At 38.5% G+C, this 57,671-nt stretch carries 52 protein-coding genes, 3 pseudogenes and 3 riboswitches (1 of these 58 only partly in view); of the genes and pseudogenes, 41 read left to right on the plus strand and 14 right to left on the minus strand.

Features of this window, described 5'->3' with window-relative positions:
- The 7 genes and pseudogenes from ACXAFV_RS15600 to ACXAFV_RS15630 all read left to right on the plus strand — a co-directional run.
- Window positions 1-41, plus strand: the end of a protein-coding gene (locus ACXAFV_RS15600; protein WP_475127824.1) for a copper homeostasis protein CutC. 649 nt of this gene lie to the left of the window's left edge; the window shows 41 of its 690 coding nt (coding positions 650-690); its start codon lies off the left edge, out of view; its stop codon occupies window positions 39-41.
- 503 nt (window positions 42-544) lie between these two features.
- Window positions 545-655, plus strand: a riboswitch (SAM riboswitch).
- Between the two features lie 151 nt (window positions 656-806).
- On the plus strand, window positions 807-2,051 hold the full coding sequence (locus ACXAFV_RS15605; RefSeq protein WP_475127827.1) for a homoserine dehydrogenase: 1,245 nt from the start codon (window positions 807-809) through the stop codon (window positions 2,049-2,051).
- Window positions 2,052-2,102: 51 nt separating this feature from the next.
- Entirely contained in the window at window positions 2,103-3,293 is a 1,191-nt protein-coding gene (locus ACXAFV_RS15610) for an aspartate kinase (protein WP_475127829.1), read from the plus strand.
- Between the two features lie 292 nt (window positions 3,294-3,585).
- Window positions 3,586-3,929, plus strand: a pseudogene (locus ACXAFV_RS15615) (VOC family protein).
- Between the two features lie 150 nt (window positions 3,930-4,079).
- A complete protein-coding gene (locus ACXAFV_RS15620) occupies window positions 4,080-4,478 on the plus strand; it encodes an Rrf2 family transcriptional regulator (RefSeq protein WP_475127830.1) in 399 nt (132 codons plus the stop codon).
- A gap of 100 nt (window positions 4,479-4,578) precedes the next feature.
- Complete coding sequence (locus ACXAFV_RS15625) at window positions 4,579-5,481, plus strand: NAD(P)/FAD-dependent oxidoreductase (RefSeq protein WP_475127831.1); 903 nt, start codon at window positions 4,579-4,581, stop codon at window positions 5,479-5,481.
- Window positions 5,482-5,561: 80 nt separating this feature from the next.
- Complete coding sequence (locus tag ACXAFV_RS15630; RefSeq protein ID WP_475127832.1) at window positions 5,562-6,029, plus strand: 2-thiouracil desulfurase family protein; 468 nt, start codon at window positions 5,562-5,564, stop codon at window positions 6,027-6,029.
- A gap of 301 nt (window positions 6,030-6,330) precedes the next feature.
- Here the strand turns inward: ACXAFV_RS15630 and ACXAFV_RS15635 are convergent, their stop codons facing one another.
- On the minus strand, window positions 6,331-7,572 hold the full coding sequence (locus ACXAFV_RS15635) for a helix-turn-helix domain-containing protein (RefSeq protein ID WP_475127833.1): 1,242 nt from the start codon (window positions 7,570-7,572) through the stop codon (window positions 6,331-6,333).
- 857 nt (window positions 7,573-8,429) lie between these two features.
- Here ACXAFV_RS15635 and ACXAFV_RS15640 point away from each other — a divergent pair.
- The 3 genes from ACXAFV_RS15640 to ACXAFV_RS15650 all read left to right on the plus strand — a co-directional run bounded on the left by ACXAFV_RS15640 (window position 8,430) and on the right by ACXAFV_RS15650 (window position 14,051).
- Window positions 8,430-12,530, plus strand: a complete 4,101-nt coding sequence (locus tag ACXAFV_RS15640) for a S8 family serine peptidase (protein ID WP_475127835.1) — start codon at window positions 8,430-8,432, stop codon at window positions 12,528-12,530.
- Between the two features lie 187 nt (window positions 12,531-12,717).
- Window positions 12,718-13,275, plus strand: coding sequence for a signal peptidase I (locus tag ACXAFV_RS15645; protein ID WP_475127836.1), 558 nt, complete (start codon window positions 12,718-12,720; stop codon window positions 13,273-13,275).
- Between the two features lie 32 nt (window positions 13,276-13,307).
- Window positions 13,308-14,051 (plus strand): hypothetical protein, encoded by a 744-nt coding sequence (locus ACXAFV_RS15650; protein WP_475127837.1) that lies wholly within the window; start codon window positions 13,308-13,310, stop codon window positions 14,049-14,051.
- A gap of 500 nt (window positions 14,052-14,551) precedes the next feature.
- Here ACXAFV_RS15650 and ACXAFV_RS15655 read toward each other — a convergent pair whose 3' ends face one another.
- Window positions 14,552-15,166 (minus strand): DUF421 domain-containing protein, encoded by a 615-nt coding sequence (locus tag ACXAFV_RS15655; RefSeq protein ID WP_475127839.1) that lies wholly within the window; start codon window positions 15,164-15,166, stop codon window positions 14,552-14,554.
- Between the two features lie 376 nt (window positions 15,167-15,542).
- Here ACXAFV_RS15655 and ACXAFV_RS15660 point away from each other — a divergent pair, with 376 nt between their 5' ends.
- Window positions 15,543-15,974 (plus strand): VOC family protein, encoded by a 432-nt coding sequence (locus tag ACXAFV_RS15660; protein ID WP_475127940.1) that lies wholly within the window; start codon window positions 15,543-15,545, stop codon window positions 15,972-15,974.
- Between the two features lie 278 nt (window positions 15,975-16,252).
- On the opposite strand, the gene ACXAFV_RS15665 is transcribed toward ACXAFV_RS15660, so the two are convergent.
- Window positions 16,253-17,782, minus strand: coding sequence for a glycine betaine uptake BCCT transporter (locus ACXAFV_RS15665; RefSeq protein WP_475127840.1), 1,530 nt, complete (start codon window positions 17,780-17,782; stop codon window positions 16,253-16,255).
- A 383-nt stretch (window positions 17,783-18,165) separates the two neighbouring features.
- Between ACXAFV_RS15665 and ACXAFV_RS15670 the strand changes: the two genes are divergently transcribed.
- The 7 genes and pseudogenes from ACXAFV_RS15670 to ACXAFV_RS15700 all read left to right on the plus strand — a co-directional run.
- Window positions 18,166-18,663, plus strand: coding sequence for a P-loop nucleotide/nucleoside kinase family protein (locus ACXAFV_RS15670; protein WP_475127841.1), 498 nt, complete (start codon window positions 18,166-18,168; stop codon window positions 18,661-18,663).
- 280 nt (window positions 18,664-18,943) lie between these two features.
- Window positions 18,944-19,176: pseudogene (locus ACXAFV_RS15675) on the plus strand (hypothetical protein).
- A gap of 196 nt (window positions 19,177-19,372) precedes the next feature.
- The gene (locus tag ACXAFV_RS15680; RefSeq protein ID WP_475127842.1) at window positions 19,373-20,242 is read left to right on the plus strand and encodes an AraC family transcriptional regulator; all 870 of its coding nucleotides are present in this window, start codon (window positions 19,373-19,375) and stop codon (window positions 20,240-20,242) included.
- Window positions 20,243-20,430: 188 nt separating this feature from the next.
- Window positions 20,431-20,871 carry an NUDIX hydrolase gene (locus tag ACXAFV_RS15685; RefSeq protein ID WP_475127941.1) on the plus strand — a complete coding sequence of 147 codons (441 nt, stop codon included), beginning with the start codon at window positions 20,431-20,433 and terminating at the stop codon, window positions 20,869-20,871.
- A gap of 94 nt (window positions 20,872-20,965) precedes the next feature.
- On the plus strand, window positions 20,966-21,508 hold the full coding sequence (locus tag ACXAFV_RS15690) for a SurA N-terminal domain-containing protein (RefSeq protein ID WP_475127844.1): 543 nt from the start codon (window positions 20,966-20,968) through the stop codon (window positions 21,506-21,508).
- 312 nt (window positions 21,509-21,820) lie between these two features.
- Window positions 21,821-22,723, plus strand: coding sequence for a phosphotransferase family protein (locus ACXAFV_RS15695; protein ID WP_475127845.1), 903 nt, complete (start codon window positions 21,821-21,823; stop codon window positions 22,721-22,723).
- 178 nt (window positions 22,724-22,901) lie between these two features.
- A pseudogene (locus ACXAFV_RS15700) lies at window positions 22,902-22,994 on the plus strand (PspC domain-containing protein); the annotation flags it as partial.
- Window positions 22,995-23,068: 74 nt separating this feature from the next.
- Here the strand turns inward: ACXAFV_RS15700 and ACXAFV_RS15705 are convergent.
- From ACXAFV_RS15705 to ACXAFV_RS15720, 4 genes are all read right to left on the minus strand, one after another.
- On the minus strand, window positions 23,069-23,395 hold the full coding sequence (locus tag ACXAFV_RS15705) for an antibiotic biosynthesis monooxygenase family protein (RefSeq protein WP_475127848.1): 327 nt from the start codon (window positions 23,393-23,395) through the stop codon (window positions 23,069-23,071).
- 770 nt (window positions 23,396-24,165) lie between these two features.
- Window positions 24,166-26,124: an alkyl/aryl-sulfatase gene (locus ACXAFV_RS15710; RefSeq protein ID WP_475127849.1), complete on the minus strand. Its 1,959-nt coding sequence runs from the start codon at window positions 26,122-26,124 to the stop codon at window positions 24,166-24,168.
- A gap of 206 nt (window positions 26,125-26,330) precedes the next feature.
- Window positions 26,331-27,557, minus strand: a complete 1,227-nt coding sequence (locus ACXAFV_RS15715; protein ID WP_475127851.1) for an MFS transporter — start codon at window positions 27,555-27,557, stop codon at window positions 26,331-26,333.
- The gene (locus ACXAFV_RS15720; RefSeq protein WP_475127852.1) at window positions 27,557-28,597 is read right to left on the minus strand and encodes an ArsR/SmtB family transcription factor; all 1,041 of its coding nucleotides are present in this window, start codon (window positions 28,595-28,597) and stop codon (window positions 27,557-27,559) included. The genes ACXAFV_RS15715 and ACXAFV_RS15720 overlap by 1 nt, the downstream gene beginning before the upstream one ends.
- A 787-nt stretch (window positions 28,598-29,384) precedes the next feature.
- Between ACXAFV_RS15720 and ACXAFV_RS15725 the strand changes: the two genes are divergently transcribed.
- The 10 genes from ACXAFV_RS15725 to ACXAFV_RS15770 all read left to right on the plus strand — a co-directional run bounded on the left by ACXAFV_RS15725 (window position 29,385) and on the right by ACXAFV_RS15770 (window position 39,533).
- Window positions 29,385-30,302 carry a proline dehydrogenase family protein gene (locus ACXAFV_RS15725; RefSeq protein ID WP_475127853.1) on the plus strand — a complete coding sequence of 306 codons (918 nt, stop codon included), beginning with the start codon at window positions 29,385-29,387 and terminating at the stop codon, window positions 30,300-30,302.
- A 52-nt stretch (window positions 30,303-30,354) separates the two neighbouring features.
- Window positions 30,355-31,986 carry an L-glutamate gamma-semialdehyde dehydrogenase gene (pruA, locus tag ACXAFV_RS15730; protein WP_475127855.1) on the plus strand — a complete coding sequence of 544 codons (1,632 nt, stop codon included), beginning with the start codon at window positions 30,355-30,357 and terminating at the stop codon, window positions 31,984-31,986.
- Window positions 31,987-32,146: 160 nt separating this feature from the next.
- A complete protein-coding gene (locus ACXAFV_RS15735; protein WP_475127856.1) occupies window positions 32,147-33,418 on the plus strand; it encodes a PucR family transcriptional regulator in 1,272 nt (423 codons plus the stop codon).
- Window positions 33,419-34,006: 588 nt separating this feature from the next.
- Complete coding sequence (locus ACXAFV_RS15740) at window positions 34,007-34,528, plus strand: MgtC/SapB family protein (protein ID WP_475127858.1); 522 nt, start codon at window positions 34,007-34,009, stop codon at window positions 34,526-34,528.
- Window positions 34,529-34,950: 422 nt separating this feature from the next.
- Window positions 34,951-35,388 carry an NUDIX hydrolase gene (locus ACXAFV_RS15745; protein WP_475127859.1) on the plus strand — a complete coding sequence of 146 codons (438 nt, stop codon included), beginning with the start codon at window positions 34,951-34,953 and terminating at the stop codon, window positions 35,386-35,388.
- Window positions 35,389-35,392: 4 nt separating this feature from the next.
- Window positions 35,393-35,902, plus strand: a complete 510-nt coding sequence (locus ACXAFV_RS15750; RefSeq protein WP_475127860.1) for a nucleoside deaminase — start codon at window positions 35,393-35,395, stop codon at window positions 35,900-35,902.
- Between the two features lie 74 nt (window positions 35,903-35,976).
- Entirely contained in the window at window positions 35,977-36,306 is a 330-nt protein-coding gene (locus ACXAFV_RS15755) for a MazG nucleotide pyrophosphohydrolase domain-containing protein (protein WP_475127861.1), read from the plus strand.
- Between the two features lie 11 nt (window positions 36,307-36,317).
- Entirely contained in the window at window positions 36,318-38,231 is a 1,914-nt protein-coding gene (locus ACXAFV_RS15760; protein ID WP_475127862.1) for a S9 family peptidase, read from the plus strand.
- A gap of 214 nt (window positions 38,232-38,445) precedes the next feature.
- Window positions 38,446-38,964, plus strand: coding sequence for a DinB family protein (locus ACXAFV_RS15765; RefSeq protein ID WP_475127863.1), 519 nt, complete (start codon window positions 38,446-38,448; stop codon window positions 38,962-38,964).
- A 38-nt stretch (window positions 38,965-39,002) separates the two neighbouring features.
- The gene (locus ACXAFV_RS15770) at window positions 39,003-39,533 is read left to right on the plus strand and encodes a DinB family protein (RefSeq protein ID WP_475127866.1); all 531 of its coding nucleotides are present in this window, start codon (window positions 39,003-39,005) and stop codon (window positions 39,531-39,533) included.
- Between the two features lie 494 nt (window positions 39,534-40,027).
- Here the strand turns inward: ACXAFV_RS15770 and ACXAFV_RS15775 are convergent, their stop codons facing one another.
- From ACXAFV_RS15775 to ACXAFV_RS15790, 4 genes are all read right to left on the minus strand, one after another.
- Complete coding sequence (locus ACXAFV_RS15775; RefSeq protein WP_475127867.1) at window positions 40,028-40,609, minus strand: LOG family protein; 582 nt, start codon at window positions 40,607-40,609, stop codon at window positions 40,028-40,030.
- Window positions 40,610-40,864: 255 nt separating this feature from the next.
- Window positions 40,865-41,032, minus strand: a complete 168-nt coding sequence (locus ACXAFV_RS15780) for a serine protease (RefSeq protein WP_475127869.1) — start codon at window positions 41,030-41,032, stop codon at window positions 40,865-40,867.
- 21 nt (window positions 41,033-41,053) lie between these two features.
- The gene (gene thiC, locus ACXAFV_RS15785) at window positions 41,054-42,838 is read right to left on the minus strand and encodes a phosphomethylpyrimidine synthase ThiC (protein WP_475127871.1); all 1,785 of its coding nucleotides are present in this window, start codon (window positions 42,836-42,838) and stop codon (window positions 41,054-41,056) included.
- A gap of 138 nt (window positions 42,839-42,976) precedes the next feature.
- Window positions 42,977-43,091: riboswitch (TPP riboswitch) on the minus strand.
- A 301-nt stretch (window positions 43,092-43,392) separates the two neighbouring features.
- Complete coding sequence (locus ACXAFV_RS15790; protein WP_475127872.1) at window positions 43,393-43,572, minus strand: small acid-soluble spore protein H; 180 nt, start codon at window positions 43,570-43,572, stop codon at window positions 43,393-43,395.
- A 365-nt stretch (window positions 43,573-43,937) separates the two neighbouring features.
- Here ACXAFV_RS15790 and ACXAFV_RS15795 point away from each other — a divergent pair, with 365 nt between their 5' ends.
- Together ACXAFV_RS15795 and ACXAFV_RS15800 are read left to right on the plus strand one after the other, a co-directional pair.
- A complete protein-coding gene (locus ACXAFV_RS15795) occupies window positions 43,938-44,618 on the plus strand; it encodes a hypothetical protein (protein ID WP_475127874.1) in 681 nt (226 codons plus the stop codon).
- 130 nt (window positions 44,619-44,748) lie between these two features.
- The gene (locus ACXAFV_RS15800) at window positions 44,749-45,267 is read left to right on the plus strand and encodes a YfiT family bacillithiol transferase (RefSeq protein ID WP_475127875.1); all 519 of its coding nucleotides are present in this window, start codon (window positions 44,749-44,751) and stop codon (window positions 45,265-45,267) included.
- 628 nt (window positions 45,268-45,895) lie between these two features.
- On the opposite strand, the gene ACXAFV_RS15805 is transcribed toward ACXAFV_RS15800, so the two are convergent.
- On the minus strand, window positions 45,896-46,495 hold the full coding sequence (locus tag ACXAFV_RS15805; RefSeq protein WP_475127876.1) for a YitT family protein: 600 nt from the start codon (window positions 46,493-46,495) through the stop codon (window positions 45,896-45,898).
- A 168-nt stretch (window positions 46,496-46,663) separates the two neighbouring features.
- Between ACXAFV_RS15805 and ACXAFV_RS15810 the strand changes: the two genes are divergently transcribed.
- Window positions 46,664-47,467 carry a MerR family transcriptional regulator gene (locus tag ACXAFV_RS15810; RefSeq protein ID WP_475127878.1) on the plus strand — a complete coding sequence of 268 codons (804 nt, stop codon included), beginning with the start codon at window positions 46,664-46,666 and terminating at the stop codon, window positions 47,465-47,467.
- A 185-nt stretch (window positions 47,468-47,652) separates the two neighbouring features.
- Here the strand turns inward: ACXAFV_RS15810 and ACXAFV_RS15815 are convergent, their stop codons facing one another.
- Window positions 47,653-47,967: a DMT family transporter gene (locus ACXAFV_RS15815; RefSeq protein WP_475127879.1), complete on the minus strand. Its 315-nt coding sequence runs from the start codon at window positions 47,965-47,967 to the stop codon at window positions 47,653-47,655.
- Window positions 47,967-48,308, minus strand: a complete 342-nt coding sequence (locus ACXAFV_RS15820; protein ID WP_475127880.1) for a DMT family transporter — start codon at window positions 48,306-48,308, stop codon at window positions 47,967-47,969. The genes ACXAFV_RS15815 and ACXAFV_RS15820 overlap by 1 nt, the downstream gene beginning before the upstream one ends.
- Window positions 48,309-48,376: 68 nt before the next feature.
- Window positions 48,377-48,474, minus strand: a riboswitch (guanidine-I (ykkC/yxkD leader).
- 382 nt (window positions 48,475-48,856) lie between these two features.
- Here ACXAFV_RS15820 and ACXAFV_RS15825 point away from each other — a divergent pair.
- The 10 genes from ACXAFV_RS15825 (at window position 48,857) to ACXAFV_RS15870 (ending at window position 57,588) form a co-directional block, all read left to right on the plus strand.
- Window positions 48,857-49,429 carry a GNAT family N-acetyltransferase gene (locus ACXAFV_RS15825; protein WP_475127881.1) on the plus strand — a complete coding sequence of 191 codons (573 nt, stop codon included), beginning with the start codon at window positions 48,857-48,859 and terminating at the stop codon, window positions 49,427-49,429.
- 314 nt (window positions 49,430-49,743) lie between these two features.
- Window positions 49,744-50,181 (plus strand): VOC family protein, encoded by a 438-nt coding sequence (locus tag ACXAFV_RS15830; protein ID WP_475127883.1) that lies wholly within the window; start codon window positions 49,744-49,746, stop codon window positions 50,179-50,181.
- A 272-nt stretch (window positions 50,182-50,453) separates the two neighbouring features.
- Window positions 50,454-51,125, plus strand: a complete 672-nt coding sequence (locus ACXAFV_RS15835; protein ID WP_475127884.1) for a 5'-methylthioadenosine/S-adenosylhomocysteine nucleosidase family protein — start codon at window positions 50,454-50,456, stop codon at window positions 51,123-51,125.
- 635 nt (window positions 51,126-51,760) lie between these two features.
- Window positions 51,761-52,315: a GNAT family N-acetyltransferase gene (locus ACXAFV_RS15840; RefSeq protein ID WP_475127885.1), complete on the plus strand. Its 555-nt coding sequence runs from the start codon at window positions 51,761-51,763 to the stop codon at window positions 52,313-52,315.
- A 193-nt stretch (window positions 52,316-52,508) separates the two neighbouring features.
- Window positions 52,509-52,976 (plus strand): GNAT family N-acetyltransferase, encoded by a 468-nt coding sequence (locus ACXAFV_RS15845; RefSeq protein ID WP_475127886.1) that lies wholly within the window; start codon window positions 52,509-52,511, stop codon window positions 52,974-52,976.
- Between the two features lie 352 nt (window positions 52,977-53,328).
- The gene (locus tag ACXAFV_RS15850) at window positions 53,329-53,922 is read left to right on the plus strand and encodes a DUF1062 domain-containing protein (protein ID WP_475127887.1); all 594 of its coding nucleotides are present in this window, start codon (window positions 53,329-53,331) and stop codon (window positions 53,920-53,922) included.
- 329 nt (window positions 53,923-54,251) lie between these two features.
- On the plus strand, window positions 54,252-55,034 hold the full coding sequence (gene bioW, locus ACXAFV_RS15855) for a 6-carboxyhexanoate--CoA ligase (RefSeq protein ID WP_475127888.1): 783 nt from the start codon (window positions 54,252-54,254) through the stop codon (window positions 55,032-55,034).
- Window positions 55,015-55,149, plus strand: coding sequence for a hypothetical protein (locus ACXAFV_RS15860; RefSeq protein ID WP_475127890.1), 135 nt, complete (start codon window positions 55,015-55,017; stop codon window positions 55,147-55,149). The genes bioW and ACXAFV_RS15860 overlap by 20 nt, the downstream gene beginning before the upstream one ends.
- The gene (bioF, locus tag ACXAFV_RS15865) at window positions 55,139-56,308 is read left to right on the plus strand and encodes an 8-amino-7-oxononanoate synthase (RefSeq protein WP_475127892.1); all 1,170 of its coding nucleotides are present in this window, start codon (window positions 55,139-55,141) and stop codon (window positions 56,306-56,308) included. The genes ACXAFV_RS15860 and bioF overlap by 11 nt, the downstream gene beginning before the upstream one ends.
- Window positions 56,309-56,403: 95 nt before the next feature.
- Window positions 56,404-57,588 (plus strand): cytochrome P450, encoded by a 1,185-nt coding sequence (locus ACXAFV_RS15870; RefSeq protein WP_475127893.1) that lies wholly within the window; start codon window positions 56,404-56,406, stop codon window positions 57,586-57,588.
- Window positions 57,589-57,671 lie beyond the last annotated feature (83 nt).

A 57,671-nucleotide genomic window follows, 5' to 3' on the forward strand; every position in this document is an offset into this window, starting at 1 on the left:
CGAAAGAAATGGTTCAACTATTAAAAGGTCAACAAGAATAATGGTAATAATAATACGAAAAGCAGCACAAGAAGAGTAGAAGGGGACGGTTCCCACTCTACTTTTACAAAAAAATGAACCTCATCATCAAAAAACTTCACTGGACTGCCGGTTTCAGCGTATAAAGTAGGATAAGAGCAGTCCCTTAGTTAACCCAATTCCCCCACTAATGAAAATACAATCCACTTTCCGCATTTACGTTCCACTTTTGGAATATACGATCCACTTTCCATATTTACATGCCACTCTTGGAAAATACAATCCACTTTCCCCGTTTATCAACCAACTTGTCGAAAAATCGTTAGCTAAGGGCTCAGGGGGACAATGAGATTAATAAACTCCTGGATAGGGTTCAAACTAAAGTAAACCGATAGGAAATAAAGCTGTCTGTAACAATCGAATGAATTTTTTTAAAATACTAAAAATAGTATTGACGAGGGAATGAATCCACTTTATAATCCAATTCATACTCAAATAGCAAGTAATACCAAATCAAACATTATATCTCTTATCAAGAGCGGCGGAGGGATAGGCCCGATGAAGCCCGGCAACCTACAGGATCAGACTGTAAAGGTGCCAATTCCTACAGATCCCATACGGATCTGGAAGATAAGGGGAGGAGCATGTTCATTTAGCCCTCTTCTTAAAAGAAGAGGGCTTTTCTGTATACTCTTTTCTTTTCCGCTCTTATCCCTCAAGTGGATCTTCAACTGGAATGAATCAATTCTTATGTATAATGTGAAAATTCGACAATAGGAGGCTGAATGATGTCAACGATTAATGTGGCAATTCTGGGGTTTGGAACAGTAGGGCAAGGAGTCTGTGAAGCAATCGATACTCATCAGGACAGATTGAAGGAAGTACTGGGTAGAGAGGTGAAGGTAAGGGCGATCCTAATCAAAGATCCCGTAAAAGAGAGGAACATTGAATCATCCATCAACGTCACAACAGAGTTCCAAGACATCTTGGATATCCCCGACCTGCACGTGATCTTTGAAGCAATCGTGGGGGAAGAGCCGAGCTATACGTATTTAACCGAAGCCATTGAGAAGGGAATTCATATCGTCACGGCCAATAAAGCGATGTTTGCTAAACATGGTCCTGAGCTATTAGAGCAGGCAAAAAGGAACGGGGTATCGGTCGGATTTGAAGCGACGACAGCCGGAGGAATCCCTGTGATCGGCAGTATCAGGCAGCTTCTGAAGGTGAATGAGATCAGACAAATTCAAGGGATTCTGAATGGGACGTCCAATTTCATCTTATCTCAAATGAGAAAAAGTGGTCTTGCCTTTGATACAGCCTTAAAAATTGCTCAGGACAAGGGTTACGCGGAAGCCGATCCTACAAATGACATCGAAGGCCATGATGCGTTCTATAAATTGCTCATTTTAAGTCAAACAGCTTTTGGCAGACAGCCCGATTGGAAGGATATTCGACGTAAGGGGATATCCCACCTGACTGCAGAGTGGCTCCAGGCAGCGGAATCCTTTCGATTACGGTTCAAGCATGCAGGTTCTCTCAGGCGGGATTCAGTAGACCATATCGAAGGTGAAGTAGAGCCAATCCTTGTTCATGACACCCATCCTTTTTACGGTGTGGAGGATGTAGAGAATGCTATATCCCTCAAGGGTAGTCTTGTAGGAAGAATCACCCTGCTTGGCCCAGGCGCTGGGAAATTGCCTACAGGAAGCGCCATGGTAGAGGATTTTCTGTCGTTGATCGAGAGGAAGTACACGGCCTCTGCCGAAAGCATAGCAAGGACCGGGGAGGTTCTTGTTGAGAGCAGACACCAATGGGTTATGAGGATCTGTGATGATGATGATCAAGACTGGATCTCATCTTTCACTTTAAAGGATCGCATTCAGCTTGGCGATTACTTGTACGTATTTATTGAAGGCAGGAAAGAGACACTGGAATCGCTTCTTCGGACGCATGATCAAATTCAAGCTGTGTCTATTCTGGATGAAATTCCATTGGAAAATGAAGTGAAGACTGGGGCGGCAGTTTTTTAGAAGTAATCTTTATTAAATATGGTCTGATAGAAAGTAGGGGTATCATTGAGTATGATTGTTCAAAAGTTTGGTGGAACCTCTGTTGGTTCTACAGATCGAATCAAGCGTATGGTCTTTCATGTCATGAAGGAAAGGGAAAAAGGCCATGATGTTATCGCAGTGGTATCAGCAATGAATAAAACGACGGATACACTCGTAAGATTGGCAGGGGACCTTTCTGTAAAGCCAAGTAAGAGAGAAATGGATATGCTCTTAAGTACCGGTGAGCAAGTGACGATCTCCCTCTTGACAATGGCCCTGCAGCAAAAGGGGCTGGAAGCCGTATCCCTGACAGGCAGACAGGCGGGAATCCAAACGGACGGAGTATATGGGAATGCCAAGATTACCTCGATCGATACGGATCGGATAACATCGGAGTTATCAAAAGGACGAATCGTCGTAGTTGCCGGTTTTCAAGGGATCACGGATAAAGGAGAAGTGACAACATTAGGCAGGGGCGGTTCGGATACGACTGCAGCTGCACTTGCTGCCGCTTTAAAAGCGGATAGGTGTGATATTTATACGGATGTAGATGGGGTGTATACGTCGGATCCGCGAATCGTTCCCCGGGCAGCAAAAATTGACACCCTCTCCTATGATGATATGCTGCGTTTAGCTACAATGGGAGCTGGTGTGCTGCACCCTAGAGCGATTAAACATGCGAAGGAACATCATGTGCCGCTTGTGGTTTGTTCCAGTTTGAATGAGGGGCGGGGAACCGTCATTAGTGAAAGGTCACAGAGAAATGCGCCTATTGTCGGGATCGCCTATCAGAAAGATATTTCTGTTCTGACAATCAGTGTCTGTCAGGGAGGAGAGTCACTGATTCTTTATGACCTCGATTACCATCATGTTGAGACAGAAATCATTAAATACAAGGAAAACCTTATCCTCATAGTTAAAAATCAGGATGTTCAAGAAGTAAAAAGAATCGTAGGACAATATAATCAAGCCTGCTCTTATATAGAAGAGAGAGAAGATCTATCAAAGGTGACCGTGATAGGACGCATCAACTCAACACATGAGGTAAAAGAGAAGGTTAGAAACGTTTTTTATGACTACCATATTGCGAAGGAGTCCATATGGGAATCCTCGGTAGGATTAAGTGTACTGGTTGATAGGTGTGATGTAGAAAAGGCTGCCAGGGTCCTCCATATGCATTTTGGTTTGGATTATGTAGAATCAAGGAGAGCTGTTTTGTAAACGGAACGGGAGGGGAAGCATTCTGTCTCTCACCACATGTCAATTAAAGAAAGTGTATAGGGCAGGGCCCTATACACTTTTTCACATAAGGATTGATTAAAACAGGCGTACCGATTGGAACGAGTTCCGCTAACTAAGCTTCCTTTTTGTTGGAATTTTCTTGTATAGACAGCCCGAAATTGAAATAATTGGTTTTAAGTTAAAGGGCGGGTCGGTTGAAGAAGGAATATGTCTTTATTTCTTGAATTTCTTATTTAACCGAAAAATTAGATAGGGGAGCGGGTTTAGTAGGATGATAAAAGGTTTCGGAGGAATATTTTGGAGGACAAAAAACCTGGAAGCGGTAAAGAAATGGTACAGTGAAGTGTTGAAGATATGGAAGATTGGAATGGGACCATTATTCAACCACAATCAGGGAATGAGACTATTTTTTCCTTCTTTTCTGAAGATGATCCATCATTCCCCACAGAACAGCAAGTGATGCTGCATTTCCAAGTTTATCATATGGACGAGACGATTGAGCATTTTGAGCGGATTGGTGTACCTCTTGTGAAGGAAAAAGAGGTTAGTGAATTTGGGGCGTTTGTACGGATAAAAGATCCTGAAGGCAGATTGATTGAGCTTTGGGAGAAATAATTGGAGGCGATAGCTGAGGACAGGAAATTGGTTTTCAGCTATTTTTTCAATCCTTTGATCGGCTGCGTTTTTTTTGGAAGCAGCAGTCTTGACAGATAAATATATTTAAGGATATTGTAGATATAATAAGTCTATAATGGAGGTGTTAATATGAAATTTTCAAAAGCGACTAATTATGCTTTACACACCATGCTTTCTCTCGTTACTGCTTCTTCGACTGAACCAATAGGTGTTCAGCAACTAGCAGAATCCCAAGGCGTTTCAACAACTTATCTATCGAAAATTTTAACTAAGCTCGTAAAAGCAGGAATGATTGAATCAATTTCTGGAGCTAATGGAGGTTATCGATTATCTCGCCTAAAAGATGATATTTCATTTTTAGATATCATTCACGCTATTGAAGGTACAGCTTCCTTATTTGAATGTGATTTTGTCCATGGGGATGAATGCTTAATTCAAGCTGAAATGAAAGAAGCAGAAGATAAGATGAAACAGTATTTAAAAGAAGTTAACTTAGTGGAAATAGCTCAAAAGCAAATGGGAGTTTAAAGTAAGCCATTTTTTATAGTTTTTTTACTGTAAAGATGGTTATTTTTCGTTTAATCGCAGATATAATAAGTCTATAATATCTATTAAGGCGGTGCTGTTTATGATTTATGAATGTGCAATTATTGGTGGAGGCCCTGCAGGGTTGAATGCAGCCCTTGTACTGGGGAGAGCAAGACGAAGTGTTGCATTGATTGATAATAATCAGCCTAGAAATGCTGTGACACATGCCTCTCACGGTTTTATTACAAGAGACGGTACAACACCGAGCGAATTCCGACGTATTGCTTATAAAGAATTGTTGAATTATCCTTCTGTCAAGCATCTACAAACTGAGATAGTCTCAGTCAACAAAACAGCTTTGGGATTTGAGGTCGTTGATATATCAGGAAATCGTATTCAGACAAAAAAATTAATTATGGCAACAGGGGTAAAAGAAATTTTTCCTCACATCGAGGGCTTTTATTCGTTGTATGGGAAAAGTTTGTTTAATTGTCCTTATTGTGATGGATGGGAACTGCAGGATCAGCCGATTTTCGTTGTTTCAGAAAATCCATCTATCTTCCATATGGCGAAACTTCTTCTCAATTGGAGTAAAGACTTGATTGTTTGTACAAATGGTTTTGCTCTCTTATCGGAAGTGCAAAAAAAGCAACTGCAATCAAAAGGGATTACTGTGATAGAGAAACCCATTTTAGCCTTTATCGGGCAAAACGGTGGATTGGAATGTGTCCGCTTTACTGATGGAACTCAGCTGGCGAGAGCTGGTGGCTTTGTAATGCCGCAATTTGTTCAAAGTGCACGGTTCAGAGAACAGTTGGGGTATGAAATGAGAAAGTCGGGTGGAATCAAAACAGATGAATCAGGCAGAACCTCAATACCTGGTTTATATGCTGCTGGAGATGCCTCTTATGTAAAACCATCTCAAGTGGTTTTTGCAGCAGCTGATGGGAGCCGTATTGCTATGACTGTTAATATGGATTTAATAGAAGAAGAGTTTGAATGATATCAAAACCTTTTATTTTAGCTTTACCTGGGAGTTGGTTGTACAATGTTATTAGGTGCTATTAAAGTGAGGTGTCTTCAATGATTTTAGTGAGTTCTTGTTTAGCAGGCTTAGAGGTAAGATATAACGGTACGCATAGTTTAAATCATAAGATCAGTAAACTAATAGAAGTGAATAAAGCAATACCTGTATGTCCGGAATTGCTTGGTGGTTTTTCAACCCCCAGAGAACCTGCTGAAATAATAGGTGGTAACGGAGAAGATGTATTGGATGGGAAAGCTAAAGTAATCGAGAAATCAGGTAGAGACGTTACGAAACTATATATAAAAGGAGCTTACACTACTTTAAAAAAAGCTACAGATGTTAATGCAACAGTAGTTGTTCTTAAGGAGTATAGTCCATCCTGTGGAAGTTCAATGATTTATAATGGTGAATTTATGGGAGAGAAAGTTGGAGGGAACGGAGTAACAACTGCTCTTTTAAAAAGAAACGGTTTACGAGTAATTTCTGAAGAACAGCTTGCCGATTATTTCGATGAGATAATATAATTTATCTTCAATTAATGGGCGCAATTCTTTAAGAGGGTTTGTGCCTTTTTCAACTATTGATTAAATGAAAGATTTGCACTTAAGATAATACTCAAAAAAGACTGTTGGTGTGTGTAACACCAACAGTCTTTTTGAGCAATTGCTTTTTTTCTACTGCCGTACGATCTGGATGAATTAAGCAAGCGCCTATTTGAAAACCACAACTTTGTAGTTATTTACGGATACAGTAAGAACATATTCTTCGTATTCAGTAAGTTTTTTTCATGCTATTATAATTCAACTTTCTTAAGTATTAGAATTATTATACAAATTTATCATTTCTACGGTACTTTTCCACGAGAAACGCTGCGTAATGATTTGCTTCTTCGACATTGCCTTTTTCCATATGATAATCGAACAACTTTATCGAATAATGTTCAAGTAAGCGAACATGTGCCATTTTCTTATAATAAGGGAATGCTTCATTTTCAAGGTAATGGTAGTAAAGCTCTTTTTCGTTTTGAAGATTATATTTATGTAAATAAAAGAAATGTTTATAGATTGTCTCGGCTATTTCTTCAGAAAGAGAAATACCCTTTTCGGTCAATTGGAGCAATTCTTCGGTTGATTTCAATCCTTGTCTCGTTAATGCATTTATATAGCCTTCCAAAGAGGCTATATGAAGGGCAGTGAGAGGGTCTTCTATGTCCATGGATTGTTTATAGTATTCACAAGCTTTTTCATAATTTTCTTGGCGAACTTTCTGGTATGCGAGATTGTGAATCAGCATCGCTCTTTGATGGTCTAATTCGAAGTTTTCGGTCATCTCGATTAATTTTTGATATTCCGTATCTTGTGGATCGTAGAACTCGTCCTGCTCTACTTGGATCAGCATAAGCATTTCTGCTGAAACCATCCGCGTAAAACTGCGCTTTTCTGTGAAAAAGCGCAAGGCCTTTTCAGCATTATAATAAGCCAGTACTCGCGAATTAAGATTATGATAGGCAAAAGCCAAATGATAATAGTACTCTTGGTTGTTATAATAGGTTAGATCGATTCCTTGAAAATAAGAGATTGCATTATGATATTCCTTATTTAATAATGCATTGATCCCTTTAATATGAAGAAGCATGCTTTTTTCATACGGTGAAAGATCAGACCATTTGTCCATATCAGCAATTAAAGATTTAGCTTGATGTTCCTGCCCTTTAAATAAATAATATCTTGTGAGTACGAGTGTATAGGAACGATAAATTTCCGGCATTTTCAACAGAGCAATAGCTTCTAATTGCTTCTTTATATTCTCAGCCTTTGTGCTTAGCTTTAAAATGATCGATTCATGCCATTTTTTTAAAAGGGAGTCTATTCCAATGTAAGTTTTCATTTCTGTTTCCATATCAATGCCAAGCCGCTGTGACAGCAAATCTATAGTTTCCTTGGAGACTTGTGTTAAACCTCGTTCAATTTTACTTATATGGGTACTCGAACAGATCCCTATTCCTAAATCCTTCTGCATCATGTTCTGAAGTTCACGATAGAATTTAATGATTTTTCCCTCTAGCATGGTGATCTCCTCTCTTCAGCCCGCCAATTGAAATGTGTATGTTCTTATTTTACTAAAAAACCCCCATCTCGTAATAATACTTTTGAGTCTATAATAAAAATTTTGTTTTTTTACTTTTTAAAATTCAAAAGAAAATGCAGGTTAAAAATCATAAGAAATTGTCTATTAATACTAGTTATGGAGCAAGTAAATTCTATTGTTCTTCGAATTGATAACGGAAAAATTGTTGAGAACTATGAGATTTCAAAATAAATGCTGATAATACTGCATGCTGAACAAATCAGTACGAATAGTTAAAGTCGAAGAGACTTAGGTTACCAGAAATTGAATAGCAAGTTACATTCAATCTAATTATTTTTCCCTCCTACACAATGCGCATGGGGGTTTTTTCAGTTAAGTTTGTGCTGAACTTCTCCTTCGTGCAGGTCGTTCCACCTATCTGCTTTCTTTTTCTTTCAATCTATTAGCCTGCTTATTTAAATGACCACTGCTATTTTCCAGTAATAAAAACCTAACAATTCATTAGGAAGAAAGTGTTCGTGTTGGGGTTTTTAATGGAATTTGTTGATAAGAGTAGAAAAAAGGCAAAAAAAGAGTGAAAATAACACGAAAAAAGAGAGGAAAAACCCAACTCGATTATTCGTATTTAGTCCTTAAGTACCAAAAATAACTATAAATATATGCTATTTTACTAGGATAGGTAAATAAGGTGGACCAAAAGCCACAGATGAAAAGCCCGTTAGCTACCCATTGAAAAAGGTATTAAGATTTTAAATGTAATATTCAAAATTTTAAGAAAGGAGCAGTTGATTACTACTAGTCTTAAAAATTATTCAAAATTGGGAAGCAGGGATTTTATGGAAATTAAATCATTAATTAAGAAAGCAGCTGTTATGGCGTTTTCAGCGGGTTTAATAATCTCACCGATTCACTCGGTACAATCCACTGAAGCAGCAGCAAAAGAAAGTAAGGCAGAGGACATTCTGTCATCCTTGACAAAGGAACAGCGAGAAGCATTGCATCAATTGCAAGTGAACAAGCATACAGGCCTGCAAGGATTCAGCGAGGTGGAGTTAGAGTCGAAAGAAGATATTTCCGTCATTGTCGAGTTCAAATCGAATCCTAGTGAAGTAGCTGTATTAGAAGCAGCTGCAGAAGGCAAGAAATTAAAAATTGTAGACGCTGCTGCGAAAGTAGAAAAAGAACATAAAACCTTTAAAGAAGACATCAAAAAACATTTGTCTCAAAAGAACTCCAAATCAAAAAATGTTTCAAATTCCATCACCCAGACTTTCAAAAAAGCTTATAACGGTGTATCGATGACATTGCCAGCCGATCAAGTAAAACTCCTATTGGAATCTGATGTTGTCCAAGCTGTTTACAAAAACCAGACCTTTAGGGTTGATCCTATAAAGCAAGATCTTCCAAAAGACGTTGATAGACAAATCACTACATCTGTTGAGAGTCTTCCTTATTTAAAAATTGACAAGTTACATAAGGAAGGTATTACGGGAGAAGGCGTCAAAGTAGCCGTACTTGATACTGGGATTGACTATAATCACCCTGATTTAAAGGATGCATACAAAGGTGGTTATGATTTTGTAGATAATGATAGTGACCCAATGGAAACAACGTATGCCGATTGGCAGAAATCAGGTCAACCTGAAATAAATCCTTTTACCAACTCAACCTATTATACATCACATGGGACACATGTTTCTGGTACGATCGTAGGTCAAAATAAAAATGACAGTGAAGTGTCTGTAGTGGGTGTAGCACCAGATGCGGATCTTTATGTGTATCGTGTGTTAGGGCCTTACGGAAATGGTACGTTTGAAGGTATTATTGCAGGAATTGAAAAAGCAGTAGAAGACGGTATGGATGTTATAAACCTTTCACTAGGCGCACCGATTAACGATGCGCATAATCCAGCGAGTACCGCGATTAATTATGCTGTGTTGAATGGTGTGACGGCTGTGGTTGCTGCAGGAAATAACGGTCCATATGCCTACACGCTAGGTTCACCTGGTGCAGCTGCACTGGCTCTAACAATAGGAGCAAGTGATGTTCCTGTTGCGCTAACTTCATTTACAGGCAGCATTTCAGGAGACTGGTCCACTCAGCTTATCAGCATGGGAAGAAGCTTTGCGGATGATTTCTCTGCATTAAATGGACAATCACTTGAGCTTGTCGATGTAGGCTTAGGTTCACAAGGAGAATATGCAGGCAAAGACGTTAAAGGGAAAATTGCTTTCGTTCAGCGCGGGAATTTTTCCCTCAATGACAAAGTCAAATTTGCCAAAGAGCAAGGTGCGAAAGCTGTTATTATGTATAACAATGTTGACGGACAGATCGGCATTAATTTAGGGGAATCAACTGTTTATGTTCCAGCTTTCTCTATGACAAAAGCAGCTGGAGAGCAATTAAAAGCGAAAATAGCTGAAGGAAACAAGACCTTTACGTTCTCCAACTTGAAAGATATCGTAACCGAAGGAGATAAATTAGCTGACTTCAGTTCAAGAGGCCCGGTCAATGGTAATTATGATATCAAACCAGAGGTCGTAGCTCCTGGGGTAAGCGTACTTTCTACATTACCTACTTATATAATTAACCCTGAAAATCAAGAAGACTATAAATATGCCTATGGACGCTATTCCGGAACATCAATGGCTACCCCGCACACGGCTGGAATTGCCGCATTATTATTAGAGGCGAATCCGGATCTTGATCCAGATGATATTAAAACAATACTTATGAATACTGCAGAACCGTTAAATGGCGAATATAGTTTGTATGAAATGGGGGCGGGCCGTGTAGACCCTTATCAAGCCATTCATGGTGGAATGAAAATGCAAGTGACAGAGGAAACCCTCATACCAGATGGCGAAGATTTTATGACGGTAAAAAATCCATCTGGTGATATAAGCTTTGGTATTTACAAACGTTCGGAATACGGTAATATTCGTGTGAATAAAAATATAAGCTTCACAAACAACAGTGACATCACCAAAAATTTCACTGTTTCTGTAGAAGAAAATACAATTGAAGCTACGAACAGCCTGAGTAGAAATGGTATTGCCGTTAGCACCAGCAAAAGTATTAAAGTACAAGCCAACAAAGAAGTGAAACGAAATGTATTTTTGGTAGCGCCAAAGACGGCAAAAGCTGGCATATATGAAGGGTATATCGTACTGACGAATGAAGCGGATTCATCCGATCAGTATCGAATTCCATTTAATTTCGCAATTTTGAAGGATACAGGCTTATCTTTAGATCTCCGTGCGCCTTCCTTTTTACCAAGATACTTAATGCAAGATACAAGTAGCCGTCGACCTAACTATAATTACCTTGCTCATGCGGACTTTATGGTACACGAACCCTTGAAAACATTGGATATCACTCTACACGATGGAGAAACCGGAAAAGAGTTAGGTTTTGTCGGAACCTTGCCGGAAGCAGAAAATCTTCTAAAGGATTACGAATATAGTCTATCACTCTTTACTGGGACGTACTATGCATTTACAGGGGACCCTAAACAGCCTATTGCAAAAGAAAAGAGTTATGCAAAACCTGGTCACTATCAGCTGAATATTACGTGTGAAACTCAAGCTGGAAAAGTGATAAGTGAAGTACATGATGTTTTCATTGATGTGGACGATCCTACATTTACAAGTTCATTAGATGGACCGTCTCCGTTCCTTGAATACAAACCAGGTCAACAAACGTATCCATTCAATATTCAAATTACCGATCCTCTCGTGGAAGAAATGCAGAAAGCAGGAATAGAAATCGACCAATCTTCGAATGAGGTGATTCCTAATTGGGACCCTAAGATGATTCCTGATTGGGTTTCTATGGATAAGGACGGAAAATGGGCAAGTGTAGTTGCCATGGATGAAGGCGTTCCAGCACTGAGATATACATTAGATGGATTTGATTTTGCCGGTAATTTAGTACCGAAAAAAGAATACTTCTTTGTCAAAGAAGGGACACCTGTTACTTATGCAAAAAGCGATTTCAAAACAGTAAAAACGGGTGATACGATTAAAGGCCAATTATTTTTGGATAATGTAAGTGATGCAAAAGAAGTGGTTTGGAACTTGAAAGAGCAATCTGGCAACTCAATGGATTTAGTCGATGCCAAACTTGCGAATGGAGTTTCAGACAAAGCAGCCATAACTGTGAATGGAGACGAGGTAAAGGTAGTCTTTAACGATTCCAATTTGACATTTAATCATTCGGCAGTTGTGGATGTTACCTTAAAGATAAGGGATGAAAACTTCACTTTAGGGGCTAGCATCAATCCAACTGCTACTGTAATAAATAGTCAAAATCAAACTAGCAAACTACTTAACGCCGGTTACAATTTTGAGATTCTGCCGCAATTTAATGCCGCTTCTGGTCGAGTATTACCTGATGCATTCCGCACGGCTAAGTATAGTCCTATTCTTGAGAAAAAAGATTGGACAAAGGTTGGGGCATCGCTAAAGTTCAAGGACTCAAGCGGAGTAATTTTTGACGCTACTTCTTTAATTAACGAAAAAGGGGATTACAGAGTAGAAAAGCTTCCATTAAGCAAGGATCCATATAATTTAGAGATTAAAGTACCTGGTCACTTCGAGGTTCACACCAAACAACCGATTGGGTTTGAATTTAAGGGAGAACTTTTTGGTCAACACCTTTATATCGATCCATATTATATTGATCTTAAAGCTGGTGATGTCAACCAAGATAACGTCATTGATGTTTTAGACGCAATCGACATCCAAAACGCTTGGAAGACGAGCAACCGTGCGGCGGATATCAACTTTGACGGCACTGTGGATGCGAAAGACATCGGCTTTGTTCAAGAGAATTACTTATCGCAAAACAAATATGTTGAAAATCCACCAACTGCAAAAGAAACGCATGATGGCAAGACAATAGACAGTATTTTGGAAGAGTTGGGGATTCACTAAATAGAATGCTTTTATTTCATCGGATTGTAAACTAATTAACTCCCCTACTACTGCGTTTGAGAAATGTTTCTTGATTGAAAGTAGTAGGGGGTCAATGACTTTTCAGGGTTATATTATTATTCTGACATCAACATCAACAACGATAAGAATACAAGGCAAAACAAATAATGATGTTAGGAGGAAAATTATGAAAAGAAAAACAACAAAATGGCTTTCAAATATGATTTTACTTATCTTTTTTCTATTTACTGTCTATATCGGTGTTACGGTGTATCAATCTAGTAAAAATCCCGACAGCTTCCCTCGTTTTTTTGGATACACACCATTAACTGTTCTCTCTAATAGTATGCAGCCACATTTTCAATCGGGAGATCTTGTCTTAATTAAAAAAGTAGAATTCGAAGATATAAAAGTGAATGAAGTGATAACTTTTAAAGAATCAGATACAAAATTCATTACACATAGAGTAGTAGCTGTTAAAGAAAATGATGGACAAGATGGTTTGGTGACAAAAGGTGACAACAACAATGTTGAGGATTCTATGATTGTCACGAAGCATCATTTCGTTGGAAAACAAGTAGCTGCAATACCTAAACTTGGATATGTATCAGATTTTGCAAGCGGTCCAATCGGGTTTTTGCTGTTCATCACCATTCCGCTTACAGGTTACATCTGTTTAACGGTTTTTGAACGCATATCTGGCAAAGAAAAAAAGCATAAGAATGAAGAGATAGCATCTAAATAAATTTATCTATATATAACTGGGGGAGAAATTTTATGAAAATGATCAATGCAAAAAAAGCACTATTAGGTACTACGATTGCAGGTACAATTGCAGTTGCGGCAAGCTTTGGAACGTATTCTTGGTTTACTTCTGAAACAACGGCAACAGGTGAAATAACAAACTCAATCGTACAGATTAATAATGGTGGAAATATCAATAAGAAAATTGTAAAAGCTGAAAATTTCGCTCCATCACAACTTGTGTTTGGAGATTGGATGACAATTGATAACACTGGGACTGCCGATACGTTCTTACAAGCAAAATTACACCAATCATTAGATAAAAATATTTCATTAAATGCTTACAAAGTAGGTTATGTTGCATTAAAATACAAAGTGAAACCAACGGAAGAAGTATTAAAAGCATCACAATATAAACTAGAAGAATTATTCGAAGGAACTACGAATGAAATAAGTCCTTCTCTGGCTTCAGTTGAAAATTTAGAAGGAGTAGAAATAGTAACTGGCTACCTGAATGCTCCTGTAGCAGCTAAGTCCTCTGCTTCTGTAGCAGCAACGTCAGCTGCAGCTGTTGGCAAAAAAGAAATTCTTTTGGGTGATGGAGCAGAATCAGGGGAAGTCAATGAATTCTGGAATTTAGAAACAAATGAATACATTGATATTCAGTTTGGCGTTAAGCTTGATGAGTTAGCAACGAATGATTATCAAGGTGTAACATACTCTGCTAATCTATCTGTTAAAGCTAAACAAAAAGACGATGGTGCTTTATACGAGTAATGTAATGATCAAAACAGATGGCCAGTTGGTCGTCTGTTTTTTTTATGCGGCCGGCATGGGCTATAACTTGGTGGTGAAAGTCCAATACAGGCTTGGCAGCAGGAACTGTTAGCCTATGGAAAGGTGTCCCTCGTGAGGTGTAATCTGAAGGAAGCCGGAGGCAAAATCCCGCAGTAGCGAAGCCCATGCAGTTCTTTTGAATCTGCGAAAATTCGCTCAACTTTTTTTCCAAGGAATATGTGGACAGGTGTATAATTAATCCCGAGGTTAACAACAGTATGGCGATACGAGCCTATGAAAAAGTCGGGTTTCAGATTATTAAAATGGTCCCGGATATTCGGGAAGATTCTGGACCTGTTTATTTCATGAGTTTAGATCGTTAAGATTTCCAAGGATGAATATCAAGGTTATCCGATGTAAAAGATTTCATATTAGGGTAAGACCAACATCCGTACGATGAGGCACAGGTGTTGGAAAATGTCTTCCGGCAAATTGGCTGTTCACTCTAAATGCTTAGGCGGAGGAATAACATGCTCATTTCTTTTTACCTCTAAGAAAATAGAATGATGATCTGTTTTTTCTTTAGTGATATCCGGGGGCTGTGGACCCTCTGGGAATTTATGATGAATATAATCTAATATAACTTTAATATCTTCTTTGGTGGCATATTGGGCATAATCTTTTAGTACATACCCTAATTGTCCGCTGGGTTCAATGGTTGCTGTTTTTACATCACTGATTTTAGAGATGCTATCTTGACGTAGCCGCATTTCTAATTGGTCTACGGAGATGCGCAATTTTTTTAGATTCTTGTCTAAGATTTCTCCATCCTCTATAACATCTATTCCTTTTCCGGTTATGAAGGTTTCGAACCTATTCGATTGGATCTGTAAGCGTTCTAATGTTATTAAGACTAATACCAGTAATAATGCGATTAAAAAGGTGATCCAGATGTTTTTATCGGCAACTGGCTGAATGAGTAAATTCCCTAAGGATATCATGAGGACTGTTTGTGCAAATGTCAGCTGAGAAATGGATTTTCTCCCAGCTAATCGCAATATAAGAAACCCAGCAATCACAATAAGTACCACTTTCCAAACCCAATCTAACTCCAAGACAAGTGCCTCCTCATGTATTCTCCTACTAATTAGCGTATCAAATAAATTACAATTTATTCAAATGGATGGAGATGGTGTAAGGACTTCGTTAGGAAGTGAATACTTAATGAGTAAACACCTACACTGAATAGCGATTTAGCTTTGCTTTCCTTCTCCAATGAAGGGACGTCAAGTCAGTTCTTGGTATTAATGAGTTTCACTTTGGGGTTTGAACACTTTAACGTAAAAATTGTGAGTATCCAATTATGTTTTCGTTGACGAACGTACGTTCTGTGATGTAGAGTGTATTTATAGGTAATAATGATGGTGGTTACTGCACTTGGGAATTACTTAAGCATTGAATGAAGAACCAAAACTAAGGAGCTGTTGAATGATGTCAATGAGTTTGAACCCGTATTTGATTTTTGACGGTAACACGAGAGAAGTAGTCCATTTTTATGAGAAAGCTCTAGGCGGTAAAGTGATGGGGATCATGACGTTCGGAGATATGCCGGCTGACCCGAATCATCCGTTGACAGATGATATGAAAGATCGTGTTATGCATGCCCACTTGCAAGTCGGCGAAGCGAATCTCATGTTCAGCGATACATTTCCAGGCATGGATTATCAGCCAGGCAATACGATTCACATTGCCCTCCATCCCAAAGAAGAGGCTGAAGCCAGAGAAATCTTCGCCGCTTTGGAAGACGGCGGACAGGTCATTATGCCCCTTCAGAAGACGGATTGGAGTCCGTTGTACGGGCAGGTAAAAGACAAGTTTGGCGTTACTTTCCAAGTGAATGTCCCGGGAGAGCAACCGCAGTAACAGCCAACAGATTTCACATACAAACAAAGAGGCTGGGACAAAAGTGTTTTAGTCTAAGTAAATCATACGAGGCCAAGCTTCTTCAATAATCAGGCGCGTTTATTCAATAACGCGTCTTTTTTTATGGGACTCATGCAAAATTAGGGCAGGGGAGGGAAAGCATGAGTGAACATAGATAAATAGAGACTCTACCCCATTTTTTAGTCAATCAATTTCATTTTGATCGATGAGATTTTATCAAAAAAAGACCTGCCCCTTTTCCGGGACAGGTCATTTCTTTAACCTACCTTTTGATTCTTTTTATCTTTTTCATTCGTTTTCCAATGATTCATTTGGATGTCATATTCTTTTCCAAGCTGCTTGACCAATCCATAGCACATGACCAGCACGACGAATGTAAGCGGAAGAGCACTTACGATAATGGCTGTCTGCAGCCCAGTCAGGCCGCCGGATGCCATCAGTACAAGTGTGGCTGCGACGAGGATCAATCCCCATACCACTTTCACACTGTTTGGAGGGTTCAATTTCCCGCCTGTTGTGAGCATTCCAAGAACAAAGGTTGCAGAATCGGCTGATGTGACGAAGAAAGTCGTGATAAGTGCGACAGTCAACACCGATAGAATCGCGCCGAACGGCAGATTTTGATAAACAAAGAATAGGGCGGTTTCCAGACCTTGTCCTGAAACATCCAAGCCCTTCACCATCTCGAGGTTGATTCCCGTTCCGCCGAATACTGTGAACCATAAGGCACAGACAACCGATGGCACTAATAGGACCGCAACCGTGAATTCACGGATGGTACGTCCTTTGGACACACGTGCAATAAACATTCCCACAAACGGAGTCCAGGAAATCCACCAAGCCCAATAGAACACAGTCCAGCCTTGGGTCCAAGCTGCTTCATCCGCATTGAAAGGAGACAAACGCAAGCCCATTTGAACGACATTTTGCAAATAGCTGCCCATGGTGGTGGTAAACATATTCATCAAGAATAACGTTGGACCAAGTATGAGCATGGCAATAAACAATATGACAGCTAGAGACATATTGATATTACTTAATAACTTGATTCCTTTCGAAATGCCTGTAGTTGCTGAAACAATGAAAAGTACAGTGATGATCATCATGATGATGAACTGGACGAAAAAGTTGTTCGGAATTCCAATCAAATATTCCAGTCCAGCATTGATCTGTTGAGATCCCAATCCTAATGATGCGGCAACGCCAAATAATGTCGCAAACACGGCGACAACATCAATTGTCTTACCGATTGGGCCTTTCACTTTTTCACCAATTACAGGATGAAGAGTTGCACTCATCAATCCAGGAGCGCCCCTGTTAAACTTCTGATAGGCCAGTGCCAATGCGACGATGGCATAAATCGCCCACGCATGCAGTCCCCAATGAAGCCAGGTATATCGCATTCCCATAATTCCCGATTGTGCCGTCCCGCCTTCTCCTGCAGGTGGCGAGGAAAAATGAGAAATGGGTTCAGAGACACCGTAAAATAACAAACCGATTCCCATTCCGGCCGAAAATAACATCGCGAACCAGGTCGGTCTGCTGAATTCCGGTTTTGAATCTTGTTTCCCTAATTTGATTTTTCCATATTTACTGAAGATCATAAACGCGGCAAATATGAGGAAAAAGGTGGCGACCAGCTGATAAAACCAGCCGAATTTCTCAAGTACGAATCCTTTTGCTACTTCCATTGCAGATCCCAATTGTTCAGGTATCAATACCCCAATCAGGACGAAAACCACTGCAATTCCTACCGAGATCCTAAAAACGGACCTGTCCATGTGCATCAATCCTTTACTACTTTAATAGACTTAATAGATAATCCTTTTTACCCAGTACAACTAACCATTAAACCATAAATTGAATAAATAGAAAAAGAGCTGTCGCTTTCATATTCCGTCAAATTTCGCGGTTTTCAACATAGACATCAACTCACCCTTGTTAGGTATACAATTGCTAGGGGATAGTTATGAATGCTCGCTCATTCTCCACCTTGAGGCTGATTTACTGTCACAAACTAGTATTCTTCAGTAAGCTATTTGGGTTTTTGTGCTAAAATTATATGGGAATCGTGAATACAAATACTTAAACTACTGATGAATCTAAACCGAAATTACTTTCTTTAGGTGAGACAATCCACCACTAAAATAAGACTGGGAGGTTAAAAAATATGAAACCATCTGCGACGCTATACTTTTTCTGCGGGAAAATGGGAGCAGGAAAATCAACTAAATCAATACAATTGGCGATAGATAAACATGCGGTCTTATTGTCTGAGGATGAATGGCTTTCATCTCTTTATCCCAATCAGATCGCATCATTTGAAGATTATCTAACATTTTCAGCTCAGCTGAAGCCGTTGGTGAAAAAGCATGTCCAAAATATATTAAGTGCAGGTACAGATGTAGTGATGGATTTTCCAGCTAACACTAAAAAACTGCGAAAGTGGTTTTTGGATATAGCGTCAGAGGCCAATGCAAACCATCAACTAATTTTTCTAAATCTAAATAACGAGCAATGCTTGCGTCAGATTGCTCAAAGGTGTAATGAACAACCCGAAAGAGCAGCTTTTGACACAGAAGCGGTGTTTATTCATGTTACTAAATTTTTTGAAGCACCAGAAGCATCCGAAGGTTTAAATATAATAGAGTTTAGTGGAAAAGAATAACAAGGAGTTCAACACAGCGTTATCAAACCAGAAGAACAATATTTTGCTGCGGGGAATTTACCCTTTTCAAAAAGCTTTTTCATTCTTCTAAGTATATAAATTATCAACTTCATCTTCTTTTATAGGGGACGATAGCTGAAGATTGGACACGTGATCTTCAGCTTTATCTATATTCCGTTGGGCAGATTTGTTGATGAGTGATGTAACTAAATTTAGCAATCCATTCAATTTTGTTGAAGATTGTAATGAATGGTGTTCATAAAATAAGGAGGCATAAAAGGTGGACGTATTGCCTTGGATTACTGTTGCAATCATTATAATCGGTTTTGTTGTTCTCGTTTCTAAGAAAAAAGATATATTGAAAGTATGCTCGCTTTTATAAAAGCAAATACGGAAAGCAAAGAAAGTTCAGTAAAAACTAAATCCATAGTTTGGTGGATAGTAATTACCGTAGCTTGGGGAATAGTGAGTATCAGTCTTATTGTTTGGTCTTTTTATATCCACTATGGATAGCTTTTAGTTTCAAATGTTCTTAAACTTTAAAGATGAAAATGCTTCTTTTCTAAATGAACGTGTTCTATATAAAATGTTTATTGCACTAAAGCTACCCTTTCGTACAATAAGTGAATCGAACCTGCCACAACAAAGCATAAATTGACAGGATATGATTTTAAAAGGTTGCTAAGATGACTATAAGGAGTTGAAGGCCATGGCATGGGTGGAGTCAATACAAAAGGCAATTGAGTATATGGAACAAAATATATTGGAAGATATGACGATAGACAGTATTTCTAAACAAGCCAATGTGTCACCTTTTCATTTCCAACGGACGTTTTCAGTTTTGACTGAAATTACGGTCGGTGACTATTTAAGAAGGCGGCGATTAACATTGGCCGGAGAAGAATTGCTGACAACAGATGCGAAGATTATTGACCTTGCCTATAAATATGGCTATGACACTCCCGAGGCTTTTTCCAAGGCTTTCCGCAGACAGCACGGGGTTACTCCAAGTGAAGCGCGAAAGAATAAGGGAAAACTGCAATCCTATAACCGCCTGATCATCCAGGTAACATTGAAAGGGGCAGAACCAATGAAGTATAGTGTAGTCGAGAAGAATGCGTTTCAAATCGTTGGGATTAAACGAGAATTTGCTTGTGTGGCAGAGGAAGAAAACGTAGTAGGCATTCCGGAACTTTGGGAAGAGGTCAATCAAAATGGAACAAGCGATACGCTGTTTCAATTGAATGACGGGGTAGTAAAAGGAGTACTAGGTGTTTGTGGAGGAGTCAGTGAAGAGCAAAAAAAGGCGAATGTGTTTGATTATTGGGTGGCCACCTCGTACGCTGGGAAGGTTCCAGAAGGGATGATGAGCTTAGAAATCCCTGCTTCCAAATGGGCGGTCTTTGAAGTGCATGGACCAATGCCTGCTGCGATGCAACAGGCGTGGAAACGAATTTTCTCCGAATGGTTCCCTTCCACTGGGTATGAGCATGCGGGTACACCAGAATTTGAATTATATACGGATGAGGATCCGAATAGTCCGGATTTATACTCGGAGATCTGGATCCCAATTAAATAAGTTCATCATGTGATACGATCTTCGGCAAACGGGCGCTTTTCTGTAATAAGGAAAGCGTCTTTCTTCATGAATGGGCCAGTTAGTTGAATATGGGGATTGCTCAGAATCCTGATGTTTGAAATAATTGGTAATATGTTAAAAAGAAGAAATGGTGAGGGAGAAACTAAAAAATGGATGTGAATGACCTTATGAAGCGAGTAGATGTCACATATGTACTGCTATTTGATGAACTGGGAGAGAAGGTATTATTGGTAAAAAATAAAGGGGAAAACGGTTCTTATTATACACTGCCTGGAGGTGCAGTAGAGCCTGGAGAAACACTTGAAGAAGCTGCCATTAGAGAAGCGAAGGAAGAGACGGGTTTAGATGTTGAAATAAATGATGTTTTTTCTGTAAGTGAGGCTTTTTTTGAGGATAGAGGACACCACGCCATTTTCATTACTTTCAGAGGGAAGATAACCGGTGGAGAGATTACTATTTCAATGCCTGAAGAAATAGAAGAGATTACTTGGATGAATGTTCAAGATGCAGAAGACTACATTCATATAACAAGAGATACAAAAGGACTGATCAAAGGGAATGCGTCAGCACCTTATTTACTTAGGAAAAGAAGTGATATTACTTCTTAAGTAAGAGGGGGACTATTGTTTTTTCTTCTGCTATCGGGCATTTTAGTTGAGTAGCTAAGATCGTCATGTAAGTAAACAGGAAGGTTGAATATTATTGAAAAATTTTATTGTATTTGTGCTTTTCACAATTTTACTTTTGGCAGGATGCGTATCAGGAGATGCACAAAAAGAGGCAGTTAACATTGAAGCCCTGGACGAATATGTAACGGAAGAAGGAATTGAGAGAAGAATTCAATCCTTAGAGAGTCTTAACTCTAAGCAATCATTAGATAAAGAAGACATAAGATCTACTGCGATAGAACAATTAATCGATGAATACATATTAATGTATGAAGCTAAAACCCAAGGCTTTTCTGTATCGGATGAAGAAGTTCAAGAGGTTATAGAATTTAATATACAGACTGCAAATAAAGCACAAGACGAAAACTTCAAAAACATTCTCAACGAAATAGATATGACAATAGAAGAATACTATAAAGAATATGCTTATGAATCTATAAAGGGAAAGTTATTGGAAAATAAACTGTATGACGATATCACATCTAAAGGTGAAGAGTGGAATGAATTTAAGATGAAAATAATAAATGATTTTAAAGAAGAAAATGATACTCAAATAAAAAACTTAATGGAAAAGTAAATTAATGTGAGAAAGTATTTAATTTACAAACGGAGGCAATAGCTGAAGATCGGGCATATGGTTTTCAACCTTTTACCTTATTAAATTATTGGGGCAGGTTAAGGGGCAACAAATGAAGATAAGCTATTTTCTTTGAGCTAGAGTGGTATTAAATTTCAAAAGAAAACTTCTATAAAAGCAGAGCAATTCGCAAATGAATTCGCTCTGCTTTTTTGCGTTTAATTGACGGTAGTGATTTTCATTCTACCTATAAATTTACAATTTCTATGTTAAGATAAACTAGGAATATTTATGGAGGGAGAGATTTCCAATATGGATTTCAGAGGGGTAAGTGTTTACGATCAAGTAGAAACTTTACTAAGAGAAGTAGTGAAAGAGTGTAAACATTTATGCAGTTTAGTCAGTATTCGTCCACTTGCTTCAGGTGTAGAAAACTGTGTATTTATTGGACAAACTCTTGAATGGGGTAAAGTAGTTATAAAAGTACCTTGGTATACAATGAGCAAAAATCAGACAAAGAGGACTTCTTCTAGAGAAGGACTGGAGAAAGAATATAAATTAACGACGTTTTGTTACCGATATCAGCTGCCTGTTCCTAAAATCCACCTTTACCATAAAGGGGAAGAATTAGATTTTATCATTCAAGAGTTTGTAACTAGTGATGCTGATATGGACCCTCCTTTAAATGAGATAGGAAAGCTTGTTAAAGAACTTCATCAAATCGAGGTTCCTTCAAACCTTTTACGTGATGCACACGAGGTTTTAGCAGACCGAATTAACAGAAACATAAAAAATTTTAGTTCTACTTTCAATCAATCAATCGTAATACCAAATAAGCTCGAACTAAAGAAGGTATTACAAACGTACCCTGCAAAGAAAAAGTTATTACATATGGATATAAGACCTGAAAATATTCTATTCAAAAATCGGCAAGTAGTCGGTATCTTTGATTGGACAAACGCTTTGGTCGGTGACCCTGTATTGGAATTGATGAGAATAAATGAATACGGTTTCTTGAGTGACGAATTTATTGGTAGTTATTATGGTTTTGAGAGGGAAATGAACCGAGTACCAGATCTGGTGAGGTGGCTGTATCAATTGGACACCAGCCTTATGCTCACTCTTTTATTTGAAGAGATAAATGAAGAGGAGCAAGGGAGTCGTGCATTGAAGCGCTTCGCTCACCTCCATGAGAAAATTAAGAAGGCTTTATAACAATAATTGAATTTGCTTATTCCTTTAAAGTGGGCGTTTGCTGAAAAAGCAGCCGCCCTTTGTGCAAGTAAAGGGCAGTTTAGCGGATAATCGAAACATAAATAATTGAATTTCCGTCTAACTAATGTAAAGAAAGGGTTTTTGTCAAAGAGGGGGATTTAATTTGAAAAACAAGTTAATGAAATCGCGAACAGACAAGTCTATTAGCGGTGTTTGTGGAGGTATAGCAGAACATTTCGGTATTTCTTCTTTGGGCGTAAGGCTGAAATTTGGACTGAGTTCACCCTTACTCAAACCGTTCAAAAAGAGGCTTCATATTTAATTGAAGCCTCTTTTTGAACCATTTTACAATGAGTGGTAATCGTGATCTACTTTGCAAATTCGAGTTATGTATGCCGAGTACCAATCCTTTTTTCCTTTTGCTTGAGCCTTTTGGTGTGACAAATGATCTTTCCATTGTTTAATAGATTCTAGCGAATCCCAGTACGAAACAGTTATTCCAAATCCATCTTGATCTCTTGAGCTTTCCACTCCTAAGAATCCATTTTGTTTAGAAGCGAGCTCAACCATTAGTTCAGCTGTACGGTTGTAACCTTTAGCATCTTTTTCAGTTCTTCGAGAAGTAAAAATAACAGCATAATAAGGTGGGGAAGGTGTTTGTGCAAAAGACATATGATAACCTCCAACTATTTATATATTTAGAATTTTATCATAAAATATCAAACATTTAACTCAGTTGTTAACACAGTACGATAGAAACCTGAAGGGAAACATTCTGGTGAAAATGATGGTTCTTTGAATTATTGAATGATGATTGAATAAAGTATTTCCACTTATTCAAAACACCTATGTAAAGGTCTACTTCTAAGCTCGAATTTTTATGATCTCGCATTTGGGAAGCAAGAGGGGCCTGCCACCCGACACGGTGAGGCTTTTACCTGTGGGGGGATAGTTTCCTAATTTTAACGGTTTTTTGTTTAATAGACGATTATTCTAGTTTTCTCGTCCACTCACCTTTCTGAATTTTGCATATATTATTTATGAAAAGGAAGGAGGTGATTGGTATGTGCTGCGGAAGAAGATTTGATGATAGAAGAAGAGTTCTAGATGCTGATAGAGTCATTATTCGTGCAGACAGAGTTATAGTTGTCAGTGATGATGATAGAAGAGATCGTCGGAGACGCGATGACAATGTATTAGGGATTTTTGATCGAGATGATAGAAGAAGAAGAAGATGTTCATGGATTTAATCTCCCAGACAAATAATGTACTCTTCAAATAGACTGTTGAGAATTTTTTCTCAACAGTCTATTTTTTATTAATTAATATGCCTGTTTAATAATCGTTTGGAGGGGAGATGATCTGTTATCTAGGGTCATGGAGCAATAACGATCCTTCTTAATGAAAAGTAATATCGCTCACGCTGTTACTTGTTTTTATGTTTAGAAATCATGGGTTCTTTTTTTACTCAAGGGCGTCATAATGGGGAAGTCTGTGTCTATTTGATCAAGCGCCCATAAAAATTGATGCCATTTTTGGATATTTCCTATTACTTTAATTGAAGAAGGGGAAGGACGATTGTTGGTGGTGGCTAACTCATATAAGGTTTCTTTGCTCATGATGACCGTAACTGGATCCTCATTTATTTCATCAGATAAATAACGAAAGATCCCTCGTTTGATTTCCGTCAGGGCTTTTTCTTTCCGATCCGGAATAATGAAGTTCATTTTGAAGTCATACTCCCCAGCGATCAATCCGTTTATTCGGATACTCAACATGTTCAATACTTGTTGGAGTGTCATTATATCCAAAACCTCTGTTGTGATGGTGGACCGCTGTATAGGAATAATTCCGTAACGAAGTTCTTGAGCCCCCATCAAATACTCATTACGCCATGGCCCTGATTCCGCGGTGTAGCCGAGCTGCTCAAGTGCATCCGCACAAAGGTATTTGGCTTTCTTGTTGGATGGATTTGCGAAGATCACGTGTTTGGTGACTTCAGCGACCCATTGGTAATCGCCTTCTCTAAAGCATTCTTTTGCTTTTTTGATGACTTCATCTTCTCCTCCCATATAATCCACATATTTTTTGGATGACTCTTCCGGGAGCAGCTTGTTTAAATCAACAGGGTTTCCGTTATACCATCCCATATATTTTTGGTACACTGCTTTAGCATTATGGTTGACAGTCCCATAAAAAGAACCATTAAACCACTCGTCTTTTAAACTATCAGGAAAGGATACCATTCTTCCAACTTGATCGATCGTGTACCCTTGATTGATGAACCTAAGTGTCTGATCATTGATATATTGGTACATGTCTCGCTGTTTTTCCATATAATCGATGCAGTATTCTCTTCCGTGCCTTGGCCAATTATGCACTTCAAATACAGATGTTAATTGTTCGCCAAATAACTCAATGGCCTGTTGGATGTATTTCGCCCAGGCAACTGGGTCCCTTACTTCAGCTCCGCGTAATGTATAGATATTATGAAGCGAAGCTGTACAGTTCTCTGCAATACAAAGGCTTTTTTCATCAGGGATAAACATATTCATTTCAGCCGGAGCTTCTGTATCCGGGGTGATTTGGAATTGCACTCTTACACCATCAATGACCTTCTCGACATAGGGTTCGTCACTGGAAGGTGAAATTTCTTCAGCAGAATTGACTAAAGTCACAACACCAGTCGATACATACTTTCCAATGCCGCTGTCTACTTGACCTTTTTCATCGCGAGGCAGCACCTCACCATACATGTAAAACCCCCGCCTCGACATTGCAACACCTGCGGTCACATTCTCTTCCAGGGCTGCACTTAAAAAACCGCTTGGTGCATAAATTTTCACATCATCCGTCGTTCCGCTATTAAGGACTCCATCAACACCACCATAATGATCGACATGTGAATGAGAAAAGATGATGGCACTAACCGGGAACTTGCCAAAATAGCTTTCTATTAATTCAAAAGCTGCTTTTGCTGTTTCTCTGCTTGTGAGACAGTCGATCACAATCCAACCTGTCTTTCCACGAATAATACTCAAGTTAGCAAGATCAAATCCTCTGATCTGGTAAATGTTTTCTGTCACTTGAAAAAGACCGGCATTTAAATTTAGTTTTCCCTGGTGCCATAGTTTCGGGTTAATGGATAAAGGGAGTTTGTCATTCAACAGGAATTCATAGCGTTTTAAATCCCAAACAGGAAAAACCGAGTCATCTGTTTTGATAACGGGAAGGGAGACGCTTTTCAGCACATTTCTCGTAGCCCACTCCTGTTCAATCTTCAGTCTTTCCAAGGGCAGGTTCTCTTTTATTAATTCGTTTATTTTTTGTGTTTTCTTCGTAGCTTCCTTGCGAAAAGGGGTGAATTCCGCCTCCATGCTCTTGTTATGGTTTTGCTCCATGTGATGTCACCTCCATTGAATATAGTATTCAGGTGAACTCTCCATCATACATGTGGAAGCGTACCAAAACATGAGTTGGATGCTTCTTAGGGTTCTAACGTTGAAGCCTTGCATGCCTGACTATGCAGATTCTTTAATAAAGTTTAAATAAGTTAAAGGTGTCAGGTCTGTTACATCATAAAACAGTGTGTAACAGACGCTTTTCGTTAACTAATCTTTTGCTTTTCTTGAGTAAGTAAACGAGAATCTGGCCGAAGAAATGAAGTAACGAAATAATACAATCCCGGTAATGCTATTGCCGCACCAACAAACAAATATGTTTGACGTGTGCTGAGATCGAATATCGAAGAAGAGGCAAATAGGATTCCTAAAGGCATTGTCACCCTTATGAAAAGTAATCTTACAGCACTTAGCTGTGTTAGACGCTCTCTAGGAGCCTCTCTCTGAAAAGTAGCGGCATTCTGGGCATTGAATAGAGGAAACAATATACCGCCAAATAATTCACATTTCCATGCCATTGGGATCGATTGTACAAAATACAAGAAGACAAATGAAAGGCCGCCTCCAATTAAGCCGAAGTACATCGTTTTAACGTTTTTGGGTAACCTGGTTAATAAAATCATTCCAAGAGCATATCCAACAGGAAAAGCACCAGAAAATATACCATATTGCCAAGACTCACCATTAAGATCTCCACGTATAAAAGGGACACTTAACACCAATGTTGCTCCGACTGCAAACTGTACAGTAGATGAAAGAATGGTAAGGCGTAGAAGGTGAGGGTATTTAAAGAACGTTTTGTATCCTTCCTGCATCTCTGTCCACCAAATTTTCTTTGTCCATGCTGTTACCTTTTTCGTGCAGGTTACAGGAATTCGTGAGAGTGCAAAATAGCTGGCAAGGAACATGACTGAGGAGAAGCCGTATATAAAATGCATAGGACTAACTACAAGTAATAATGAAGTTGCTCCTGGAGCAAGAAAACTCATGAGCCTAATGGTCCCATCCAGTAAACCATTTGCATCTGCCAACTCTTCTTCATCACATATATCAGGCAATAAAGAAAATGATAGACTGGCGTAGATGGGTTGCATCAATCCCAAAAGACATTGAAGTAGGATTAACCCGAAAATAATCCCAATTGTGGAGCCAATCAAATAACCAGCCAAGGGAAGAAGATAAGCGAATGCACGGATTAATTGTATATTTTTCAGCATCTTTTCTTTCACAACATGGTTAAGAAATGGAGCGCTGATTCCTTGTAAGACCAGAGAAGGAATAAAGTAAATAAGCCAGAGAATTCCCATCCATTCCTTTGAACCTGTTAATTCAAATAACAACAACCCGTTAATAATACCCCCGGCTGCGCCTCCAAATTCCGAAATGACTTCTCCTATCCAAAGGGCTTTGAATGATTTGGAGAATTTATTCATTATTTCATACCTAGAAATTGATTCAGCTTTTCCGAAAAAGAACTAATGTGATGTGTGTTCACTGAATAAATTCCTTTTTCAACGACAACAAATTTTGCAGCTTTTAACAAAGAGAGCTGATGATGAAGTGAAGTCTTGGATGTATTAAACTGAACACTTAATTCTTGAAGTGATAGGGGTCCTTTCATAAGACGATATAGCAATTTCAATCGAATTTCGTCACCTAAGGCTTTGTGGCCACGTATTAATTCTGTAGATGGTGATCCAGGTGGTACAAGGTATTCATCACTTAGAGGGTAAAAAAATAGCTTAGTATCAGGAGTTCGTTTTTCTAATATCCATGGCCGGTAGGCTACATGAGGAATTAGTTTGACCTTCCAGACTGTAGGCTCTGGGAGGTATTTCACCCCGTCTGTAACTCTTTCAATTTCTTCTATCGGTTTTTTCACATCAAGTGAGCTATTATGTTTTTGTTCATACTCTAGAGCTTGGTTCCACTTTTCCCAGCTTTCGTCTTGACTTATCCAGTCGTACCATTCACCAATGATATTAATCAGCAGATTCCTTAGTTGTTGATAGGAACATTGGCCAAGATTACGTATATATCCCTCTAAGAATTCGTGACCTTTAAAATATGTAGAGTACTGCTCGAAAGATTCAAGATGCATGTACTGGTCAGCTAATTCTACTCTAATTGGCTCAAGATCTCTGCTCTTATAAGGCAGCATTGTTTCATAAAAAGTAGAAATCGGAAGCTCTGTTAGTTTGTTCGAAAATTCTTGAACGGTCGTGGCGGATAACTTATTTTGGAGCATAATAAGTCCGTACCAGAAATTCGTTTTTTCGACTTCATCCAAGTCCTTTACCAAGGGTTTTGGCATATAACGAGAGGTTAAAGACCATTTTTTATCCATATCGAATGTGTGCCTAAGTTCCTTGTGGGTATACCCTGAAATGCCAAGGATGACTTCCCAGACAGGTGTCCACACCACTTCCAAGGATATTGATTCAACATCATCTGACTGCAATAAACGTTTCATATTATTGACCCCTTTAAACTTATTAATTTAATTCTAAAATATTCGAATGTTAAATTCAATAAAATTTTAATTCAAATGTTTAAGCATGAATGATAGGTAACTTCAATACAATTAAAGCCTTGGTCAGTGTATTGTATTATATGAAAAAAAATTATAGTGATTTAAAAGAGAAATTGGCTCTTCAATTTCGATACGACATTGAATCGTACATAAATGGTAAAGCTCAACTTGTTAGGGAAATAGAAAAAAAGGCACTCGAATGGTATAAAACAAATTCCAACCAATAAGCAGAGGAGAACTAAAGAGTAAGCGGGGTAGAGTAGGGACGGTTCCCACTCTACTTTTTCTTTTCTGTAATGAAATGAATCATATCATCAATAAGCATATCTTCACTGTAACTATCTTTTATGCAAAGCAACAAGGGGTTCCGTTTTGAGAGGAATCATGAACAATTGCATAAAAAATCGCAGTCATACCCCCATCAGGATGGGAACTGCTTATTTATATTTGTTAAACGACTGCGACTGCCTTCACGACTAGGAACGTATATACAAACAAGTCTCCCGAATAAAACGACGAGCGTAAACTCCCAACTCGCTTCCCTTTCATTACCCATCTGACGAACCCACTTTTTGTGTATACACCATAAATCAACACTCAAATGTTTGTGGCTCGAGCACGTTGTTTCCCATCCAATATTCTCGGTATAATTTTCTTACGATTTACATTTCTTCGTTTAATCACCCAAAACTTGAGGTAACAGTCACTATAAGGAGGTGTTGTAATCATGGAAGCAATCAGTAAGCGTTTTTTCTTGTTTCTTTCCCACAATAAGGCGTTGGATAAGATGGCCAAACGGTGGGGATCAAGATTTGGGGCTAACAAGCTTGTGGGTGGAGAAACCTTTGCACAAGCGATTCCATTGATTACGCAATTGAACGAGGAGGGATTCCAGGTTACGGTCGATCATCTTGGTGAATTCGTTGAAAGCACAGATGTGGTGCGGGAGAATGTCCAACGATGTATTCAGAGTATCAGTGCCATTGCGTATCATGGGCTGGACACTGAAATTTCTGTCAAACTGACTTCCCTCGGATTGGATATCAGTCAAGAGCTTGTCATGGAAAACATGGAGTTGATTCTATCCAAGGCAGAAGAGAGTGGGATCACGGTCACCCTTGATATGGAGGATTCCTCCAGATGCCATGCCATCCTTGATGTTTACAAAAAGCTCCGTCAGAAGTACGACAATGTGGGGACGGTGATTCAATCCTATCTTTATGAATCGGAGAAGGATGTGGATGATCTCAATCAATACGCCCCTTATTTGAGGCTTGTGAAGGGTGCTTATAATGAATCGGGTAAAGTGGCGTTCCAGGAGAAGAAAAAGGTGGATGAGAATCTGAAGCAGCTCATCAAGAAGCAGCTCTTGAACGGCCATTATACAGCGGTCGCAAGCCATGATGAAGCGATTGTCGATTACACGATCGGATTAGTGAAAGAACACAAGATCCCGAATGACCGCTTTGAGTTTCAAATGCTGTATGGCATGCGAAATCAAATGCAGTCCGACTTATTGAAAAAAGGTTATACAGTCCGCATTTACCTGCCATATGGCGAGGACTGGTATGGGTATTTCATGCGACGTCTGGCGGAAAGGCCGGCGAATATCGCATTTGCACTGAAGGGAATCTTCAGTAAATAAACTACTTTTAAAACATCCAGACAGAATGAAATCAGAAAGGAATGTGATGAACATGAGTAACGGAATTTACAACATCCCAACACCTACAAATGAGCCGGGTAATACATATGCCCCAGGTACGAAAGAAAGAGAAACATTAAAAGCTGAATTAGAACGCCAATCAGGTATCGAGGTTGAAATCCCGGTCATCATCAATGGCGAGCACATTAAAACAGATACTGTGAAGCAAGTCGTTATGCCACATGATCACAAACATGTGTTGGCGAACTATTCGCAAGCTGGAGAAAAAGAACTTCGCGATGCGGTGGAAGCGGCAATGGCTGCGAAGGAATTATGGTCCAATATGCCATGGCAGCACAGAGCATCCATCTTCTTGAAAGCGGCTGACTTGATCTCTGGTCCTTACCGCGACGTAATCAATGCGGCTACAATGTTAGGTCAATCCAAAACAGCATTCCAGACGGAAATTGATGCTGCTCAAGAGTTAGCTGATTTCTTACGCTTTGGCGTTGATTATGCAAACCAAATCTATCAAATGCAGCCAGACAGCATGAAAAACATTTGGAATCGCTTGGAATACCGTGCGTTAGATGGTTTCGTACTAGCGATCTCTCCATTTAACTTCACAGCAATCGGTGGAAACTTGCCTTCAGCTCCTGCTATCATGGGGAACGTGGTTGTGTGGAAACCGGCAACAACGGCTTTACTATCAAACTACTACTTTATGCGTATTCTAGAAGAGGCTGGACTGCCTAAGGGCGTTATCAACTTTGTCCCTTCACGTGGCTCACAAGTGTCAGAGGTAGTATTAACAGATTCTCGCATGTCCGGATTCCACTTCACTGGATCAACAAGTACGTTCCAGACGATCTGGAAAACAGTAGGAGAAAACATCACTAACTATCAATCGTACCCTCGTTTAGTTGGGGAAACAGGCGGTAAAGACTTTGTCTTTGCACACGAAACGGCACAAGCAGACAAAGTAGTGGCTGCACTTGTTCGTGGTGCATTTGAATACCAAGGTCAAAAATGTTCAGCTGCTTCACGTGCTTACATCCCAGCAAGCATGTGGGAAGAAGTGAAAAATGGTGTCGTTGAAGAAACGGCTAAGCTTAAAGTCGGTGATGTCAGGGACTTCAGAAACTTCATGGGTGCGGTCATTGACCAAGCTGCCTTTGATTCGATCACAAGCTACATCGACTATGCGGCCGATTCTGAAGAAGCTGAAATCATTGCCGGCGGTACGTATGATGATTCAGTTGGATACTTCGTTCAACCGACTGTCATTGTGACAACGAATCCAAACTTCAAAACGATGACCGAAGAAATTTTTGGACCGGTATTAACGATCTATGTATATGAAAACGATCAATTAGAAGAAACATTGACTTCAGTGGATACAGCGTCCATGTATGCATTAACGGGTGCGATCTTTGCTCAAGATCGTGAAGCGATCATGCACTTGGAACGCCGCCTATCCGGTGCAGCTGGAAACTTCTATATCAACGATAAACCAACCGGTGCGGTGATCAACCAACAACCATTCGGAGGTTCCCGCGGGTCAGGTACAAACGATAAAGCAGGCTCTATTTTCAACATGATTCGTTGGACCAGTCCACGTATTATCAAGGAAAACTTTGCTCCAACAACAGACATTGCCTATCCGTTTATGGATGAGGAATAATATAAATAAGGGTAATTCTACATCCCTATGACCTCATGCTTCACAAACAGGTCAAGCTTCTTTTGGCAAAAGCTCTCCCTATATGGGGGAGCTTTTTATTTTTTATTGGGGGATTTAACGATATAATAGGAATCAAACACTTGTTGAAAGGTAAGATTCTATGGAAGCAATTGATGTAATCCTCCAAACAGAAGACATTCATAAAGCTACGGAATTGATTAGCTCAAAATTAGGCAATCCCGTTATTATTGAAAATAAAAATTTTGAATTGATTTCATATAGTTCCTCTTCAAATAAATTCGACCAGACACAGCAAAAGACGATCCTCACAAAAAAGTGTCCGGTCTTCATCATCGATCGACTGAAAAAAGAGGGGATCGTCCACCAGCTCGAAAAGCATTCTGATCCAATCCGGGTTCAAGCGATGGAAGAGTTGGGATTCCACCAGCGTGTCGTCATTTCAGCAAAGTACCTGGGAAACACGATGGGATATATTTGGGTTCAGGAATCCAGCCGTCTCCTTGAAAATGAAGAGCTCTCTTTCCTTGAAGAAATCTCCCCTCATCTTGGAAACCTGATCAATGATCTATTCGCTAAGGTCAATATCAAAAAGAATAGAAAAGAAGAAGTATTGTGGCATCTTCTGCAGCACGAGTACGGAAGTGAAAGCCAACTACGCCATGATGCATCCCTCGTCAAGCTGACGCTGCCTGAACGGTTTACGGTAGCAGTTTTTTCGATCACATCGTCGCAATATAAGTCTTTGCTCGACCAACTTGAGAAGCTGGTCCAGGAATCCAGCTTCCACACAAATATGTACACGTTACGAACGGAATACCAAGTGATACTCGTTCTCTACGGAAAAGCAGACGCACCGGGTTCTTCGCTGGAATTCGCCAGAAATCTCGTGGAAAAGGTGAAAGAACAAACAGGCGAGGAAGAATTCTATCACTTCCTTATCGGTATCGGTAAGGAATACACCACGTTATACCAAGCGAGGAAGAGTTTCTTGGAAGCATCAGAAGTCATTGAAACGGCTAACTTCATCGGTCCGCGCCCTGAATCGATGCCGCGGGAATTTGCTCAATTGGGCATTTACCGGTACTTGCCGACCTTATATGAGAAAAACACTTCAAAGGACTATTACAGTGATGACTTGTTGATATTGATTAAGAATGATGTGAAGAAACAGACGGATTTGCTAAGGACACTTGAGGTATACCTGGCGAATGATGGGAAAGGGAAACAGACCGCCAATGAACTGTTTATCCATCCGAACACCTTGAATTATCGGATCAAAAAGATACAGGAACTGACTACCATTGATTTCAATGACTTCAATATGAAGGTATACTTGTATACTGAATTATTGTTGTTGAATAATGTTGAAGCCTATTATCAGCGGTATAAGGATGCATTGAAAGGTCTGTAGGGACTAAAATGAGCGTCCGAGAGGTCAGGCCGCATCAAGGAATATATACGATAACCGTTTCATCGTGATTTTGAGGATGAAAACTCACCCTTTTCTTGTTCAATCACAATATTGTGATTAAATGTGAGTATAAAGACTGGTGAATCTAATTTAGGCTAACGATTAAAGAGGTATTTTTGACTTTTAAAAAATTATATTATCAAAAAGCGCCAACTTATTATCAAAAATCAGGATATATTATCAAAATCCAGCGTTTATTATCAAAAATAGAAATATATTATCAAAACCAATAATTTCAATCTTATAATACCTAATAAGGTATATTTCGGTGTTCGCCCCTCATAACGGTGACGCTTTTACGAGTGAGAGCCTACACCCGCCAAACCAGGCGCCAAACCGCCAAACCTACCATTGCTCAAAAGAAAATATTCGTGTAAAATAACAGGAATATACTAAAGAACGAAATTGAGTAAAAAGAGAAATAGAGATCCACCTACAAAGCGAGCGGTATGTTTTTTCACCATAAGTGAAGAAATCAGAGATTCGTTTCGTGGCGAGATCTCTTTTTCATTTAAGGAGGTTGGAGACATGTCACATTACATGAATGGAATAATGGATTTTTTCTGGCAGCATGATATTTATTTCCGGATTGTGGTGAGCGCGGTATTAGGCTTTATTATCGGATGGGACCGTTCCTCAAAGAATAAGCCAGCCGGTTTGAAAACATATACGTACGTGTCGGTGGCATGTACCTTGATCACAATCGTATCGATTGAAGGTGCTGAGATGCTCAGTCAGCCGGATAGTGGAAAGATGATGGATCCATTTCGTCTTGCTGCCCAAATTGTTTCAGGGCTCGGATTCTTAGGTGCGGGTGTGATCCTGAAAGATGGACTGCGGGTGAAAGGCCTCACTTCCGCAGCGATGATCTTCTATGTGGGTGGCATCGGAATTGGAATTGGGGCAGGTTTTTATTCCATCGTCATCTTCGCGACATTGGTGACATCCATCATGACGAAGATCGGGAACATCTTTGAAGAACGGGAAATCAAAGCTGTGCGTCTGCCGAGGGTTCGGAAAAAGAGAGATGAAGAAGATACCAGAAAATGAATGATGGGGTCAAATCCTGGTGGGTGAAATGTATCCCCGCGGGGACTTGACCCCTATTTAAATAAAAGTGCTGCGAGCGGTTATAACGTAAATCATCTCGGGACTTGTACCAACTAATGAACAAAGTAGAGTGGGGTGTGTTCCCACTCTACTTTTCTTTATTAAAAGGCTCTCTTCGTAAAGTTAGTTGCTAATGAATTTGATGAGGCATCATATACTTGTTAGGGTGTTATATATACAAAGGTGATTTTTAAGTTAAGAAGTCGTTGGGCTAAAAGGCGCTTTTCTGAAATAAGGAAAGCGTCTTTCTTCATGAAAGGCTATTTAATAGAATAAGAGGATTGCTCAGAATCAAAATATTTGAAATAATTGGTATTATGATAGTTGAAGAATAAATTTAAAAAATGGATGTGAATGACCTTATGAAGCGAGTAGATGTCACATATGCGCTGCTGTTTGATGAACAAGGCGAGAATGTACTAATGGTAAAAAATAAAGGGAAAAACGGTTCTTATTATACACTTCCCGGAGGTGCAGTGGAGCCTGGAGAAACGCTTGAAGAAGCTGCTATCAGAGAAGCAAAGGAAGAGACGGGTTTTGATGTTGAAATCAGTGATATCTTTTCTGTAAGTGAGGCTTTCTTTGAGGATAGAGGGCACCACGCCGTTTTCTTTACGTTTAGAGGGAAGATAACCGGTGGAGAGATTACTATTTCCATGCCTGAGGAAATAGAAGAGGTTACTTGGATGAATGTTGAACATGCAGAAGACTATATTCATATAACAGGTGATACAAAAGGATTGATCAAGCGTAACGTGACTGCGCCGTATTTACTTAGAAAAAGAAGTGAAAAGGATTAGCCATATGACGATAAAAGATCGATATTTTTTAGAGTTGGCTCTCGAAGAAGCAGAAAAAGCATTGAATGAAAATACATATCCGGTTGGGGCTGTCATAGTGGATGAACATCATAACATCATTGCAAAAGGGCGGAATAGAGTACACCCCCAACAAGATGCGACTGCTCACGCTGAAATTGACGCTATCCGGAATGCTGGAGAATCAATATTTAAAGCTAAAATTAACCGTGAAAAGTTTACTATATACACTTCATTGGAGCCTTGTCCAATGTGCACTGATGGAATCCTTTTTGCCAATATTAAAAAAGTAGTCTGGTTACTAAATGACGACTTAGGTTTTGGCGGTTATAAAAAAATTAAAGATACAAAAATATTTGATAAGAAATTCTATGGAATTGAAGCTATTGAAGAACCTTATGAAGACTTGAAAAAGAAACAAATGGAACTAATGAGTAAATGGTCAACAAATCCTAATCATGTTATTAACTTAAGGAAAGCTATTCTTCCAGAATAAGGCGCGACCATTTAATTTCGCTCCTTTTTGCAGGATAGTTAAAAAGAAAAATAATAGTAAAAGTGAGGATTCCTGTGAAGCAATTAACATTCCATGATTTACAGAGCTACCTAGCACTAAAATATAAAGAAGGACGCACTTCATCTGCTTTGTTTATGAAACTAGTAGAAGAAATTGGAGAGGTGGCAGAGGTACTAAACCAGTTAGAAGGTCGAAAAGCAAATTCAGGGAATGCTTCTTTAGAAAAAGAGTTAGTGGATGTTATCCACTATGCTGTGGCCATTGCGAGCATTAATGATATTGATTTATCAAGGGCCATTATCGAAAAGGATAAACTAGCTGCAATTAAATATAATCAATCTCCAAATTTAGAAGGATTTTTAGTAATGCAACACAAAGACTAGGAGTTTCATAAATGAATATATTCGATAAAACATATCCAACAATAAAAAATCTAATCTCACTACCAACCATATCAAGCCTCCACATAAGTGACGACGGCAAAAACGTAGCCTTCGTCAAACATACAGCCGATTGGAAAGACAATACATATAAGAATCACATTTGGATCCATAAAAAAGATAAGGGGGAATGTTACCTATTAACAGAGGGTACCTCCCCATCATGGTCACCGGACTCTAGGAATCTTGCGTATCTTAGTTGGGTTGGCGGAGCAAATCAAATCTTTGTGGAGTCGCTAGATAGTCATGATAGGGTTCAAGTGACAGATGAGAAAGAAGGAGTAAGTAGTTTCAAATGGGATCCTGCCGGCAAGGGTTTTTATTATATTGCGCCGTCAGAAGAATCAGATGAAATCAAGAAACGCAGGGAGATCAATGGAGATTTCCATCATGTCGGCAAGGAATATCGGAATCATTGTTTATATTACATTGATTGTAGTAAAAATAGCGAGGCGCATCCACTTACTGACGGCAATGAATTTCATATTCTTGAATTTAATATTTCTAATGTCGGGAAAAAGGTTGTATTGATGGCTTCACCAAGTCCAGATATGGGAGATTTCTTTAATCGCGATCTATACATACTGGATATTGAATTTGGCGAGCTGAAAAAGATGAATATCGATAAGCTGCTGGGAGGGAGCGTGTGCATTTCTCCCGACTGCAGCAAACTATGTTACACAGCAAGCATCAGGGAGAAGGAGCACTATAAAAACCAGATACAGGACAGTACGCTGGATATAGTCGATCTTCATACTGGAGAGAGGATTCAACCTTTAACAGATGTTGATAGTACTGTTGTTCCATTACGGTGGACTGACAAAGGAATTTTAATAAGATGGCAGGATAAAACGGATTATTGTATCGGGTTGTTATCTGAGGATGGCACGGTGGAAATGGTCAGCAAGGATGGCTTTATTTTGGATGCATCCATAACTGGGGATGGAATTCATCTATCCTATATCAAGGCCCTAAGGAATGAAACCTTTGAAGTCTATTTGGACGGTAAAAAGATAACGGATGAAAGTTGCTTTTTCAAAGGGAAGCTTAAAAGTAACAGGGAAGTCATCTCATGGAAAAGTCATGATGGTCTTGAAATAGAAGGAGTTTTATCAACCCCGGCAGATTTTGACGAGAATAAAACATATCCATTATTAGTGATCATCCATGGTGGTCCTGCTTGGGCTTCTTTCCCGATCCATTCAGGCTGTTTCAATGATAAATATCCGATTGAAAAGTTTATGGAAAAAGGCTTTATCGTGTTAGAACCAAACTACAGGGGCAGCTCGGGTTACGGCAATGAATTTTTAAAAGCGAACTATCGAAACCTGGGAATCGGTGACTACCAGGATGTGATATCCGGAGTGGATGCACTCGTTGACAAGGGGATTATAGATAAGGATCGAGTAGGGGTGATGGGATGGAGCCAAGGGGGATTTATCTCAGCCTTCTGTTCCACCTATAGTGATCGATTCAAGGCTGTATCAGTCGGCGGCGGGATTACGAATTGGCGTCACCATTATGTCAATACAGATATCCCTTGGTTTATCAGGATGCATTTAGGAAATGATCCATGGAATGATCCAGAGGTCTACAGTAAAACATCACCCATGACCTATATCAAATCAGCGTGTACGCCCACTTTGATCCAGCATGGCGAAGAAGATGCAAGGGTCCCGATTACAAATGCATATGAGCTGTATCAAGGATTAAGGGATATGGGGGTGGAGACAGAATTAGTCGTTTTTAAAGAAATGGCTTATAGTTCTGACCAGCCGGGGATGAATGTGGCTGTTATGGAGCAGAATTTGATGTGGTTTTCTCATTATGTTCTTGGGGAGAGTATGGAGGGTTTTAGGGGGTTGTGATTGGTGAGTAGAGTGGGGATGGTTCACACTCTACTTTTCTATTTTTTAAAGAATTGAATCATATCATCGAAACTTAACTGCACGGCTCGGTGTACCTTAGAAAGTAGGGTAAGAACATTGGATTTTTGTGGCAAAAGAGATAGGTTTTTTATTTTTTAAAAGGAAAAATCCATTTTAAATAGAATGTAATCACATTAAGAGGAGAGTGATTTCATTGGAGAGGAAATCTTTAGAAGTATCACCATTACCAGGGTATGAAGAAGAAATAGGTCGATGGCTATGGTGTTTAGAGGATGTTCGCCGAACTCTTATAAAAGAACTAACAGGAATCAGCCAACGTACTCTCGACACAAAAATCAATGAAAGACAAACGATTGGCTCATTGTTATATCACATTGCAATGGTAGAGGCAGATTGGTTATATGTAGAAGTCCTTGGAACTGAATGGGATCCAGAAATAAGATCGTTGTTTCCATATAACATTAGTTCTGAAGATGGCTCTTTAACCCATATAGAAGGACAAAGTTTAGAAAAGCATTTTCACCGTCTTAAAATGGTGCGTGAGGTATTTCTTTCGCACTTTCGTTCAATGGACTTAACGGATTGGCGTGAAATGCGGGCGCTTGAAAAATATGATGTTACACCTCAGTGGGTTGTTTATCACTTAATTGAACATGAATCACATCATAGGGGACAGATTTTCCAATTGCTTAGAGAATTACGAGATGTTTAAGGATATAAGTGAACCACATACAAAAGGGGATGGAATCTATGCTATGTAAACCAGAGGCAAACGAGTATGCTCCATATTATAAGGAATATGTGAACAATGTATCAGAAGGTGATCTGCTCCAGATTCTTGACGTACAACTAAAGAAAACCATGGATTTGTTAAAAGATCTAAGCGAGGAAAAGGCCTTGTTTCAGTATGCTCCGGAAAAATGGACAATCAAGGAAGTCATGGGCCACATAACCGATACGGAGCGCATTATGTGCTACCGCCTTCTCTGTATTGGCAGGGGAGAACAGGAGATGCTGCCAGGATATCATGATGATGAGTATGTGAGAAGGGGCAATTTTAATCGATTTTCCTTATCGGAGCTTTTACATCATCAATCTCTTGTCCGCAAAAACACGATTCTACTTCTAAGCAGCATGGATGAAGAAGCCCTGCTCCGACGAGGAAAAGCAAATGGATCCGAAACGACGGCCCGGGCTATTGCATACATTATTGCCGGGCATGAGATTCACCATCGAAGGTTGATAAGGGATCGATATCTGAAATCGGGTAAATCTGAATAATATCCCAAAGATAAAAGGAAAGCTGGAGTAATCAATAAATTGATTTATTACTGGTGGAGTGGGGAGTGGGAAGGGGGGACAGGTTTCTTGGAACTCTAATTATTACGTAATATCCAAGCGCCCAGTTTAGAATGATTATCAAAGGATCATATATTTTGAAAGTGGATCGTATTTTTCTGAAATGGATCATAAATGCAGATAACGGCGCGTATTTTTTGTCGAATGGATCATAAATTCCGAAAATGGATCATAAACCATTATCAAACGTATTTCCCCCATAAAAAGGCTGGGCCTTTAAACGAAAAACGAAACTTTTGAAAAGAAAATAATCAAATATCTATCAGCAGCCAAGATAAAACCATTAAAAAGGGCAGATTCCAGCTCGAGGAATCTGCCCTTCTATATGTGATCTTCCATTTTCAATATTCCCTGGGAAAGCGGGAACCGCCCCTATTATTAGAGTGAAAACAGATAACTCGGTCTGTTTTTAACGATCAGGTCTGCTTTTCAGTAATGTACGTTTTTACGCTTGGTGGTTCATATGTCTTGAATTTATCAAGTATCCCTTTCGGATCACTATCAACCAATGCCATATCACGGTACTTTTCATGTAGAAATTGTTCTTCTGACATATGATTAAATAAAGCAATAAGTGGATCATAATAATGATTAATATTTAAGAGACCACAAGGTTTATGATGAAGACCTAATTGAGCCCACGTGAAAATCTCAAAGAACTCTTCTAAAGTCCCTGGACCGCCAGGCAAAGCGATAAATCCATCTGCCAAGTCTGCTATTTTTGCTTTCCTCTCATGCATCGAATCTACAATGATCAACTCTGACAAGTTTTTATGGGATATCTCTCTATTTTCAAGGAAACTTGGCATAACACCAATTACATGTCCCCCTTCTTCTAAAACTGAATCTGCAACAGCCCCCATAACTCCAACACTTGCTCCGCCATAAACAAGAGCAATATTTCGTTTAGCCAGTTCTTTACCAAGCTTTTTGGCACCTTCGATATAGACATCAGATGCTCCATTACTCGATCCACAAAATACGGCTACCTTTTTCAATCGATCCCCTCCTTAATCATCACTATTATAGTTTATATTAAACTTTCATTTAATAAAATGGGTCAGATCGTTGAATAAACAATGACGATTTGTATCCCAAAATTGACCTGCTGATCGTCCGCATTCTGGCATGACAAAGAAGGACGCCTTCTTAAACATGTCTTATATATAGAAGTTAAAGAACCTTGCCTCAACAAAATAATTAAGGCAAGGTTCCTTCTGGAATCTCTTAGCTTTACTTTTTATCAGGTTTTTTTAATAATATAAAACATTTACTTTATGACACTTGATACATTTTTCATGATGTTGATTTCCTTTAAAATGATGATCACAATTTTGCTGGATCTCTTTTAAATTTTTCTCCAAAAGAGCAAGGTGAGTTTTTAGTTGATTTATTTCCTCTTCTATTTTTTTGACATTCACCCTGATAACCCCCTAAGAAAGTTACTGATATATGTTACCGCCAGACCGTTTAAACTGTTCAGCCTTTTCCTTCATACCTGCTTCAATCGCTTCCTTTGTATCAAGTTTGTTTTCTTTTGCATAATTACGAATATCTTGAGAGATTCGCATACTGCAAAATTTAGGTCCGCACATAGAACAGAAATGCGCTGTTTTTGCCCCTTCGGCAGGTAAAGTTTCATCATGATATTCGATTGCACGTTCAGGGTCTAAAGATAAATTAAACTGATCCCTCCAACGGAATTCAAAGCGGGCTTTTGATAAGGCATCATCTCTCTTGTGGGCCCCGGGATGTCCTTTTGCCAAATCAGCAGCATGAGCTGCAATTTTATACGTGACAACCCCTACACGAACATCATCTCTATTCGGTAAACCTAAATGCTCTTTCGGCGTTACATAACACAGCATCGCTGTCCCATACCAACCAATCATTGCAGCTCCAATAGCAGAGGTAATGTGATCATAACCTGGCGCAATATCAGTCGTAAGAGGTCCAAGTGTATAGAATGGCGCTTCCTGACATACTTCCAATTGTTTATCCATATTTTCTTTAATCAGGTGCATCGGCACATGTCCAGGTCCTTCAATCATGACCTGTACATCATGCCCCCAAGCGATTTTTGTTAGCTCCCCGAGAGTCTCTAATTCTGCAAACTGTGCTTCATCGTTTGCATCTGCAATAGATCCGGGACGTAAACCATCGCCTAGTGAAAATGCAATATCATACGATTTCATGATTTCGCAGATTTCTTCAAAGTGAGTATATAAGAAACTTTCTTTATGGTGGTGCAGACACCACTGTGCCATGATGGACCCTCCGCGGGATACAATACCTGTCAAACGTTTAGCTGTTAACGGGACATATCGCAAAAGAACACCGGCATGAATGGTGAAGTAATCAACACCTTGCTCTGCCTGTTCAATTAAGGTATCACGATAAACCTCCCAGGTAAGATCTTCAGCAACACCATTTACTTTTTCAAGTGCTTGATAGATTGGGACAGTACCGACAGGAACCGCAGAGTTACGAATAATCCATTCGCGTGTTGTATGAATATTTTTCCCTGTCGATAAATCCATAATATTATCAGCACCCCAGCGCGTGGCCCAAGTCATTTTTTCAACTTCTTCTTGGATAGAAGATGAAACAGCAGAGTTTCCGATATTCGCGTTAATTTTCACATGAAAGTTACGGCCTATGATCATGGGCTCTGATTCTGGATGATTGATATTTGAAGGAATAATCGCACGACCTTTTGCAATTTCATCCCGAACAAATTCAGGTTTCATATTTTCTCGAATAGCGATAAATTCCATTTCAGGTGTGATAATTCCTTTTCTTGCATAATGAAGTTGTGTAACATTTTTCCCTTCTTTGGCCCGTAACGGTTTCCGTTTTAAACCAGGAAACACGTTATGATTCGTACGAGGATCGTTTTCATCTTTATAACCATTATCCTCAGGCCTGATTTCACGGCCATCATATTCCTCAACATCGCCGCGTTCCTGAATCCATGAACTGCGAAGGGCAGGAAGACCTTTTGTAATATCGACATCATAATCAGGGTCTGTATAAGGTCCGCTGGTGTCATACACGCGTACTGGAGGATTTTCCTCTTCTCCGAACGTACCGGTCGTCGGACTTAACTCGATTTCACGCATTGGAACTTTCATGTCAGGTCTAGAGCCTGTTACATATACTTTTTTGCTGCCTGAAAAATTAGACATGATGGAAATGTTTTGTTCGTTTAGTGAAGATGTTGACATGGACATAATCTCTCCTTTTATGAATGTAAGGACAAGATATAGAACACAACAAGTGGAGAGCTTATGAAGTACATAAAAAAGCCGGTGTCCAATAAATGGTTGGACCCGGCTAATATGTATACAGAAGTAGTATGACTATAATGACGCTTCTAACTTCCCCACGCTGGTATGAACCAGATCAGGTCCCAAGAGTCAAGAAACTTCAACGCGTTTCTCTCTCAGCCCAACTCATTGGACTCCCCTAGTTATTTCTATTCAATTTGATTTTAGTATACAAGAGACTTCATTATTTTAAAAGGAAAATTTGGAAAATGAGGCTAAGGGATGAGATTGGAAAAGAGGAAGAGCTTTGTAATAGGAGATATTTATTTTATTTTTGATAAGAGGAGGGTGAGTGGGTAGGGAGAATTGTATAGAGGCTGGGGCAAAAGTTAGCCGAAGGAACATTCGAACAATCATTCGAAATTCTTTAATTAGAATCGAAATTAGTTCTGATTTAAATTGAGTGATTTAGTTTTGTCCCAGCCTCTTATTAAGGGGAATTAATTGATCAATCATTGTTCAAATAAGCTTGTTATGGAAACACTTTGTTTATCATTTGGTTTTGCAAGGGAATGGATTGTAGCTGTTCCATTTTGTTCATCCACGTGTTCAATGTAAATTCCTTCTCCATTATAGGTTACATTAGCCATAATCAGCGAAGAAGCAATTTCTTGTGCTCGTTGTGCATTCATTGTAGCCACCTCCTTTTTGACTTTAATAGTTATACTATTTGTTCCAACTACCTTAGATATACTAGCTGTAATTGAAACATCTTCCATGTTCAATAAGTTTTTGAGTTTGCTTAAAAGGCAGCAGCTCATTGCCATATCAAGAAAAGATCAATTGATCAGAAGAACCACTGAATGATTATGGTCATAATCCTAAAGCAGGGTTACGCCTCTTTTTGTGGAATAGATAGTTAAAAGCGGCATTGTAAATGTTGAAAATAATGTCTATGCAACATAAAAAGGAATAGTTGAGCAATAAAAGCCCGGTTATTTTAATAAAATCACTATAATCGTAATAATGATAATACTAACGAAATTAGGAGAAAACTATGTCAGAAATATGGATTGTAGAAGAAAGAGTATCAAAAAAGTTTTTAGATGAATCAGGGCATCATGTAAGGCTCGATGGGGAAGTGGAAACTGCCTATTTTGTTGGTGCTCATGGAGAAGATTATATAGAGGATAATAAAAACTTTTTATTGGAGTTTTTAAGTCAACAGGATATGTATCCCCTATTTGTTACCTTTATTGTCTACGATGAACAAGAAGAGGATTACATTGCTTTTTTGAATCAGAATAACATTGAATTTACGTTGAAATCACTTGATGAAAAAAGAAATTATTATGATTTCCTTGGTAAGCACACTTATCACCCACCTTGTTTTACTGCAACGGTAAAGGACTCGGATACCTTAGCCCTTTTACTCAATGAAACCTATTGGCTGCCTTCTCAAAATGAGTTTTATTCGATTTCTTTTTCCGACAATTTAACGTTTGTATTGGGGGAAGTAAATGAATGGGGAAGAAAAAGAAAACGGTCAATTCCAACCTTTAAAATAGAGGAAGAAACGACCTTTATAACGATTTTTCACGATGGAGCAGGGGTTTATTTATATTCAAACGAAGAGAAATATTCTTCCCTCGATAAATTTGTTTCGAACTTACCTAAAGGAACAGTTATAACGCAAATAAACGATGAAATGGTGATTGATGAAGACACCAACGAGTAGATTTAGTGGCTATTATTAATGATGAAAGTGAAAAAGGTATTAAGGTAAGAAGAATGAAGGGAGATGTAAACTTATTTAACGACTCATTTATTCAGTCGCAAAAACCAAAGGTCTAATAGGGGGAATCGTGATGGATAAGAAATACCCAATCGGCTCTTTCCAACTCGATGATGAAATTACCAGCAGTGTTACGAGTGTTTGGATCCATGAGATTGAAGAGTTACCAGGATTATTACGAAACGCTGTTCATGACTTAGCTGAGGAACAGCTTGATACATCTTATCGTTCTGGTGGGTGGACTGTTCGACAAGTAATCCATCACCTTGCAGATAGTCATATGAATGCCTACGTGCGTTTTAAAAGGGTTCTTACGGAAGAAAGTCCTGTCATTAAGCCATATGACGAAGTGAAATGGGCAGAACTGCCTGATTATAAAATGCCAATTGATCCCTCACTTTCACTTCTCGAGACACTGCACAAACGCTGGACTACGCTTTTACGTAGTCTAACACCTGCTGAAATGGAAAAGACTTTCATTCATCCAGATACAGGTAAAGTCTCAGTAGGGAAAAATATAGGAATCTATGCTTGGCATGGTAAACACCATCTCGCACATATTACTACTCTGCGTGATCGTAAGGGCTGGTGAACCGAGGGGACAGGTACCATGGCTCGATTTTAAGATGAGCCACTGTACCTGTCCCGGTGGTTCTTCATTGACGAGTAGGCTGGTGGAAGAAAGCTTATTGAGTTCACTTTTTGACAAGCTGGTTTCATAGAATTCATCCTTTACCTAGACTTGGAATGGAAATTATATTGTATGCCTATGAAAAATAACCAAATGTAAAGGGTGCTAATAAGGGATATGGAAAGCAGCCGAATTGGGATGGCGGGACAGATTCCCTGGATCTCAAATTATTAAGCTCCCAGTTTAGAATGATTATCATAAGATCATATATTTTGAAAATGGAACGTATTTTTCTGAAATGGATCATAAATCTCGAAAACGGATCGTATTTCTCTGAAATGGATCATAAATTCCGAAAATGGATCATAACCCGTTACCAAGCGCAGTTCCACCATAAAAAGCTAGTCTTTTCAAGCGAAAAACGAGACCTGGGACAAGAAAACAATCAAATATTTATCAGCAGCCAAGATAAAAGCATTAAAAAGGCAGGTTCTAACTCGAGGAATCTGCCCTTCTATATATTTTCTTCCATTAATTTGCTATATCAAAATTCCCTGGTAGAGCGGGAAGCATACCTGTAATCAACCCTTCAAGCTTCATTCAGGGATTCATGATTCAAACGTTTTCCTTCACTTCCCACATTCTGTACCAAATCAATCATTAAAGATGAAACAATGACTGTTAAGAATGAATAAACAATACGATGAAGTGGAATATAGGATAGTGATAATAACAATACGATAATATCCATTGCTAGATATGCTGCCGAAATCCTGCAGCGTATAAGTTTGGAAATTGTGAGTGCCAATGCGTCATCACCGCCACTTGATCCTCCTTGCCTGACGACCATTCCAACTCCCAGCCCAATAAACATACCACCCAAAACGGATGCAATAAATGGAGTAGAAGAGAGATCAGGGAGCAGAGGCGGGAACAGTTCCCATATTCTCATAAATCCAGCTAAAGATATAGAAGCTACTACTGACATCTTTATAAAGTCCTTACCCATATACTTATAGGCCAGGAAATAAGCAGTCAGATCAAGCAATAGAGAAAGAGAAGACGTTGAGATGCCCGACCAATAATTGAGCAGCAGTGATAATCCCAGGTTCCCGCCTTCAGTTATGTTGGTTTGTTGATGAATGTTATACAATCCAAAAGAGATGAAGGCAGTCCCAAGTAAAATCATAGCTAATTTCCTTGGAGTAAATAACCTTCTATTTGCATTGATTAAATTGGTAAAAAACATAAAAAATCAGACCTTTCATTTTGAGACCAAGTTATCGCCTGTCATTTATGCTAAACCCTGGTACAATACTAAGGTCAAATCTTTTTTAGTCTGAAAATAGGAGTATTTATGAAAAATTATTATAAAATCAATGAAATATCTAAACTTTACGGTATCGGTGTCGATTCCCTGCGATATTACGAAAAAATAGGTGTATTAGTTCCGCGGCGGGATACGAACGGATATAGACTATATGGTCTTCATGATATATACAAACTAAATATAATCAGAGATTTACGCCAATTAGATTTCTCCATGAAACAAATTAAGGAATATTTGGATCATCAGAGCATTGAGAATACGCTTGGTTTATTACATAAAGAGCAGGAGCTTATAGAAATACAACTCGCTAAACTTCAAAACACTCAAAGAAAAATTCAAGATAGAATACAGATCCTATCATCTGCTTCACAAATAAAGACAGATGTATTCACATTGAAATCCCTTCCGGCCCGACCTTGTTTGCAGCTGAATACACGTATTACCAGAGATGAAGAAATGGATTTTGCTATCAAAAAATTGCATCAAAAACATGAGAGTAAAATTCAGGATTTTGGAAATCAGCTTTATGGCGCATCTGTGTCTATTGAAGATCTTCATAAAGGTGTGAGGGATGTATTTAATTCCGTCTTTTTTATTTTGGATCATGAGGAAATTGAGTATGACTTCATCCTTCCAGAAGGAACTTACATTTCTCTCTACTACCGGGGTGATTACCGCCAAAGCTATGATAGAACCCTTGATTTGATTACCTATGCTAAAGAGAAAGGCCACCAATTATTAGGTGACCCTTTCGAGATATATGAAATTGATAATCGGGATACGATGCGCAGTCAAGAATTCCTGACTGAAATTCAAGTTAGAATTAAATAAATCGTTTAAAACACGTTCCTTCTTAACAGCTTTTTAAGAATGTTGAAATATCAGACGTTTGCCTGGATCAAAATACTTGGGAATTATGGTCCGGCAAATGAAGAATACAATTTTTGAAGAGTTTCTATACTATATTTATTGAAGATATTTATAAAATGATCATCAAATAGAAATGACAATTAAGCTTAAGATACAAGTTTTAATCCGATTGCGGATCCTAAAACCATAGCAATGAAGACAAGCCTTCTCCAATCTTTTGGTTCTCCATAAAGAAGCATACCTACTATTGCGCCGCCAGAAGCGCCAATTCCTGTCCATATTGCATAAGCTGTCCCCATAGGCAAAGATTTCATGGCATAGGCAAGGAATAGAAAGCTTGCTCCAAATCCAACGATCAAGTAAATCATTGATTGCACGTTTCGGTCCTTATGAAGTTTATTGATCATTGTCACTCCAAACATTTCAAATAACCCAGCTAAAATTAAGGAAATCCACGCCATTATGATCCTTCTCCTTCCTGGACAGAATCCTTCGTAACTAATTTCAACCCGATTACACCTGCTAACAAAAGTAAAATGAGAAGTATTTTGCTTATTTTAAATGGCTCTCCAAATAATAAGATTTCAGAAAAGACAGTGCCGGCTGTTCCCAATCCAACAAATACTGCGTACACAGTACCTACGGGTAGTTCTTTTCCAGCCATAATCATTAAATAAAAACTGATGATGATCGCGATTACTGTTCCAGTCCATGTCCATACGTCATCTGCGTGTTTTAATCCTATAACCCAAAATACTTCAAATAGAGCTGCAATAAATACTTTCATCCAGTTTGTATTCATTCGAATACACCTCCAATCTTATTCTAACCAAAAAACAAAAAAAGCCCGGGAGATAACTGTTGAACAGTTCCTCCCGGGCTTTTATCCCTCCGTGACACAGCAAAGCTGTGAGTTTTCTCTCGGACCAGACCAACACGTAAGTTGCGGAACCCTAGAAAACATTTACCTTATACGATTAATACAAATTATACACACTTTCATGATCTGTTCAAGGATAAATTTATTTCTCATTTTTAAGTAGTTGGTGTGATTTCATTATATCGTTGTATCATCTGCAGGAGGAATTTTTTTATTCCATTAATGGGCCATTTTCTGGAATAAAGCAGGTAATTAATTGGTTCATCTTTAAATTTTCAGAGAAGGGGAATTTAATAACAAGTATAAGTACATTGATCCCTTGGAGGATTAACCTACTTTTTTGTTGAATTACATTAAACAGAAAATTAAATGAATCTAAACTGGGGTTAATGATAAAAAAGGAGTGAACGTTTTTTAAATATATATGTTTCATTAGATCTTAATGTAAAGTTTTAGAGAGGGGAAATGATATGGATCCTATTTTAATCGATGTTCCGTTACAAATAGAAACAGATCGACTAATTCTTCGAGCACCACAACAAGCTGGTGAAGGGGATGTAGTACACCAAGCTATTAAGGATTCAATTAATGAGCTAAAGCAATGGTTGCTTTTATTCCAGGAAATTCCTACTGTTGAAGAAACAGAAATTCTCCTGAGAAACGCCCATATAGATTTTTTGAAAAGAGAAAGCTTTCGTTATCTTATCTTTCATAAGGATACGAATGATTTTATTGGGACTGCCAGCCTTCACAGAATTAATTGGAAGATTCCCAAATGTGAAATTGGATACTGGATTAATTCGCAATTCAGTGGCAATGGATATATGACAGAAGCAGTAAGTGAGTTAACTAACTTTGGCTTACAGCAACTCAATTTTAGAAGGATTGAAATAAGATGTGAATCAACAAACAATAAAAGTCGTTCGATCCCAGAAAAACTAGGTTTTGAATTAGAAGGAATCTTAAGAAATGATGATTTATCCGCAGATGGCAGCAAGCTAACTGACACTTGTATTTATTCAATAATAAAGCAAACGTTGTGAAAGAGGATTTCAATTAAAACAAATCAATAAGGATTATAGGGGGGTTTAACGGAGTAAATAGATTCGGCAGATCTTCAACAATCGAGGGCTTTAACGGAACAATCAATTGAACGTCCAAATCGGACTTTCAATAAAAGATTTTAAGAGGAGAGAACCCTTCGATCTTATCTTTTATCTAGCTGATACTTTTTCAAAGCTTCCAACAGTTTCATTTGAAAGACTAAACGACTAAGATAAAAATGCATTTTATTTGTATAATTTGAACTGATTAATATATCCACTTGAAAATAACAGAAACATTGGAGGTATAAGATATGAAAATTAATAGAATGGATCATGTGAGTATAAACGTACATGATCTTGAGGAGGCTAAAGCGTTTTTTCTTGATTTAGGACTTGAAGTGCAAGCGGAATGGGAATTGGAAGGAGAACAGTTGGACAGAATAGTTGGGCTTAATGGTGTTAAAACGGCATGTGTAGGATTGGGGATGCCAGATGGTCAGGCCTGGATAGAACTAGTCAAATTTTATACACCGTCAGATGAAAAAGATAGTCAGCAACCACTTGCAAATACGCTGGGTATCCGACATATTTGCTTTGCTGTTGAAGATATTGAAGCTATTGTTGCAAAATTTAAAGAGAATGGCACGGATATCTTTAGTGAGATACAGCAATATGAAGAAAGTTATAAGTTATGCTACGTCCGTGGTCCGGAGGGAATTATTTTAGAGTTGGCGGAGAAAATTAGATAAATTTTGAATGCGGACTTTAAATGATTTAGATCTCTAAATGACTTATCAATTCATAATCTGTTCTTGAGGAGATGAGCCTCTTGTAAGGAATTGTGTGATAAAATTGTAAATAATGGATATTCCATTAAAGGGAAGGTTAGTAAAAAAAGATAATTACATATTAATAACGAATTGCAGATGAACAGAGTAAAGAAGGATAGTGATAAAAATGAAATTCAGACCGTGTATAGACATTCAATAGTGACAAATTATATTTGTAAGGTGATAAGTCGATGATAGGAATAAGTATAGCAACGAAGTGGGAATATGAAGCGACATTGGAATATTTCGGCATAAAAGATAATGAACGTATCCGTTATCCTTATGGCGAGTATTTCATAAGAACTATTAATGATACCGAACTTGTTTTTTATAGTACCGGTGTTAGAAAAGTAAATGGTGTTGGTGGTAATCAGTATATGATTTCTAAATTTAATTTAACTAAAGTAATCGTTGCTGGAACCTGTGCAGGAATAGATGATAAGTTCAGTAATTTGGATATTTTTGTACCCGATGAAGCCGTTCAATATGATTGCACAGTAAAAGAAATCGAGCCTCTTATTAAACAATCCTTCATAGTCGATATTGATCTATCAAAATATGGAAATGATTTTTATACTGGAACAATTGGCACCGCTGATAAAGCAGTAGTTATGTGGAAGGACTATTTAGAACTTAAAGAAAACCAAATAACAATAGCCGATACAGAAGCGGGTGCAATTGCTTATATCTGTAAGAAGAATGATGTTGAATGTATTATCATTAAAGGAATATCTGATTTTCCAACAGATGAAAGAAACTCTGATAAATTCGAATCAAACATTGAACAAATTAATGTTTATTTAGAAAACACACCCAAAGTGATGAACAAAATATTTGGCGAATATTTAAAGAGATTTATATAAATAAATTTAAAGTTAGACCATTTGAGATATTGATGTTTGTGAAAGAGGAACAGATATAAACCCCTTTTTCTTGTATCTCCGCCTTACTATCTCTATGTTTAATGAATACTCTTTGATCATTCATGGGAATTCAAATGAACAAAGCTCCCAGTTTAGAATGATTATCATAGGATCATATATTTTGAAAATGGATCGTATTTTTCTGAAATGGAACATAAATGCAGATAACGGCGCGTATTTTTTGTCGAATGGATCATAAATTCCGAAAATGGATCATAACCCGTTAGCAAACGCATTTTCACCACAAAAAGGTTAGGGTTTTCAGACGTAATACGAGACGTAAGCCTGGAATACAATCAAATGTTTATCAGCAGCCAAGATTAAACCATTAAAAAGTGCAGGTTCCAGCACATGGGATTTGCCCTTCTATATGTCTTCTTCTATTAATCAGCTTCGTACCGGGCTCAAATGATGGATACGCTGACGGCGTAGGAGGGAGATGGTGACCTGAAACAGTTGGTTTGGGTACGAAAGTGATTGAAATTATGTTCAATTAGTGGCCATTTTACTTGAACAAGAACATTGCCCAAAATCATAATATTTGAAATAATTGTTATTAAAAATAGGAGGCCCAAATGAATACTAATTTCATTAAATTAACTGAACCTACCTTACCACTTGTAGACGTGTTTAATCGGTGGGAAAATGATCCCTCTTTGATACCGATGACTCGCCCTAACCAAAACAAGTCAGAATTGGAACAGCAGAGGATCCTTACTCTTGAAAGCTTAACAGAACGCCTGGAAAATCTACAAATCTACTTGATTTATCTGGACGATCAGTTGATCGGTGAAATGAACTATATGGTCGATCCGAACCATCTTTACAAAAAAGAGTATGGAACAGCCTGGATAGGGATTACGATTGGAGAGCACGAAGGCAGGGGGAAAGGGATTGGTTATGCGGCGATACAATATTTAGAGGAACAGATTAAGAAGCAAGGTCTTAAACGTATTGAACTGGGTGTTTTTGAATTTAACATGCAGGCACATAAGCTGTATCAGAAGCTGGGCTATGAGGAAATTGGCATTATCGAAGATTTCACTTATTGGCAAGATAAAATGTGGTCTGATATCCGCATGGAGAAGTATATAGGAGACAATTCCAATAAAACTCACCAGAATCAATGAAGTCATGGACCTCGCAATATCAATGCTGGAAATACTTTTGAGTACAATATCGGGCGCATTTCTGGAGCAAGAATGTGCTCTTACTTTATGTAAAGGACAAGATTGTTGTACAAATTTTTTTGAAAAAAATAATGTACGGAATCAAGAAACCAATGTTTGTTGATATGAAGAAAATGGGAATGTGAGGTGCACAATGGATAAGGTAGAGCTGAGAAAGATCGATTCGGATAACTGGCGGGAAGCTTTGGGACTTTCAGTATATGTTGAACAGCAAAAATTTATTGCAGCAGTTACACCGCCTGTTGCAATTGCTCTCGCTAAAGCTTATATCAAACCAGATGGTAAAACAGTCGAACCATATGGAATTTACGATCGAGACAAAATGATTGGCTTCTTCAATCTGCATTATACACCTGATAGTAAAGAAGACTATTGGCTTTTTCATTTTTTTATCGATAAGAGCTTTCAAAGAATCGGATATGGTTCTGAATCGATAAAAGAGTTAATGAAACACCTTAAACATACTCATCCTTCTTGCAATCGACTCCGTTTAACCGTGCATCCGAAAAACGATGCTGGCAAGTTGTTTTATTTAAAACTTGGATTTATTGATGAGCATACTCTAACATATGGAGAGCCAACTTATTCGATAAACATTTAAATAATGGATAATAATTATGACCAACATTAATATTCCTGATGATCATAAAACAATGGTAATTATTTCATAATAATGGTATTCTAAGTGTACAGGAGAAATACGGAAGGTGGAATTGGTTTTGCCAACTTACTTGTAATGGTTAAGCAACTTAATAGTACATTTCTTTTTTTGAACATCATTGTTCAACGACGGGAGAGGTGTGCCTATTTTTAACCATTACAGGGAACGCAGGATCATCAGTTGTTTAAATTCCGGCGGGATACCTATTTGGTATTCCGTTTTTTATTATGGGAAATCTTTCTCCACTCAACCGTTTTTTGCGTTCCTCTGAATAAATAGGAGGAACTGGTGTATGAGTTTAAATCATTTATTCACGTATGAGATCATTGCTCAGGAAACACCTTATATAAAACGAAATTGCAGTAAATGCAAAACGAACACAGAATTTTATTGCAGTGAGAAATTCAGGGTAAATGCGAATCAGAAAATAGTTGATATTTGGCTTATTTATAACTGTATCCATTGTGAGGGAACTTGGAATTACCCCATTATATCGAGAGTAAGTATTAATAAAATTGACTCTAAGCTCATTCAAAAATTTATGAATAATGATAAAGAGACAATCTGGTACTATGCTTTTCAAATCAACAAATTAAGAAAACTGTGTAATGATGTAAATACAAATATACGATATGAGGTAAGAAAAGAAAAGCTCGATTCATTACCTGACGAGGTTACAATTAGACTTTGCTGTAAATATGATTTTGGTCTTAGAATAGATAAGCTGCTAGCAGAAATCCTTGGCATTTCAAGGTCAAAAGTAAATAAATTGTATCAGGATGGAACTATCTTTCTAAATCCAAACATCAAGATAAAGAGCAAAGTTATCGATCATTTACACATTACAGTCAAAGGTGATTGGTACAACGTTGATGCATTGGCATAGTAGACCATTATGATTGTTAAGGCTATTCTGAAAAGGGGGGTAGCCCCTTTTTTTTGGAACAATCGGGAGCAAGAGTGAAGAAGGCGATCATCAGACATGATCGTCTTTTTTCAATGGGTGTATATGTTTTCGTGGTCATTAAAGCAACATTGCCCCTCTTCCTCCTTTTAATACACCCTTAATTGTTAACTTATTTAAATTAAAGGTTAACAATTCTATGGATTAATTGTAAACTAATATTTTTATTTGGTTTACAAGGGATGGAGCAGACACACTTTATGAATGAAAGAACATTGTTCCAGTTATAACGAAGTTTAGGGGAGAGATGTATGGATCAGAGTAAAATATATAGTGTAAGGATGCGGGCTTCAGAAAAGGAATCACATGAAAATGGAGGGAAGCATATCTCCGGTGGTGAACTACTCTCTTCCTATAATGATTTACAGATGTCAGTGAACACATTACTGGAAAAAGCATTAAATCACCCAAGAGGAAAACCGGATTTTTTTCAAATTCAATGTGAAATAGTCAATCAATCTATTAAACAAGTGAATCCTCTGACAGTCCAGACTAATGAAGTAACGACAGTGAAAGAAGGACAAGAGCTGGCGAGAACTCTTCTTAAGAAAACGGGTGTCTCTGAAGGCATTATTGAAAAAGCCTATAAGCAAATCCCTGAATATGCAGTCAGAGGAGCGATCCTGATTGATGTTCAAACGGGGGAGCGGATAGATGGGAGAACAGATAAAGGTGTTCGTGTCTCCAGAATGGATTGGCAAACGGGAAATTTTGAAAAGTGGGCTGAATCAAAAGCTGTCCCTGCTAACCCGAGGTTAAAGGAAGCGCTGGTACTTGCTACGAAAGTGTGTAATCACGAATCAACCATTGCAGAATTATGCTGGTCAGATGATCCGAATTACGTTACTGGATATGTCGCTGGTAAACACATAGGTTATCAACGGATAACGCAGCTTAAACACTATGGTGATGAGAGAGGATGCCGTATCTTTTTTGTGGATGCGTTATCTACTATCGATACATATATGACTTATTTAGAAGAGCAGCCAATCATCGTTCAATGGGAGGAAGATCATGAGACAAGAACTGATTGAAAATAACAAAAAATATTTAGGATTCACAGAAATGAAGGATGATGATGAAAATCCTTTCATCATAGAAAGTGGTGAAGGTATAAAAGTAAAGGATATGAATGGTAATGAGCATTGAACAATGGTTAAGCCAAAGGATCGAAAAGACCAAACAGGCTGGCTTATATCGAGAGTTAAGGACCATGAGCACTGCACCTCAGCCAAACATGGTAGTGAATGGTGCACAACAGATTGTTTTTTCATCAAATAACTATTTAGGCTTAGCGAATGATCCAATGCTGATTGAACAGGCATTAAACACGTTACAGGAATTTGGAGTTGGAAGCAGCGGATCCAGGTTAACAACTGGAAATACGGAATGGCATGAAAAGCTGGAGCAAAGGATTGCCAATTTTAAAAGAATGGAGGCTGCTCTTTTATTCTCAAGCGGGTATTTAGCCAACATTGGTGTTCTTTCATCCTTGCCGGAAAAAGGGCATGTGTTGTTAAGCGATCAACTTAATCATGCAAGTATCATCGATGGCTGCCGACTGTCAAAAGCTGAAACTGTCATTTACAAGCATTCTGACATGAGTGATCTTGAGGGAAAATTAAAGGAAACACAATCGTATACTCGTAGATTTATTGTCACAGATGGTGTCTTTAGTATGGACGGAACGATTGCCCCATTAGATGAAATCATGAAACTATCTAAACGATATGATGCTTATGTGATTGTAGATGATGCACATGCTACAGGTGTTTTAGGAGAAGGAGGAAGAGGAACAAGTGAACGTTTTGGAGTTTCTCCGGATGTAGTCATTGGAACGTTAAGTAAATCAATAGGAGTTGAAGGCGGTTTTGTAACGGGGTCCAGAATGTTGATTGATTTTTTGATCAATCATAGTAGAACGTTTATTTTTCAAACTTCTCTCCCTCCGGTAAGTTGTGCAGCAGCCTGTACCGCATTGGATATCATTGAAAGTAGCCTGGAGTTAGGGGAACGTTTACGCAGACAGATAAAAATAATAAAAAGCTCATTGGAAGCAATGGGGTTCACCGTATATGGACAGGATACACCTATCATCCCTGTGATAATTGGTGACGCAGCAAAGTCTGTTAGATTTTCAAAAATGCTCCAAGAATATGGTATCTATGCGCCTGCGATTCGGCCACCAACTGTTCCTGAAGGAGAAAGTCGTATACGGCTCACTGTTACTGCTGCTCATAATGATTCACAAATTGAGCATATGCTTGCATCTTTTAAAGAGATTGGTAGAGAGTTGAAGATTATTTAATGAAGGTTTTTTTCACCGGAACAGACACAGATGCAGGTAAAAACAGTGAATTGCCGCTGTACTTAATACCAAGTAGGTTTAGGAGGGAGGACAAGATGAATCAAAGTACAGATAGATTTACATATAACATTACGAAAAGCCCGTATTCTTTTTATGAGGAAATTCGTTCCATTCATCCGGTGTATAAAGGGAGTTTTTATAAATATCCTGGATGGTACGTAACGGGATATCAAGAAGCATTAACCATCCTTAAGGATAACCGTTTTCAAACTCGAATCCCACTTCCCGAGACAACGAAAAAGTATGAAGCCATAAAAGATATCCAAAGCCAAATGATGCTTTTTAGAAATCCACCTGATCACGGAAGACTACGTAAGCTTATCAGCCATACATTTACTCCTGCCAGAATTGAAGAGTGTCGTCCATTTATAGAAAAAATAGCAATGAATTTATGGAATAACCTAAAGGATAAGAAGAAAATAGAAGTGGTTTCCGATTTTGCATTTCCTTTTGCCAGTCTTGTGATTGCAAAAATAATAGGGATACCGGATAATGATAAAAATATTTTTCGTAAATGGGCATTGAATTTGATTCAATCAATCGACTTTACACGTTCAAGACGATCCATTGTTGAAGGAAACAATACAACATTGGAGATGCTGTCCTTTTTTAAAGATCTGATTGAAAAAAGGAGGGAATCTCCTCAAGATGATCTAATCAGCGAATTATTGCAGCAAGAAAATGATAGGAAACTAACGGAAGAAGAACTATTAGCAGCTTCTGTGTTACTTGTGATTGCTGGACATGAAACAACCGTCAATTTAATCAGTAATTCATTCTATTGTCTATTAAAAAATCCAAAAGAATACCATATGTTGATTGAAAATCCTTCTCTTATTGAATCAGCAATAGAGGAATGCTTACGATATGAAAGCCCTACTCAAATGATAGCCAGGATCGCATCGGAGGATGTTGAACTTAACGACGTTCAGATTAGAAAAGGTGATCATGTGTACGTCCTTATTGGAGCAGCTAATCGGGATTCTAAACAATTCTCAAACGCGGATGTCTTTGATATTACAAGAAACCCAAACCCTCACCTTGCATTTGGATCAGGCATTCATTTCTGTTTAGGTTCTGCTTTAACGAGGATAGAATCTCAAATTGCGATACAGACGCTTTTACAAAACGATACTAATATCCATCTGGAAACCGAAGAGGTCGAATGGAGAAATCTGGTGGGCTTTAGAGCTATGAAAGAAATGCACGTGCGTTTTTAGCGAAGCGCGGGGACGGTTCTTGTGCGGGATGCAAGAGATACGTCACTGCGCTTCTCTGAAGCAGAATTTGATGTGGTTTTCGA

It is taken from the genome of Rossellomorea sp. ABR4_012 (genome assembly GCF_056159545.1).

Excerpts from the sequence above, each read along its gene's own strand:
- ACXAFV_RS15630 (WP_475127832.1), top strand. The coding sequence starts at position 5,562 with ATGATTTTAGTGAGTTCTTGTTTAGCAGGCTTAGAGGTAAGATATAAC.
- ACXAFV_RS15650 (WP_475127837.1), top strand. The coding sequence starts at position 13,308 with ATGAAAATGATCAATGCAAAAAAAGCACTATTAGGTACTACGATTGCA.
- ACXAFV_RS15770 (WP_475127866.1), top strand. The coding sequence starts at position 39,003 with ATGCTATGTAAACCAGAGGCAAACGAGTATGCTCCATATTATAAGGAA.
- ACXAFV_RS15715 (WP_475127851.1), bottom strand. The coding sequence starts at position 27,557 with ATGAATAAATTCTCCAAATCATTCAAAGCCCTTTGGATAGGAGAAGTC.
- ACXAFV_RS15680 (WP_475127842.1), top strand. The coding sequence starts at position 19,373 with ATGGCATGGGTGGAGTCAATACAAAAGGCAATTGAGTATATGGAACAA.
- ACXAFV_RS15745 (WP_475127859.1), top strand. The coding sequence starts at position 34,951 with ATGAAGCGAGTAGATGTCACATATGCGCTGCTGTTTGATGAACAAGGC.
- ACXAFV_RS15625 (WP_475127831.1), top strand. The coding sequence starts at position 4,579 with ATGATTTATGAATGTGCAATTATTGGTGGAGGCCCTGCAGGGTTGAAT.
- ACXAFV_RS15795 (WP_475127874.1), top strand. The coding sequence starts at position 43,938 with ATGTCAGAAATATGGATTGTAGAAGAAAGAGTATCAAAAAAGTTTTTA.
- ACXAFV_RS15810 (WP_475127878.1), top strand. The coding sequence starts at position 46,664 with ATGAAAAATTATTATAAAATCAATGAAATATCTAAACTTTACGGTATC.
- thiC (WP_475127871.1), bottom strand. The coding sequence starts at position 42,838 with ATGTCAACATCTTCACTAAACGAACAAAACATTTCCATCATGTCTAAT.
- ACXAFV_RS15665 (WP_475127840.1), bottom strand. The coding sequence starts at position 17,782 with ATGCACATGGACAGGTCCGTTTTTAGGATCTCGGTAGGAATTGCAGTG.
- pruA (WP_475127855.1), top strand. The coding sequence starts at position 30,355 with ATGAGTAACGGAATTTACAACATCCCAACACCTACAAATGAGCCGGGT.
- ACXAFV_RS15800 (WP_475127875.1), top strand. The coding sequence starts at position 44,749 with ATGGATAAGAAATACCCAATCGGCTCTTTCCAACTCGATGATGAAATT.
- ACXAFV_RS15670 (WP_475127841.1), top strand. The coding sequence starts at position 18,166 with ATGAAACCATCTGCGACGCTATACTTTTTCTGCGGGAAAATGGGAGCA.
- ACXAFV_RS15870 (WP_475127893.1), top strand. The coding sequence starts at position 56,404 with ATGAATCAAAGTACAGATAGATTTACATATAACATTACGAAAAGCCCG.
- ACXAFV_RS15790 (WP_475127872.1), bottom strand. The coding sequence starts at position 43,572 with ATGAATGCACAACGAGCACAAGAAATTGCTTCTTCGCTGATTATGGCT.
- bioW (WP_475127888.1), top strand. The coding sequence starts at position 54,252 with ATGGATCAGAGTAAAATATATAGTGTAAGGATGCGGGCTTCAGAAAAG.
- ACXAFV_RS15735 (WP_475127856.1), top strand. The coding sequence starts at position 32,147 with ATGGAAGCAATTGATGTAATCCTCCAAACAGAAGACATTCATAAAGCT.
- ACXAFV_RS15640 (WP_475127835.1), top strand. The coding sequence starts at position 8,430 with ATGGAAATTAAATCATTAATTAAGAAAGCAGCTGTTATGGCGTTTTCA.
- ACXAFV_RS15835 (WP_475127884.1), top strand. The coding sequence starts at position 50,454 with ATGATAGGAATAAGTATAGCAACGAAGTGGGAATATGAAGCGACATTG.
- ACXAFV_RS15830 (WP_475127883.1), top strand. The coding sequence starts at position 49,744 with ATGAAAATTAATAGAATGGATCATGTGAGTATAAACGTACATGATCTT.
- ACXAFV_RS15610 (WP_475127829.1), top strand. The coding sequence starts at position 2,103 with ATGATTGTTCAAAAGTTTGGTGGAACCTCTGTTGGTTCTACAGATCGA.
- ACXAFV_RS15820 (WP_475127880.1), bottom strand. The coding sequence starts at position 48,308 with ATGAATACAAACTGGATGAAAGTATTTATTGCAGCTCTATTTGAAGTA.
- ACXAFV_RS15695 (WP_475127845.1), top strand. The coding sequence starts at position 21,821 with ATGGATTTCAGAGGGGTAAGTGTTTACGATCAAGTAGAAACTTTACTA.
- ACXAFV_RS15740 (WP_475127858.1), top strand. The coding sequence starts at position 34,007 with ATGTCACATTACATGAATGGAATAATGGATTTTTTCTGGCAGCATGAT.
- ACXAFV_RS15860 (WP_475127890.1), top strand. The coding sequence starts at position 55,015 with ATGAGACAAGAACTGATTGAAAATAACAAAAAATATTTAGGATTCACA.
- ACXAFV_RS15825 (WP_475127881.1), top strand. The coding sequence starts at position 48,857 with ATGGATCCTATTTTAATCGATGTTCCGTTACAAATAGAAACAGATCGA.
- ACXAFV_RS15760 (WP_475127862.1), top strand. The coding sequence starts at position 36,318 with ATGAATATATTCGATAAAACATATCCAACAATAAAAAATCTAATCTCA.
- ACXAFV_RS15660 (WP_475127940.1), top strand. The coding sequence starts at position 15,543 with ATGTCAATGAGTTTGAACCCGTATTTGATTTTTGACGGTAACACGAGA.
- ACXAFV_RS15840 (WP_475127885.1), top strand. The coding sequence starts at position 51,761 with ATGAATACTAATTTCATTAAATTAACTGAACCTACCTTACCACTTGTA.
- ACXAFV_RS15850 (WP_475127887.1), top strand. The coding sequence starts at position 53,329 with ATGAGTTTAAATCATTTATTCACGTATGAGATCATTGCTCAGGAAACA.
- ACXAFV_RS15705 (WP_475127848.1), bottom strand. The coding sequence starts at position 23,395 with ATGTCTTTTGCACAAACACCTTCCCCACCTTATTATGCTGTTATTTTT.
- ACXAFV_RS15720 (WP_475127852.1), bottom strand. The coding sequence starts at position 28,597 with ATGAAACGTTTATTGCAGTCAGATGATGTTGAATCAATATCCTTGGAA.
- ACXAFV_RS15605 (WP_475127827.1), top strand. The coding sequence starts at position 807 with ATGTCAACGATTAATGTGGCAATTCTGGGGTTTGGAACAGTAGGGCAA.
- ACXAFV_RS15725 (WP_475127853.1), top strand. The coding sequence starts at position 29,385 with ATGGAAGCAATCAGTAAGCGTTTTTTCTTGTTTCTTTCCCACAATAAG.
- ACXAFV_RS15645 (WP_475127836.1), top strand. The coding sequence starts at position 12,718 with ATGAAAAGAAAAACAACAAAATGGCTTTCAAATATGATTTTACTTATC.
- bioF (WP_475127892.1), top strand. The coding sequence starts at position 55,139 with ATGAGCATTGAACAATGGTTAAGCCAAAGGATCGAAAAGACCAAACAG.
- ACXAFV_RS15845 (WP_475127886.1), top strand. The coding sequence starts at position 52,509 with ATGGATAAGGTAGAGCTGAGAAAGATCGATTCGGATAACTGGCGGGAA.
- ACXAFV_RS15815 (WP_475127879.1), bottom strand. The coding sequence starts at position 47,967 with ATGGCGTGGATTTCCTTAATTTTAGCTGGGTTATTTGAAATGTTTGGA.
- ACXAFV_RS15635 (WP_475127833.1), bottom strand. The coding sequence starts at position 7,572 with ATGCTAGAGGGAAAAATCATTAAATTCTATCGTGAACTTCAGAACATG.
- ACXAFV_RS15620 (WP_475127830.1), top strand. The coding sequence starts at position 4,080 with ATGAAATTTTCAAAAGCGACTAATTATGCTTTACACACCATGCTTTCT.
- ACXAFV_RS15685 (WP_475127941.1), top strand. The coding sequence starts at position 20,431 with ATGAAGCGAGTAGATGTCACATATGTACTGCTATTTGATGAACTGGGA.
- ACXAFV_RS15750 (WP_475127860.1), top strand. The coding sequence starts at position 35,393 with ATGACGATAAAAGATCGATATTTTTTAGAGTTGGCTCTCGAAGAAGCA.
- ACXAFV_RS15710 (WP_475127849.1), bottom strand. The coding sequence starts at position 26,124 with ATGGAGCAAAACCATAACAAGAGCATGGAGGCGGAATTCACCCCTTTT.
- ACXAFV_RS15805 (WP_475127876.1), bottom strand. The coding sequence starts at position 46,495 with ATGATTTTACTTGGGACTGCCTTCATCTCTTTTGGATTGTATAACATT.